Source organism: Methylobacterium sp. Leaf465, from assembly GCF_001424705.1.
Taxonomy (GTDB): Bacteria; Pseudomonadota; Alphaproteobacteria; order Rhizobiales; family Beijerinckiaceae; genus Methylobacterium.
In genome coordinates, this window is the sequence record NZ_LMRA01000023.1 from 333,898 (window position 1) to 388,567 (window position 54,670).

The window sequence follows — 54,670 nt, forward strand, 5'->3', positions numbered from 1 at the left end:
ATCACCGGCGCGCTCCGCGTCGGCGTTTCGGCGCGCCTCGCCAAGACCGCCATCGGGGCGCTGGGCGGCCACGAGGCCGACGCGGTCGAGGAGGTCTGGCACGGGCTCGAGCCGCCCTACGCCACCCTGTTCGCCTGGGTCGAGGGCCGGGGCGAGCGCCCCACCACCCTGAACCCGGCCCCGTTCCGGCCGCCGATGCTCTCCCACCCCATCGACGAGGAGGGCGATTTCGAAAAGCTCGATCCGGCGGCGTTTTCCGGCGAGTGGAAGTGGGACGGCATCCGGGTCCAGCTCGTCGGCGGACGGGACGCGGCCGGGGAACAGGTGGCGCGGATCTACTCGCGCACCGGCGAGGACATCTCCGGCGCCTTCCCGGATCTGGCCGAGGCGATCACCTTCTCGGGGGCCATCGACGGCGAGTTGCTGATCCTGCGCGAGCGCCGCGTGCAGAGCTTCAACGTGCTCCAGCAGCGCCTGAACCGGAAGGCCGTGACCCCGAAGCTCCTGGAGGAGTTCCCGGCCCATGTCCGCGCCTACGACCTGATGCAGGCGGACGGCGAGGACCTGCGCCCGCTGCCCTTCACCGAGCGCCGGGCTCGCCTGGAGGCGTTCGTCGCCGCCCTCGATCACGCCCGCATCGACCTCTCGCCCCTGGTGCCCTTCGCGACCTGGGCGGATCTGGCCGCGGCCCGCGCCGACCCGGCCGCCGTGGGGGCGGGCGAGGATGCCGACGCCATCGAGGGCGTCATGCTCAAGGCCCGCGACAGCGTCTACCTGCCGGGCCGGCCCAAGGGGCCGTGGTGGAAGTGGAAGCGCGAGCCGTTCCGCGTCGACACCGTGATGATGTACGCCCAGCGCGGACACGGGAAGCGCTCGTCGTTCTACTCCGACTACACCTTCGGGGTCTGGCGCGCGCGCGAGGACGGCACGCCCGAGCTCGTGCCGGTCGGCAAGGCCTATCACGGCTTCACCGATGCCGAGCTGCAGAAGCTCGACCGCTACGTCCGCAACAACACCACCAAGCGCTTCGGCCCGGTGCGCGAGGTGTCCTACGGCCTCGACCACGGCCTCGTGCTGGAGATCGCCTTCGAGGGGGTGCAGCGCTCGACCCGGCACAAGTCGGGCGTCGCCATGCGGTTTCCCCGGGTGGCGCGCATCCGCTGGGACAAGCCGGCGGCGGAGGCCGACCGGATCGACGCCCTGGAGACCATCCTGGCCCGGGGCGAGCGCGAGATCGCGCCGGGCGAAACCCTGACGGAGACGCACGGATGAGGCAGGCGGGCAAGATCGGTGCGCTGCAGGGCTTCGCCAGCGGCCCGGTGGCGCGTCAGGCGGCGGCCACGGTCACGGTCTCGACGCCCGGCCAGGGCTTCACCGACATCACCGGGGCGGTGGAGGCCTTCCGCGCGCAGAGCGGGATCGCGGAGGGCCTCGTCACCGTGTTCTGCCGGCACACCTCGGCCTCCCTGACCATCCAGGAAAATGCCGACCCCGATGTGCGGACCGACCTCCTCACCGCCCTCGACGGGCTCGCGCCGCGCCATGCCGGCTACGCGCACGGCGCCGAGGGGCCGGACGACATGCCGGCCCATATCCGCACGATGGTGACGGATTCGAACCTGGCGATCCCGGTGAGGGGCGGGCGCCTCGCCCTCGGGACCTGGCAGGGGATCTACCTCGTCGAGCACCGGGACCGGCCGCACCGCCGGGAAATCGTCCTGCAGGGGCTCGGCGCCTGAGAACCGGCCGGATCAGCGCCGGATCAGCACCACGCCGCCGATCAGGAGCGCCACGCCGACCACGCGGGTCGCGTCGAGCTCGCGCTGGGCGAGGCCGAGCCAGCCGAAATGGTCGAACGCCACCGAGGCCAGCATCTGGCCGGTGACGAGGAGGGCCAGGAAGGTCGCCGCGCCGAGTTCCGGCACCAGGATCGTGGCGAGCGCGATGAAGACCGCGCCGAAGAACCCGCCGCTCCAGCCCCACCACGGAATGCGCCCGGTCAGGCTGGCCGCCGGCAGCGGGTCGCGCAGGGCCAGGGCCAGCACCACCATGGACAGGAGGCCGACGAAGTAGCTGGCGAAGCCCGCCCAGGCGGAGGAATTCAGGGCGATCCGCAGATTCGCGATCAGCGCCTGCTGCACCACGATGCTGGCGCCCGCCATGACGGAGAGGACCACGGGAAGCAGGAGGTTGAGCATCGGCCTGGCACCTGATCGGGACACGGGCGCCTTGACAACCATTCCGTGGCCATGCCGTCAAATGACGGATCGGCGCGTTTCCATGCGGATGGGGCATGATCAATCCGGGCCATCTCGATCTCTTTCGCGCGGTGATGCGCCATGGCGGGATGACCCGGGCCGCCGCCGCGCTGGGCATCGGCCAGCCGCACGTGAGCCGGGCCATGGCCCAGCTCGAGGCCGAGACCGGCCTTTCGCTGTTCGTGCGCGGCCACGGCACCGCCCGCCCGACGCCGGAGGGGGAGGCCTTCGCCCGCGAGGTCGAGCGGAGCCATGCCGGCCTCGAACAGCTGACCCACGCCGCCCGGCAGATCCGCGAGCTCGGCACCGGGCCCCTGCGCGTCGCCTGCCAGCCGTCCCTGGCCTCCCGCCTGCTGCCGCGGGCGATCCGGCGCCTCATGGCCGAGCATCCGGGCGCCCGCGTCGCCGTCCATGTGCCGAGCCCCGACACGATCTGGGCCTGGACCGCCTCGGGCCGGTGCGACCTCGGCCTCGCCCGCCCGCGCTCCGGCCATGCGGGGGTGGCGGCCGAGGGCTTCCTCACGGTCGACGCGGTCTGCGCCCTGCCGCGCCGGCACCGGCTGGCCCGCCGGCGCGCCATCGGGGTGGAGGACCTCGTCGGCGAGACCCTGATCGCCGGCGGTCCCGGCCTGTTCCAGGAGGCCGTCGAGGCGCGGTTCGCGGAGGCCGGGTGCGTGCCGCGCTTTCCCCTGATGGCCCAGTACACGGCGGCGCGCTGCGGGCTCGTCGCGGAGGGCCTGGGCCTCGCCATCGTCGATCCGGTCCCGGCTGGCGAACTCACCGGCCTGCCGATCGTGCTGCGCCCGTTCCGGCCGGCCCTGCCGATCGAGACCGCGCTGATCCGGCCGGCGGGCCGCCCGCCGGGGCGCCTCGCGGAGCGCCTGATCGACTTCCTTCGCCTGGAGCGCGACGCGCTGGTTCCGGAACCGATCCTCGCGCCCGATTGAGACCTGCGATCCCGAACCGAACTCACGTCCCGTCGCCGGGTTCTCAGCATATCGGCGACACGACACCGCACGTGGGAGAGATACGATGAAGGCTCTCGTCTGGCACGGCGCTCAGGACATTCGCTGCGACTCCGTCCCCGATCCGCGGATCGAGGACGACCGGGACGCGATCATCAAGGTCACGGCCTGCGCGATCTGCGGCTCGGACCTGCACCTCTACGACCACGTCATGCCCGGCATGGAGAAGGGCGACGTCATGGGCCACGAGTTCATGGGCGAGGTGGTCGAGACGGGGAAGGGCGTCGGCGGCAGCCTGCGCAAGGGCGAACGGGTGGTGATCCCGTTCACGATCATCTGCGGCGAATGCGACCAGTGCAAGCGCGGCTTCTTCTCGGTCTGCGAGCGCTCGAACCGCAACAAGCACCTCGCCGCCAAGGTCTTCGGGCACACCACCGCGGGCCTCTTCGGCTACACCCACCTCACCGGGGGCTATGCGGGCGGCCAGGCCGAGTACGTCCGCGTCCCCTTCGCGGACAAGACCCACATCAAGGTGCCGGAGGGGCTCACCGACGAGCAGGTCCTGTTCCTCGGCGACATCTTTCCCACCGGCTGGCAGGCGGCGGTGCAGGCCGACATCCAGCCCACCGACACCGTGGCGATCTGGGGCGCCGGCCCGGTCGGCCAGATGACGATCCGCTCGGCGGTCCTGCTCGGCGCCAGGCAGGTGGTGTGCATCGACAGCGTGCCCGAGCGCCTGGAGATGGCCCGGGCCGGCGGCGCCGTGACCATCGACAACGGCACGGAGAGCACCGTCGAGCGGCTGAACCAGCTCACGGCCGGCAAGGGTCCGGAGAAGTGCATCGATGCCGTCGGCATGGAAGCGCACGCCCCCCGCGCCCTGGAGCACGCCTATGACCGCCTGAAGCAGGCGATGATGCTGGAGAGCGACCGGGCCAGCGTCCTGCGCGAGATGATCTATGTCTGCCGCCCGGCCGGCATCCTCTCCATTCCGGGGGTCTATGGCGGCCTCGTGGACAAGATCCCGATGGGCGCCCTGATGAACAAGGGCCTCACCGTCCGCACCGGCCAGACCCATGTGAACCGCTGGACCGACGACCTCGTGAAGCGGATCGCCGACGGGCAGATCGACCCCTCCTTCGTCATCACCCACCGGGGCCGCCTCGAAGACGGGCCCGATCTCTACAAGACGTTCCGCGACAAGAAGGACAACTGCATCAAGGTCGTGCTCCGGCCCTGAGCGCCGCCCGTTTTCCCGATGGAGGAAGTCCGCATGCCCGCATCCGCGTCCCGTCCGGATCCGACCGTTCGTTCCGGTCGGACGAGGCCCGAAGTCCCGCCCGCCCGGCTGTCCTCGGACCGCCGGCGCCGGCCCGATCCGGCCACGCGCCAGGTGGCGCAGGGCCTCGGCTGGTTCTCCCTCGCCCTCGGGATCACCGAGCTGACCTGCGGCGACGCCATCGCGCGCTGGCTCGGCATGCCCCGCGCCGGCGCGCTGGTGCGCGCCTACGGTGTGCGTGAGATCGTCCAGGGCGCCGGCATCCTCGGCTCCCACGATCCGACGCCGTGGATCTGGGCCCGGGTGGCCGGCGACGTCCTCGACGTCGCCACCGTCCTGCCCGGCCTCACGGGCGATCCGCGCCACCGCGCCAACACCGGCATCGCCCTCGGCGCCCTGGCGGGCGTCGGCGTGATCGACGTGCTCTGCGCCCAGGCCCTGTCCGACGCCCCCCTGGCGCCCTCGGAGCGCGTCCGTGCGGATTATCGGAGCCGGAGCGGTTTCCCGAAGGGCATCGACGCGATGCGCGGCGCCGCCCGCGACGTCCGGCCCCCCGAATTCACGACGCCGGAGGGGCTCCGGGCCTGGGCTTAGGGCGCGGACCGGGCGCGAATCGCCCGGTCGCGATGCGGGCGCCGCCGTACGGGGGGCGCTCCCCACCACAAGCTGTCCCGGGCCGGCATCCCGCCATCGCCCGTCCGGGACCGCCCCGGCCGGGTGCTTGGCCTCAGTTCGACCGCCGCGACAGCGAGATCGCGTAGGCCGGCGAGCGGATGGCGAACATCGGGTCGTCGGCGGGGCCGGCCACGCCCGCGGGCAGGTCGACCACCGGATCGAAGGTCGCCGTGTCGCAGGTGGCGGCCGGCGCGAGGGCGGCGATCGCCAGGGTGCCGAGCTTGACCGACTTGCGATTCTCCTCGGGCCAGAGGACGGTGGGATCCTGGGTCGGATCACCGGGCTCGCCCAGGATCGCCACGAGGTCGAACGTCGCCGGCCCCTGCGCGAGACGCGCCGTCAATTCGTCGGCGTAGAACGCGTCGGGCTTGGCCTTGGCCTCGTCGTCCGTGAGGCCGAGCTGGCCCGCCGTCGCCACCGTCTTCAGCTTGGCCACCGTGGCTTTTCCGGCGGCGTCGGTGAGCGTGTAGGCGTGGACGCCCCAGTAATCGACGCCCGCGTAGCTCGCCGGCACCGGGCGCGCGTTGAGCCAGGCCGCCTGCCGGGTCGTCTCGGGGTTGGCCACCCCGAACGCCTTGATCTTCTCGGCATCCGGTTTTCCGTCCGGTCCCGGCGCCCGCACGCTGGCGAAATCGAGCAATTGCTGCGGAGTCTTGGAGCCGAAGACCGGGGCCGAGATGAACACGAACACCATGTCGCCGGCGGGGTGGTTGATCCGCATGGAGAAGCCGCGCGTGACGGGCTTGGCCTTGTCCGAGACCTTCGGGTTGCTGCCCCCCATGGAGAAGCGGGCCGTCACCGGCAGGGGCTTCTCGGGGGCGCGGCTGAAGTGCGGCGCCTTGGACAGGTTCTGCGCTTCGGCCGAGGGCGTGAAGCTGCCTGTGACGCAGACGCCCTTGGCCCCGCTCCCGCGCACGTTCGGCTGATTGCCGCCGGCCTTGAACAGGGCGTCGACGATGGCCTGCGTCTCGGGTTCGGCCTTCGCAGGCGTCGAGCAGGCGAGGGCGGCGATACCGCCGAGGAGCAGCAGGTTCGGTCTCATCACGGGCGCACCCCACGGGCAAACGGATCGAGGTCGGGAGACAACGGAGCCGACACCCCGGGCGCGATCCCCGGGGTGTCGGCCGGGTCGGGCCTAGTAGCTGCCGAACTTGTAGTTCAGGCCGGCGCGGACGAGGCTGCCCTCGGTGGAGATGCGGCTGTTGTAGCCGACACCGGGACCGCCGACGCTGGCGACGAGCAGATTGCGGCTGCCGAGATCGTAGCGCAGGTATTCGGCCTTGAGGGTCACGGCGCTGGACTTGAAGAAGTTGAAGAACGAGTCCGTGGGCAGGGCGTACTCGATGCCGCCGCCATAGGCGTAGCCGGTCTCGATATTGGAGCGCGACCCCGCATAGGTGACGGGCAGGCCGGTGGTGAAGGTGATGCGCTGGGTGACGTCGCCGTAGGCGAAGCCGCCGGTCCCGTAGATCAGGAACTTGTCGAAGGCGTAGCCGATCCGGCCGCGGACGGTGCCGAGGAACGACAGCTCGGTGCGGTAGCTGTTGGTCAGCTGGTTCGGGTTGAAGACCGGGTTGAAGATGACCTGGGTCGTGGTGCGCTGGAGGTCGGTGTATTGCGCATCGGCTTCGAGGCCGACCACGATGCCGCTGCCCGGGGTGAACTGATAGTTGTAGCCGACCTGGCCGCCGCCGGTGAATCCTTCCGACGCATTCCGCACGGACGCCTGACGCAGACCGTTGACGACGTTGTTCTGCAGCTGCGCGCCGCCGGGGGTGTTGATGCCCGTGGTGCGGATGGTGTCGTTCTCGCTGAAGGCGTAGCCGGCATTGATACCGAAATAGGCGCCCGTCCAGGTGAAGACCGGGATGGGCGTGAAGACCGGCGGGGGGGCCTGACGGCGGGGCAGGTCGGCGGCGGCGGCGGCGCTGGAGAGAAGCGCGGCGGCACCGCCGGCCAGGAGCAGCGTCTTGAGCATCGGCAAAGGGCCTTCGGGTTCAGGACTTTCGGGATGGAGGGACGGTGCCCGCCCACCCTCGACATGCCGATCCCTTGCGACCATGCATAGATCTTGCGACGTTCAGGCGTCGTATTCCGAAGCAGATCCGCCGCTTTCCGGTGTCGCAGTGATCCATGTGCAACAGAAATTCCAATGGATCTGCCGATAATAAACTTTTCGTGATAACGGATTAAAATAGAAACCTATTCTTTACTGCGCTATTGGACGTCGGCTTGCCCGAGAGGGCGAATCGCGGCCCTCGGTATTGCGGCCTGGATCTGCGGCTCCGGCGTGAAGGGGGGCAGGGTCGCTCCGGGGCAGCGCCGCGGCCCGCGTCCGCGATCGTCGCTGCCGATTTGCCGACGCGAGACCGGCTTTCCGGTCCTGCCCCTGCATTTCGCGCATGGCTCGGCGGAGGCCTTCCGGTCTCACCCGACTGTGACCTCTTCTTCGTGCAACGATCGACGCCGAGGCAACTTGGGCAGGGGTGCCGCCACGTTCGGGGCGAGCCTTTCATCCCTGTAGCAACGAGATGTTGATGACGCCTCAATTCTGGCTTTGGCTCGGCTTCGCGGGCATGGCGGCCGGTGCCGCCGCGATTCTGTTCCTCGGGAAGCGGCGGACCCCCGCGGAGGAGGCGGATGCCATCATCCACGGGATCGTGCCGATCATCGCGGCCTGTTCCTACTTCGCCATGGCGACGGGGCAGGGGAGCATCGCCCTGCCGGCCGGTCCGGAAGCGGCCGACGCCGCGCGGCAGTTCTACTTCGCCCGCTACATCGACTGGACCTTCACCACGCCCCTGCTGCTCGTCGGCCTCGCCCGCACGGCGATGCATTCGGGGATGCGCCGTCCGGCCGTCGTCTGGGGCCTCGTCGGCTCCGACCTGATCATGATCGTCACCGCCCTGGCCTTCGGCCTCTCGACGGTCGCCTGGGTGAAGTGGACCTGGTTCGCCATCTCCTGCGGCGCGTTCCTGGCCGTGTTCTACGGGATCTTCGTGCAGCTGCGGGAGGAGAACGCCGCCGAACGGGCCGATGTTCGCTCCGCCTTCCTGCGCAACGCCGTGTTCCTCTCGGCGGTCTGGTGCGCCTATCCGGTGGTGCTCCTCGTCGGCCAGGACGGCCTCGGCTTCCTGTCCCCCGCCGTGGCCCTGGCCGTGGTGGCGATCCTCGATCTGACCGCGAAGGTGGTCTACGGCGTGATGGCGACGCTGCAGACCACGCAGGCCGTCGACCGGGACCTCGCCGAAGGCACGGTCACGGCCAAGCCCCTGCGCCGGGCGGCCTGATCCGGATGGCGGCGCGCGCCTCCCTCGTGGGGCTCCTGCCCCTGGCGGGGGCCGGCGCGGCGCTCGCCCTCGTCGCCTCCGCGGCCCTGCCGCGCGAGGCGTCCTGGCTCGCGGCCCTGGCGATGGTGATCGGGCTCGGCGTGCCGCACGGCGCCCTGGACGGGGCCGTGGCGGCGCCCCTGCTGCGCCCCCGCTTCGGATGGGCCTGGTTCGGGATCTTCGCGGTTCCGTATCTGGGCCTCGCGGGCCTGGTCCTGCTCGCCTGGCAGGTCGCCCCGCTGGCGACCCTGGCGGGCTTCCTCGCCCTGTCGGTCCTGCATTTCGGCGAGGAGGATGCCGGCCCGGACCGGCCCCTCGAGGTCCTGGTGCGCGGGGGGCTGCCGGTCGCGCTGCCGGCGCTGCTGCGGCCCGAGGAGACCGCCGGGCTGTTCGCGGCCGTCACGCGCCTGCCGATGCCGGAGCTTCCCGGCTGGTGGGTGGCGGCGTCCTGGGTCTGGCTCGCCCTCGCGGCCTCCTGGGTGTTCGCGGGGCGGCGACCCTGGTCCGTGCGCGGCGAGATGGCCGCCCTGGCGGCCGCCTTCTGGCTGCTGCCGCCGCTCACCGCCTTCACCCTGTACTTCGTCGGACTCCACGGTCCCCGGCACATGCGGGCGCTGGTGCGCGATCCGACCCGGGCGCCGGGCATCGACACGATGGGCAAGGCCGTCCGCGCGTCGCTGCCGGTGTTCGGCCTGACCCTCCTGCTCGGCGCGGCCCTGTGGCCGCTCTACGCCGCCGGCACGGACGACCCCGCCGCCACCCTGCTGTGCCTCACCCTGCGGATGCTGTCGGCCCTGACGGTGCCGCACGTCCTCCTCGACCGGATCGCGGCCCGGGCGCCGGCGGTTCAGGCGACCGATTCGGCGACGAACTTGGCATAGCCCCGGGCCCGCAGATCACAGGCCGGGCACTGGCCGCAGCCGTGTCCCCAGGGATGACGGTCCCCGCGGGTGCCGAGGTAGCAGGTGTGGCTGTCCTCGACGACGAGATCGACCAGCGGCTGTCCGCCGAGGTCCCGGGCCAGGGCCCAGGTCTCGGCCTTGTCGATCCACATCAAGGGCGTGTGCAGGACGAAGCGCCGGTCCATGCCGAGGTTCAGCGCCACCTGCAGCGCCTTGATGGTGTCGTCCCGGCAATCCGGGTAGCCCGAATAGTCGGTCTCGCACATGCCGCCGACGAGGTGCGTCAGCGCGCGGCGATAGGCCAGCGCCGCCGCGAAGGTCAGGAACAGGAGGTTGCGGCCCGGCACGAAGGTGTTGGGCAATCCGCCCGCCTCGAACGCGATGGCGGTGTCGCGGGTGAGGGCCGTCTCGGAGACCTGGCCCAGGGCGTCGAGGGCGAGCGTATGGTCGTCGCCGAGGCGCGCGGCCCATTCGGGTTTCAGGGCCGCGATCCCCGTCCGCAGGGCGTCCCGGCAGTCGAGTTCGATCCGGTGGCGCTGGCCGTAATCGAAGCCGAGGGTCTCGACATGCGCGAAGCGCTCCAGGGCCCAGGCGAGGCAGGTGGTGGAATCCTGGCCCCCCGAGAACAGGACCAGGGCGCGTCCCGCGCTCATCGCTGGCTCTCGCCCTCGTACTCGGCCCAGGACATCGGCGTCTCGTAGACCTTCACGGAGGAGAGGGCCGGCAGCGCCGCCTTGGTGCGGTCCCAGATCCAGGACGCGATGTGCTCGGCGGTGGGGTTCTCCAGCCCCTCGATCTCGTTGAGGCAGTAATGGTCGAGGCGCGCCAGCACCGGCGCGAAGGCGTGCTCGACGTCGAAGAAATCCACCACCCAGCCGCTGGCCGGGTCGACGGCCCCCGAGAGGGTGAGCTCGACCCGGTAGGAATGCCCGTGCATGCGGTGGCAGCGATGGGTCTCGGGCACGTTCGGCAGGCGGTGGGCCGCCTCGAAGGTGAAGGCTTGGGTAATCTTCATCGAGCAATCTTCATGGTGCGAGCGGCAGGAACCCTCAGGGAATCCCGATGATCTTGTGGGTCTGGAGCGAGAGGCGCCAGCGCGCGTCGCGCCGGCAATAGTCGACCGCCTCGGCGGTGTGGGCGAGCCGGTCCGGCCCGTCCATGGGCTGGAGCCAGTGGTGGCGGAAGTCGAGATCCGCGAAGGCGTCCGGGGCGGCCTCCGCCTGCGGGAAGACGAGCTTGAGCTCGTGCCCGCTGCGCTGGACGATCGGGTTGCCGGCCTTGGGGCTGACGCAGATCCAGTCGATCCCGGCCGGGGCCGCCAGGGTGCCGTTGGTCTCCACCGCGATCTCGAAGCCGGCTGCGTGGACGGCCGCGATCAGGGCGTCGTCGAGCTGGAGCAGCGGCTCGCCGCCGGTGAACACGACGTAGCGGTGGCGCGGCCCGCCGGCCCAGGTCTTCGCGATGGCGTCGGCCAGGTCCGGCGCCGTGGAAAAGCGCCCGCCGCCCTCGCCATCCATCCCGACGAAGTCGGTGTCGCAGAACCGGCAGGCCGCGGTGGCGCGGTCTTCCTCGCGGCCCGACCAGAGATTGCAGCCGGCAAAGCGGCAGAACACCGCCGCGCGGCCGGCCTGCGCGCCCTCGCCCTGCAGGGTGTGGAACAGTTCCTTGACTGCGTACGCCATCACGTCCTCGGCACCCGCCCCGGCGAACCGTCCGGGCCAAGCGCACCCCATCCTCTGAAACATCCGTCGGCCGCGATAAGCGCCCCACGCGCACATAAGCGGTCCCCGGCGCGGGCACCACGGGGCCCGGCGGCCCCCACCCATGCGGAAGGCGGCGGTATACCATGATTCCGCGGGCCTCTCGCGTCTGCGAGAGGGTCTGCCATGCTCCTGCCACGGAACGCGGCTTTGTGGAGACCGTGTCACGATCCGGCGAGGCGCGCTTGCCGCCGCTCCCGGAGGGGTGGCATGCCAGCTTGGCCGTTGACCGGCTTCCCGCCAGGGCCGATCATCGATCGGGCCGGGGCGTTCCTTCTTGAGACAGGCCTGATGTCGAACGGATTGTTGAGGCGCCTCGTCGTCGGTCTCGCGGTGGCGGCGGGCCTGCTGGGTGCGGGTTCCGGGAGCGCCACCACCGCACCGATCCTCGTGGTCGATGTCGATTCCGGCAAGGTGATCTACGGGCAGGCGGCCACGGACCCGTGGTTCCCGGCCTCCATCACCAAGCTGATGACGACCTACGTCGCCCTGGACCTCGTCCGGCAGGGCAAGCTCTCCCTCGACACGCTCCTGACCATCTCGCCGGCGGCCGCCGCCGAGCCGCCCTCGAAGATGGGGTTCCGCCCGGGCACCAAGCTCACCCTCGACAACGCCCTGAAGATCATCATGGTCAAGTCGGCCAACGACGTGGCCTGGGCGATCGGCGAGAATCTCGGCGGCTCCGTCGAGGGCTTCGCCCAGATGATGAACGAGACCGCCCAGCGCATCGGCATGCGCGAGAGCCGCTGGACCAACCCCAACGGCCTGCCCGATGCCCGGCAATGGACCTCGGCGCGCGACATGGCGGTCCTCGGGCGCGCCCTGATCCGCGACTTCCCCGAGAGCCGCGCGCTGTTCTCGATCAGCGCGATCCAGTTCGGCCGCTCGGTGATGGCCAACCACAACGGTCTCCTGGGCCGCTATGCCGGCGCCGACGGCATGAAGACCGGCTTCATCTGCTCGGGCGGCTTCAACGTGGTGGCGACCGCGACCCGCAACGGACGCCGCATCCTCACCGTGGTGATGGGCCAGCCCAGCGCCCGCGAGCGCGACCTGAAGGCGGCCGACCTGTTCGATTACGGCTTCAGCCAGTCCCCCGGCTGGGGCGCCCAGACCCTCGACGCCCTGCCGTCCTCCGGCCTCTCGGAGCCGCCGGACATGCGGCCCTACATCTGCGACCGCAAGAAGCCGATGCCGGTGGACGAGGGCCAGGGCGCCATCACGGCCAGCGCGAGCGCCGCGGGCGCCAGCGCCGACAACGCCAACGCGCAGCTGATGGCCGCCGCCGCCCCGCCCTCCGCGGCGCTGGCCTTCGCCACCATGAACAGCGCCGCCCTGCGCAACCGCGCCCTGCCGCCCCGCGCCCCGCTGCAGCCGATCCTGGTCTGGATCGGCCGCGACCCGGCCGAGGGCGCCATCGCGCTGAACGAGCAGGAAGAGGCCGAGAAGGCGGAGAAGGCCGCCAAGCTCGCGGAGGCCCGCAAGGCCAAGCTCGAGGCGGTCGCGGCCAAGCGCGAGGCCGCCCACCAGGCCAAGGCGGCCGCCCCCGCCCCGAAGGCCGCCGCCAAGCCCGAGCCGAAGAAGGCCCTCGCCCGCGGCAAGGCCGGCGTTCCGGCCACGGCCAGCGCCTACGCCCCCGCCGAGTCGACGCCCGTGATGGAGGGCGCGCCGAAGCTGAAGGTCGGCGCGGTCAAGAAGCCGGCGGCGAAGGCGGCCCCCAAGGCGGGTGCCAAGGCCGAGAACAAGCCGGCCGGTGCCGCCGCCAAGGCGAAGGCGACCAAGGCGGCCAGCAAGGCCCAGGCGGACGAGTAGGACGGTTTCGGGGGGCGGTTCGCGCGGTGCGGCCGGCCTCGCCCACGGGTCCGTTTCAGCCCCACGTCATTCCGGGGCCGCGGAGCGGAGCCCGGAATCCAGACACGCCGAGGGTGCAGGACTGTCCAAAGTCAGCGGTTCTGGATTCCGGGCTCGCCTTCGGCGCCCCGGAATGACGGTATGCGTTACATCATGCGTTCCGGGACGACGGCCCTGCTTCAGCCCCATGTGCCAACCCCACACGTGTGTGTTCTGTAACATTATAACACCCAAGAGGATTGAGCGCCGCCGCCCGGAGGGCTAGGTCAGGGGGATGACCGACCTGTCCAAGCCCGATCCCCGCGCGCCCGAGCCGATCCCGCTCACCGTCCTCACCGGCTTCCTCGGGGCCGGCAAGACGACGCTGCTGAACCGGATGCTGCGCGATCCGGCGCTGGCCGACACCGTGGTCATCGTCAACGAGTTCGGCGAGATCGGCCTCGACCATCTGCTGATCGAGCGGATCGACGAGGACATGGTCCTGCTGGGGGCGGGCTGCCTGTGCTGCACGGTGCGGGGCGATCTCATCGCGACGCTGGAAGACCTGCTGCTCAAGCGAGACAACGGCCGCATCCAGCCCTTTCGCCGGGTGGTGATCGAGACGACGGGCCTCGCCGACCCCGCCCCGATCCTGCACGCGCTGATCTACCACCCCTATCTCGTCATCCGGTACCGTCTGCAGGGCGTCGTCACCGTGGTCGACGCGGTCAACGGCGCCGCGACCCTCGACGCCCATGCCGAGGCCGTGCGGCAGGTGGCGGTGGCCGACCAGATCGTGGTGACGAAACGGGATCTGGCGGAGGATGACGGCCGCGCCCTGGAGGCGCGCCTGCGGGCCCTGAACCCGACGGCGCCCCTGCATGCGGCCGCGGTGGCGCCCGCCGAGCTCCTCGGCGGCCTGTTCGGCCTCGACGGCAAGAGCGATGACGTGCGCGCCTGGCTCGGCGAAGAGGCCGCGCGCGAGGCTCATCACGGGCACGACCACGCGGGGCACCACCACCACGGCCACCACCGGCACGACGTGAACCGGCACGATGCCGCGATCCGGGCCTTCAGCCTGACCAGCGACGTGCCCGTGCCCCGGGCCGCCTTCGAGATGTTCCTCGATCTCCTGCGCTCGGCCCACGGTCCGAACCTGCTGCGCCTGAAGGGGCTCGTGGCCCTGGCCGATGCCCCCGACCGGCCGCTGGTGGTGCACGGGGTGCAGCACGTGATCCACGCCCCGGTCCATCTCGAGGCCTGGCCCGATGCCGACCATCGCTCGCGCCTCGTCCTGATCCTGCGCGACCTCGACCCGGCCTTCGTCACCCGCCTGTGGGACGCCTTCCTCGGACGGCCGCGCATCGATGCGCCCGACGCGGCGGCGCTGACCCACAATCCCCTGGCGATTCCGGGCGGCTAGGGCAATTTCGGTGATCTCTGGATCACCGAAATTGCCCTGATCTGTTGTGTGGCCGCATTTTCTTCACGCGAGCCGGAATCCCCCTCGCTTGAACATGCTCTAGGAGGCACCCCGTCCGGAAACGGGCGGCACCGATCTTGAAATCTTAATGCCGACTGGCGCCTCGGGGCGCCCCAGTGTCCCGGAATGGGACGTCGGCGGGATCGGATCGGGACATGAGACAGCGCTTCACGGTGATCGAGGGCGGCGCAGCGGCCGGAGGTTCGGTGGTCGCGGGTTCGGTGGCTGGCGCTTCTCTGGCCGATGCGATCGAGCGCGCGCCCGCTTCGCCGATCGGGGCATCCGTGTCCTGGCGCGTCGACCTGCGCCGGGCGGCGGCGGTGAGCGAGGCGGAGATCGCGGCGTGGCGTGCGCTGCTGGTGCGCGCCCGGGTCGCCGATCCGGTCCTGTCCGATCCCGACCACCTGCTGTCGGTGGCCCAGCATCAGGCGGGAGGGCGCGACCTCGTCTTCGCCCTCGCCTGGGCGACCGGGCAGGGGCCCGACCAGCTCGCCGCCGTGCTGCCGCTGGCGATGCCGCACACCCTCTGGGGCCAGGAGCGGATCGGCCTCTGGCAGCCCCATGGCACGACGCTCACCCCGGCCATCGCCCCGGCCTGCTTCGAGCCCGTGCGCGCGGCCGTGGCCGATTGCCTGCGCCGTTTGCGTCCCCGCGCCGTCCTGGCGCTCGAGCCCGTGGCCGCGCCTAGGCCGGAGACCGCCATCGCCCCGCTCCGGGCCGTCCCGCGCCGCGCCGGGATCCCGGCCCACAGCCTCGTCGGCGTGCGGGCGAACCCGGCGCAGGTCGAGCGGGTCAGCGAGCCGGGCCTCGTCCGCGATGCGGTGGAGGAGTTCCTGCTCCTCGATGCCGAGGTCTCGTCCGCCCCGATCATCGGCGATCCGTCGGAGGCGGCCCTGGTGCGGGTGGTGACGCGGCTGTTCGCGCAGCGTCGGCAGGCCACGGTCGCCCTGACCCGGCGGGACGATGCCATCGTCGCGGCCACGATCACGCTCGGCCACGGCGCGCAGGCCGTTCTCTGGCGACAGGTCGCGGGCGAGGGGGTGCCGGAGCGGTTCGGCCGCCGCGCCTGAGGGGAGCGCGCCGCGCCCCTCCGCCTACTCGTCCTCGCCGAACCTGTTGGCGAGGAGGTCGGTGATCGCCGTCATGCAGGCCTCCGCGTCGCCGCCCGAGGTCACCACCGCGATCGAGGTCCCCTGCGCGGCGCCGAGGGTGAGGAGGCCCATGATCGAGCGGCCCCCCACCGTCTCGCCCGAACGGGTCACGGTGACGGCGGCATCGAAGCGCTCGACGGTCTGGACGAACTTGGCCGAGGCCCGGGCATGCAGGCCGCGCCGGTTGATGATCGGAAGGACCTGGATCAGCCCGCCCTCGGGCACCGGCGGCAGGCTGTCCTCGGCGTCGTCGTCGTCGTAGCTCATGGGCGTCGGCCGTCCCCTCGCTGGCGCGCCGCGCCGCATCCTGCGGCCTCGGCCGGCCCACCGCTCATGCCAGGGGCCCCAGACTGCCTGTAAGCCGTGGCGGCAAGGGAAGAAAGCCTATTTGCCGGCCAACACGCGCGACGCGACGTTGATGTACTTGCGGCCGGCCTCCTGGGCGTGGAGGACGGCGTCGCCGAGGGGCTCGGCATCGCGCACGCTGGCGAGCTTGATGAGCATGGGCAGGTTGATGCCCGCCACCACCTCGACCTGGCCGCCGTTCATGCACGAGAGGGCGAGGTTCGAGGGCGTGCCGCCGAACATGTCCGTGAGCACGACGACGCCCTTGCCGGTATTCACGCGGCTGACCGCATTCATGATGTCGAGCCGGCGCAGCTCCATATCGTCCTCGGGACCGATGGTGATGGTCTCGATCTGTTTCTGCGGCCCGACGACATGCTCAAGGGCAGCCTTGAACTCGGTCGCCAATAGCCCGTGGGTGACGAGCACCATTCCAATCATCGACGCGGGTTCCAACGCCTTGTGAGCGGAGCCGCCATTTTGTGCAGCGCAAGGTCGAGCGCAAGGTGAATGCGGCATTTTGTGTGCTCGAACGTCATCATCATGCCACGCTGGTGGCACCGGCGCTACGGTCTCGGGAGCGGCGGCAGACGCAAGACCGGACGGTGCGTCCCGCTTGCCACGCCGGAGCACGCGGCCAGGGCATCGAGCACGAGGCGCGGCGCGAGGCCGGAGCGCAGCAGGGCCGCGTCGAGGCGCAGGGCCGGCAGGTCGAGGCCGAGGAGCGGCGTGCGGCTCAAGGGGCTCTCGGGCAGGCGCGGGGCGTCGGCGACGCAGTCGACCACCAGGCGAACCGGAACGCGGGGCAGGACCTCCGCGACCCGGAGCAGGCCGAGGCCCCGCACCTCGATCCGGTCGCCGAGGGCGGGGTCGGCATGGGCCACCACGGTTTCGCCCGCGCGGGTCAGCCGGACCCGATCGTCGGCCACGAGGTGCGCCGACCCCTGCATCAGCTCCGCCCGGTCGAGGAGGAGGAGCGCGAGGGTCGACTTGCCGGCGCCCGACGCTCCCCGGATGAGCAGGCCCGCGTCGCCCAGCGCGATGCAGGTGGCATGCACCGAATCGGTGCGGCTCGACGGATCGCCCATGGCGCGGCCGGCCTCCCCGCTCAGCGGGTCACGGCCGGCAGGCGGACGATGAAGCGGGCGCCGCGCACCGTCGGCTCGCCGTCCTCGTCGGCTGGGCCTGGCCGGTTCTCGGCCCGGATCGTACCGCGATGGGCCTGGACGATCTGGCGCGAGATCGAGAGGCCGAGGCCCGAATTCTGGCCGAAGCCCTGCTCCGGGCGGTCGGTGTAGAAGCGCTCGAAGATCCGCTCCAGGGCGTGCTCGGGGATGCCGGGGCCCTCGTCCTCGACGATGAGCTCGACGTCGCTGCGCACCCGCCGCAGGGCCACCCGCACCTTGGCATCGGGGGGCGAGAACGACCGGGCGTTGTCGAGGAGGTTGTTCACCACCTGGCCGAGGCGGCTGTCGTGGCCGAAGATCGTGAAGGGCGCGTCCATCTCGCCCGCGGGCGTGTCCACGTCGAACTGGATCGCCGCGTCCTTCGGGCGCCGGCGCTCGTTGGCCACCGAGACGACGGTGGTCATCAGCTTGCGCATGTCGACCCGGCGGGCCTCGGCGCGGGCGAGCTCGGCATCGAGGCGCGAGGCATCGGAGATGTCGGAGATCAGGCGGTCGAGGCGCTTCACGTCGTGCTGGATGATGGCGAGCAGGCGCCCGCGCGAATCATCGGATTTGGCCAGCGGCAGGGTCTCGACGGCGCTGCGGAGCGAGGTGAGGGGGTTCTTCAGCTCGTGGCTCACGTCGGCCGCGAAGCTCTCGATGGCGTCGATCCGGCGGTAGAGCGCCTGGGTCATGTCGCGCAGGGCCCCCGACAGGTGGCCGATCTCGTCGGTGCGCCCGGTGAAGTCGGGGATCTCCTCGCGGGACTTGATGCCCAGCCGCACCTTCTCGGCCGCATCCGCGAGGCGCCGCACCGGCCCCGCGATGGCGCCCGCGAGCAGGATCGAGAGGACGAGCATCACCGCCGCGGCGATCAGGAAGACCTGCAGCAGGCCGAAGCGCTCCGAGGCGATGACGCGGTCGATGTCGCCCCCTTGCGTCGACAGCAGCAGGGCGCCGCGCACGGAGTTGGCCCGCTGGATCGGCACCGCCACGGAGACGATGGTCTCGCCCGCCGGGTTGCGGCGGACGATGGTGCCGCGGGCCCCCGTGAGCGCCACCTGGACCTCCTTCAGGCCGTGGCCGCTGGCCGGGCCGACATCCTCGACGCCGGGGGCCGCGCCGTCGCCGCCGAGCTTCGTCCCGAGCTTCGCCTGCACGCCCTCCCAGGCCTTCTCCAGCCAGGTGCGCTTGCGTGGCCGGACATCCGGGTCGCTGCGGTTCATCTCGCCCCGCGCCGAGAGGGTGCGGGTGTCGAACAGGAGGCCGCCCTCCTGGTCGTAGACCCGGGCGCGGTTGCCGGTGGGCGTGATCAGCCGGCGCAGCAGCGGGGCCACCCGCTCCGGGTTCAGCGAGAAGGTGAGGGGGGAGGAAGGCTCCTCGGCCTCGCCGGCCTGGAGCTGGAGCAGCTTGTCGGGGTCGATCCGGATCGTGTCGGTCTCGACCGAGGCCGAGGAGGCGATGGCGCCGGCGATGATCTCGCCCTGGATCAGGAGGCTCTGCACCCGCGCCTGGATCAGCCCCTGGCGGAACTGGTTCAGGTAGAGGAAGCCGAACAGGAGCGCGATCAGCCCGACGAGGTTGAGCACGACGATGCGTCGCGTCAGGCTCGACGAGGCCCGTTGGCCGATCCCGTTCCAGATCTGGCGCGGCCAGCCCAGCATGCCGCGCGACGGGATTTCGCCTTGATCTGTGGTGGCCACGAGCGTCCGGTGGTGAGGGAACAGCGTTGCGGGAGGGAATGGAGGCCCGGGCCGGGCCTCAGCTCTCCTTGAAGCGGTAGCCGACGCCGTAGAGCGTCTCGATCATGTCGAAGCTCGTGTCGGTGACCTTGAACTTCTTGCGCAGGCGCTTGATGTGGCTGTCGATGGTGCGGTCGTCGACGTAGACCTGGTCGTCGTAGGCCGCATCCATCAGGGCGTTGCGGCTCTTCACGACGCCGGGGCGATGGGCCAGGGCCTGCAGGATCAGGAACTCCGTCACCGTCAGGGTGACGGGCTCGCCCTTCCAGGTGCAGGTGTGGCGCTCGGGGTCCATCATCAGGAGGCCGCGCTCCAGGGAGCGGGCGGCGGCATCGGCCTCGCGGGCGGCGGCGCCCGGGCCGTCCTTCGGAGCGAAGCGCCGGAGCACGGCCTTCACGCGCTCCACGAGGAGGCGCTGCGAGAACGGCTTATGGATGAAGTCGTCGGCGCCCATCTTCAGGCCGAACAGTTCGTCGATCTCCTCGTCCTTCGAGGTCAGGAAGATCACCGGAAGGTCGGATTTCTGCCGCAGACGCCTGAGAAGCTCCATCCCGTCCATGCGCGGCATCTTGATGTCGAAGATCGCGAGATCGGGCGGGGAATGCTTCAGGCCGTCCAGCGCCGAGGCGCCGTCGGTGTAGGTCTGGATGCGGTATCCCTCGGTCTCGAGCGCGATCGAGACGGAGGTGAGGATGTTTCGGTCGTCGTCCACGAGGGCGATGGTCGGCATGCGCGTGTCCTGTTGCTCGGATGCGGCTCGGCGGACGTCTGATGGCGCCAGCCCCTCCGCATCCCACCCCATCCTCCGTCGCGGACAGAGGGCAGAGATCGGCAAAAACGCGGTGGCGACCGTGCCGGGGAGGCGGGCCGCGTTCGCGCGGAGAGTCAGGCTGTGTAATGGCAATATGCTGAAAAAGCGAGCGACCTCGGTCGTTTGTTCGTTTGGCGCTTGACTGATGCCAACGGGCCGCAGTCCGGTGCCCTCGTGCGGAGCCCCGAACCCTGGCTATGATCCGGCGGCTGAACGCGGCCTGAGCGCCGGTCCGCGGGCACCGAATCGAGGGGGATCTTCATGGCCGAGGGCGAGACCAAGATGGCCGAAGGCGAGACCAGGACCGGGGGGGAGCGGCGCGGGCCGGCGGTGCCGCTGCCGGCCTCCGAGGCGCCGTTCGATGCGATCGGCCTCGCCCGCCATCTCCTGCGCAGCATCCGCTCCGGGGCGCTCGCCACCCTCGACCCGGAGGACGGCACGCCCTTCGCCTCCCTGGTGACCATCGCCACGGATGTCGACGGCACGCCCCTGATGCTGCTCTCGCGGCTCTCTGCCCATACCCGCAACCTGCTGAAGGACCCGCGCGCCTCGCTGCTGTTCAGCGCCGGCGGCAAGGGCGACCCGCTCGCCCATCCGCGCCTCACCGTCACGGGACGGGTGACCCAGACCCTGGAGCCGCGGGCCCGCGCCCGCTTCGTGGCCCGGCATCCGAAGTCGAAGCTCTACGCCGACTTCCCCGATTTCGGCTTCTTCGCCCTCGCGCCCACGGCCGGGCACCTCAACGGCGGGTTCGCCAAGGCCGCCGTGCTGACGGCCGACGAGCTGCGCCTCGACCTCACCGGCGCGGAAGGGCTGGTGGCGGGGGAGGAAGGGGCCGTCGCGCACATGAACGCCGACCACGCCGACGCCCTCGCCCTCTATGCCCAGGCCGCCGGAGCCGAGCCCGGCCCGTGGCGGCTCACCGGCCTCGACCCGGAGGGGATGGATCTCCTCACCGGCGACCGGACCGCGCGGGTGCTCTACCCGGAGCCGGTCCGCGAGATGGGCGCCCTGCGCAAGGCCCTGGTGGCGATGGCGGCCCAGGTCCGGGCCGGGGACGGCGCGCCGGCGGATTAGGCGCGGGCCCGGACCCCTGCGCGGGACCGGGGGCGCCGGGCCGAACGCTCGGATCGGCGTTCGGCCCTGCAGGCTCCGTCGCGCCCTCACTTCTTGTCGTGCGTGTGCGTCTTGGCGTGGGTGTGGGTGTGGCCGTCCTTGGCCGCCTGCACGGGCTTGCCGCTCTCGGGCGCCGTAGCGGACGCGCCGCGCTCGGTGTGGTGGTTCGGGCCGCCCGAGACGCCGCCGGTATTCGGGACGGCCTGCGACGGGTTCTCGGAGTTTCCGTTGCCCTCCGTGGCGGAGGCCTGTCCCGCCAGGGCGGTCATCAGGGCCAGGGAGAGAAGGGTGATGCTGATGCGCGACATGGTCTCGTCCTCGTGTCCCGCAGCCCCGTCGGCTGCGTCGAGACCTGATGTAGCCGAGGCGTTTGGCTGCCCGATGCCGGGTCCGTGACGAAGTGTGGCACGCGGCGGCGCGCCCGCGTCGCCGATCCGATCCCGCCTCAGCCCACCGGGCGCGGCAGGGTGATCCGCACCCGCAGGCCGCCGCCGGGCCGGGTCTCCAGGCCGATGCGGCCGCCTTCGGCCTCGATCACCCGGCGGGCGATGGTCAGGCCGAGGCCGGTCCCGCCGGTGTTGCGGTTGCGGGAGGTTTCCAGGCGGGTGAACGGCGCGAAGGCCCGGTCGACCGCGTGGGGCGGCAGGCCGGGGCCGTCGTCGTCGATCCAGAGCTCCAGGCTCGCGTCCGCGAGCGCCAGGCCGATCCGGGCGCGGTCCCCGTAGCGGACGGCGTTGTCGACCACGTTGTCCAGGGCGCGCCGGAGCGCCACCGGCCGGATGGCGGCGAGCGCCCGGCCGGGCCCCTCGTACACCACCGTGTGTCCGGCATCCTGCCCGGCATCGGCGATGCTCATCAGCAGGCTGGCGACGTTGGTCACCCGCCGGACCTCCGGATCGGCATCGCCGCGCAGGTAGGCCAGGGTCGAGTCGATCATCGCCTGCATGTCGTCGAGGTCGGACGCCATCGCGTGCCGCTGCCCGTCGTCGGCGACGCCGTCGAGGCGCAGGCGCAGGCGCGCGATCGGCGTGCGCAGGTCGTGGGACACGGCGGCGAGGGCCTGGGTCCGCTCGGTGACGAGGTCGCGGATGCGCATCTGCATGCCGTTCAGGGCGCGGGCGATCGCGCGGGTCTCGTCGGGGCCGACCTCGGGCACCGGGACCACCCGGCCCTGGCCGACGGCGTGGCCGATCAGCCCGGTGAGATGGCCGAGCGCCCGCAGGGGCCGGGCGATCCGGTGGGTCAGCAGCACGGCGGCGAGGCCGACCAGGATCGCCATCGCGGTGGCCAGCATGGCCCAGGGATTGCTCAGCGCCATGCCCGAGGCGTGGGCGGAGTGGAAGGTCAGCTGGCTGCCGTCCGGGAGCGCCAGCGTGCCGCCGAGATCGAGCCGGTGGAGCGGGTCCGCGTCGCCCTCCATCACCAGGGAGAGGTTGGGGCCGAGGCTGGGGTCGAGGGCGGTCAGGCGCTGGTGCAGGGGCTCCAGGGCCGGGTCGCTCCGTCGCCCGGCCGGGGCGGGGGCGTCCGTCCAGGCGACCTCGAAATGGGGGTTGGACAGGGCCTGGGCCTCGGCGTTGCGCGCCGCCGGCGGGCGCCGCATCACCGCCTCGCGGGCCAGGGCGAGCTGTGTCGCCACCTGGGCGGCGAACGCCTCGGCGGAGGCGGCGGCCGCCGATCGGCGATAGAGCAGCAGGGCCCCGCCATGCACCGCCAGGATGGCCACGAGGAGGACGACGAGGGTCCGGGCCTCCAGGCTGCGCGACAGGGCGAACAGGCGCCTCACCGGCGCTCGACCTTCGCGGCCAGCATGTAGCCCGACCCCCGCACCGTCTTGATCACCGGCGGTTCGCCCTCGGGCGGGTCGAGCTTGCGTCGCAGGCGGCTGACGAGGGTGTCGACGCTGCGGTCGGAGGGCGAGCCGAGGCGGGCCCGGGACAGTTCGAGGATCTGCTCGCGGCCGAGGACCCGCCCGGGATGGTCGAGGAACACCAGCAGGAGGTCGTATTCCGCGCCCGAGAGGTCGACGCCGGCGCCGTCCGGATCGACCAGGGCGCGGCTGCGCAGGTCGAGGCGCCAACCCGCGAAGACGAGGGTCTCGCCGCCCAGGGAGGCCGCCGGCGCCAGGACGGAGCGGCGCAGGACCGCCCGGACGCGCGCGAGCAGCTCCGGGCGCCCGAACGGCTTGGCGATGTAGTCGTCGGCCCCGAGTTCCAGGCCCAGCACCCGGTCCGCCTCCTCGCCGCGCGCGCTGACGACGATGACCGGCACGGTGGAGCGGGCCCGCAGGGCGCGCAGCAGGTCGAGGCCCGATGCACCGGGCAGCATGACGTCGAGGAGGATCAGGTCGACCCCGCCCTCCGGCAGGAGCCGCCACATCTCGGCGCCGCTCCGGCATCCGGTGACCCGGTAGCCGCTGTCGCGCAGGGCCCGGCTCACCAGGATGCGCAGGCCGTCGTCGTCTTCCACCAGGAGGACGTGGCCCAGCTCCGGCATCGGCCCGGCGCCCTCCAACGGGTTCATGGTTCTGGCTCGGCTCCGAGGATGCGGCCACCGTCGCGAATCGGCGGGCGCGGGGAATCAGCCGGAAATCGCGGGCCGCCGCAAGCCCGGGGCCGGGCTCGGCCCCCGGCCGCGTCCGGCGCGCGCTTGGCGCACCGGGCCTGCGCTTGGCGCACGGAGCCGGCACTGCTATCTGCGGGCGACCTGTTTCCCATTCCAAGAAACCGTGCGCCGGGTCCGTCCCTTGGACGGCGGGCCGCGCGCGCCGGAGATCGCATCCTCGATGACAACGACCCCCATCGACAACATCCGCAACTTCTCCATCGTCGCCCATATCGACCACGGCAAGTCGACCCTCGCGGATCGCCTGATCCAGACCACCGGCACCGTGGCCCTGCGCGACATGAGCGAGCAGATGCTCGACTCGATGGATATCGAGAAGGAGCGCGGCATCACCATCAAGGCCCAGACCGTGCGGCTCGAATACAGGGCCGAGGACGGCAAGGACTACGTTCTCAACCTGATGGACACCCCCGGCCACGTCGACTTCGCCTACGAGGTGTCCCGGAGCCTCGCCGCCTGCGAGGGCTCGCTGCTGGTGGTGGACGCCTCGCAGGGCGTCGAGGCGCAGACGCTGGCCAACGTCTACCAGGCGCTGGACGCCAACCACGAGATCGTGCCCGTCCTCAACAAGATCGACCTGCCGGCGGCCGAGCCCGAGCGCATCCGCGCCCAGATCGAGGAGGTGATCGGCATCGACGCCTCCGAGGCCGTGGCGATCTCGGCCAAGAGCGGCCTCAACATCGAGGCGGTGCTGGAAGCGATCGTGACGCGCCTGCCGCCGCCCAAGGGCGACCGCGACGCGCCCTTGAAGGCGCTCCTCGTCGACAGCTGGTACGACGTCTATCTCGGCGTCGTCGTGCTGGTGCGCATCGTCGACGGCGTGCTCAAGAAGGGCATGAACATCCGCATGATGCGGGCCGATGCCGTCCACGGCGTCGACAAGATCGGCGTGTTCCGGCCGAAGATGGCCGATATCGGCGAGCTCGGTCCCGGCGAGGTCGGCTTCTTCACCGGCTCGATCAAGGAGGTGGCCGACACCCGCGTGGGCGACACGCTCACCGAGGACAAGCGCCCCTGCAAGGAGATGCTGCCGGGCTTCAAGGACGTGCAGTCGGTGGTGTTCTGCGGGCTCTTCCCGGTGGACGCGGCCGAGTTCGAGACCCTGCGCAGCGCCATGAGCAAGCTCCGGCTCAACGATGCGTCGTTCTCCTACGAGATGGAGACGAGCGCCGCGCTGGGCTTCGGCTTCCGCTGCGGCTTCCTCGGGCTGCTCCACCTCGAGATCATCCAGGAGCGCCTGGAGCGCGAGTTCAACCTCGACCTGATCTCCACGGCGCCCTCCGTGGTCTACCGCCTGCAGATGACGGACGGCACGATCAAGGAGCTGCACAACCCGGCCGACATGCCGGACGTGATGAAGATCACCGCCATCGAGGAGCCGTGGATCCGCGCCACCATCCTCACCCCCGACGAGTATCTCGGCGGCGTGCTGAAGCTCTGCCAGGACCGGCGTGGGACCCAGGTCGATCTGAACTATGTCGGCAAGCGCGCCATGGTGGTCTACGACCTGCCGCTCAACGAGGTGGTGTTCGATTTCTACGATCGCCTGAAGTCGATCTCCAAGGGCTACGCCTCGTTCGACTACCACATCTCGGATTACCGCGAGGGCGACCTCGTCAAGATGTCAATTCTCGTCAATGCCGAGCCGGTGGACGCCCTCTCGATGCTGGTCCACCGCACCCGCGCCGAGCATCGCGGCCGCGCCATGTGCGAGAAGCTGAAGGACCTGATCCCCCGCCACCTGTTCCAGATCCCGGTCCAGGCGGCGCTGGGTGGCAAGATCATCGCCCGCGAGACCATCAAGGCCCTGTCCAAGGACGTGACCGCCAAGTGTTACGGCGGCGACATCTCGCGCAAGCGCAAGCTCCTCGACAAGCAGAAGGAGGGCAAGAAGAAGATGCGCCAGTTCGGCAAGGTCGAGATCCCGCAGGAGGCCTTCATCGCCGCCCTGAAGATGGACGATTGAGCCGGGCCGCCCGACCGTGGATCCGCACCGGGACCCGAACGCCCCCATCCCGCTCACCGTCCTGATCCGGACGCTGAACGAGGCCGACCGCATCGCGGCCTGCCTCCGCTCGGTGCTGCCGCTCCGGTGCGAGATCCTCGTCATCGACGCGGGTTCGACGGACGCCACCGTGTCCATCGCCGAGGCCCTCGGGGCGCGGGTGGTGGTGAACCCCTGGAAGGGGTTCGGGCCGCAGCGGCGCTTCGGCGAGGACCTCTGCCGGCACGACCACGTCTTCAGCGTCGATGCCGACGAGATCCTGACGCCGGAGATCGTGCGGGAGATCCGGGGGATCTTCCAGGGGGGCGACATTCCGTCCCTGATGATCGTCCGCAAGGCGATGGTGCTGCCGCACCACGCGCGCCCTTCGCCCTGGGCCTTCTGCACCGAGAACATCTACCTGTACGACCGGCGGGTGGCCCGCACCACCGACAACCCGAACTGGGACAAGCTCGCGATCACCACGGACGCGAAGCCGGTGACGATCCGGTCCGTGGTCTGGCACCACACCTTTCGCGACTGGAACCACGCCATCGCCAAGTCGAACTATGTCGGGCAGCTCGCCGCCGACACGCAGCCGATCGGCTCGCGCTTCGAGACCGGCCTGCGGCTGGTGTTCGAGTACCCCCTCAACTTCCTGAAGTTCTACATCCTGCGGCGCTTCTTCCTCGCCGGCCTCGACGGTTTCGTGATGGCCAGCGTCCTCGCCTATGGCCGCTTCATCCGGATCGCGAAGATGCACGAGGCGACCCGCGGCCAGCCCTCCACGGGGCTGCCGTTCCTGCGCCGGGCCAAGCGCTCCGCCCCGGACGCCCCCGGCTGAGGCGCCGCCGGAGCCCGCCCGGCCACATCCGCGACGCAATCGGTCGGTTCCTGCTCGCGATTGACGTCCGCCCCCGGCGCCCGGCTTGCCAGCCGGACCGGGGACCGGCACTGTCAGCTTGGCCATAGGGGCCGCGCGGACCCGGGCGATCTGTCGGCCCGTCGCGCGACGGAAAGACGGGACGCCTGCGATGACGAGGGACACGAGGAACGTTGAGTCCGGCACGACGGACGGGCGAATGGGCCGCCTGAGCCGCCGGTCCTTCCTGGTCGGCACGGGGGCCGGCCTCGGCGCCCTCGGGCTCGCCGGCTGCGTCTCTTCGGACGGCGTCCTGCGCGCCGAGGCGGCCAAGATCTACGGCCCGATGCCGGAGGAGAGGTTCCCCATCCCGGCCACCGACATCAGCAGGGTCGATCCGAAATACTTCCGCCGCACGGTGCCGTACCCGACCCAGGAGGCCGCCGGCACGATCATCGTCGATCCGGCCAACTACTACGTCTACCGCGTCGAGGGCGACGGGACCGCGACGCGCTACGGCGCCAATGTCGGCCGCGACGGGTTCCGCTGGAGCGGCGACGCCTATGTCGGGCGCAAGTCCGAATGGGCCACCTGGACCCCGCCCGCGGAGATGATCCGGCGCCAGCCCGAGGCGGCCAAGTACGCCCGCGGCATGCCGGGCGGCCTCGACAACCCCCTCGGCGCCCGCACCCTGCACCTCTACCAGAACGGCGCCTACACGCTCTACACGATCTACGCCTCGAGCGAGCCCGACACGATCGGCTCGGGCATCACCAGCGGCTGCGTCGGCCTGCTGAGCCAGGACATGATCCACCTCTACGCCCGCACGCCGGTGAAGACGAAGGTGGTCGTCCTGCCCGCCTGAGGGCGGACGCGTCGTCAGCGCGGCAGGGCCATGCGTAGGGTGCCGCGGCCGGCGGCCTTGGCCGCGTAGAGGGCCGCGTCCGCGCGGGTGAAGAGATCCGCCGGCGCCGAGGCGGCGGCCCGGGCGATGCCCACGGAGGCGCCGAACCGCAGGCAGACGCCGCGATGGTGGTAGGGGTCGCGCATGGCCGCGACGATCCGCCGGCCGATCGCCTCGCAGAACGGCCCGTCGGCCTCCCGCTCCACGAGGACGGCGAACTCGTCGCCGCCGATGCGGGCGACGAGGTCCGTTTCCTGGCAGGCCGCCCGCAGGCGCCGCGCGGCCTCCTGCAGGCAGACATCGCCCACGGCGTGCCCGTAGGTGTCGTTGATCGCCTTGAAGCCGTCGAGGTCGACCAGGAACAGGGCCCCGCTCTCCGACAGCTGCGCCAGGCGCTCGTCGAAGACCGACCGGTTCGCCAGGCCCGTCATGCGGTCGAATTCCGCCCGGTAGCGCGTGCGGTCGGCGCTCAGCTTCTGCTCGGTGATGTCCTGCTTGAACCCGAACAGGCGCACGGGAACGCCCGCGCGGGTCTCCACCGACCCGGTGATGCGGATCCAGCGGCGGCTGCCGCGGCCGGCGACGATCTCGGCATCGAGGGTGAAGGGGGAGCGCCGGCCGATCGCCTCCGCTCGAACGGCCACGAGGTGGCGTCGCGCCTCCTCGGTGTAGCAGGCGAGGGTCTCCGGCCGGCTCACCGGGGATCCGCGCGGGAATTCGAAAAGGTCGTAGACCCCCTCGCTCCAGCGCAGGGACTCGTCCGGGAGGTCGCATTGCCAGAGGCCGATCCGCGCTTCGGCCGAGGCCGCCTCGAAGATGCGCGTCATGTCCGCGAGGGCGTCGGCCTGGCGCTGGATCAAGGCCGCCTGGGCGGCGAGTTCGCCCCGGAGGGTCAGGATCGTCGCGGTGTCCCGCCAGCGCTGGGCGGCAGCGGCGTCGACCGCCCGGGTGGCCAGCCGGAGGGCGGCGGACGCCAGGCGCGGGCGGTGCGGCGTCGGCAGCGGGTCGATGGGATCGTCGTCAGAACTCACGCGGCGTGCCCCGTTCGCGCCAAGGTGTTCAGCCCGGAGCAGGTACGGATCGTCAGCAATGCCGTCCCGGCTTCGAGATGTCCTCTCGTCATCACGCTAAGGGGAGGCCGGTTAACGGAGGCCATCGGCGGGAGAAGTTTCGGGCGGAGTCGACCTATTCGGCCGGCTTGTCCCCGTCCTGGGCCTCGACCTTGTCGACCGGCGGCTCGGCGCTTGCCATCGACTTGCGCTCCAGCATCGGCTGCAGGCGCTCGGCGAGCTGCTGGCCGAGATGGCGGGTGTAGGCGGTCTGGAAGTAGCGGGCGCCGGTGCCGCGGCCGTAGAGGCGATCATGCGCCTGGATCATCGCGTCGACCTCCGGGCGGCACAGGAAGCCGGTGACGCCGGCGGCCTCGTACCAGCGGCCCGCGCGGGCGTGCCGGGTCGCGGCGGGGTTGGACAGCACGGTCTCGGCGAAGCACTCCGTCGCCGCCCGCTCGAGGGGGGACATGACCCCGTGCGGTTGCGCCGGATTGCGCCCTGCCGCCTCCGCCGCGGCGCCCCATCCCAAGGTCGTCACCAAAGCGCCGAACAGCAAAGCCTTCATCGTCGGAAGCCCCGTGCGAAATCGATCTCGATCCGACGCGAGTATTCACCAGCGATTTGGTCCGGAGAAGGGCAGAAGTCCGGCACCGGGCGGTCCGACGACGATCGGCGCGCGGTTGTGGCGCGCCCATCACAGGGCCATCCTGGGCGCGGCCTCAGCCGCGACGCTCGGCCTCAGCCGCGACGCTCGGCGTTCCAGCGTCCGCTGCAGGCGATCAGCCCCGTGGTGTTCCAGGTGCCGTTGCCGGTGCCCGAGCGGCCCAGCCGGCCGACCACGTCGGCGGCGTCGTTGCCGCGGGAGATCACCGCCCGCACGGCGCCGGTCTGCGAGACGCGCCCGTTGATGTTGAACTCGCCGCCGGCATAGCTCGCCTCGCCGCGCCGGATCTGGACGCCGTAGCGATAGGCCCGGTCGCAGGGACCGTCGAGGGTGACCACCTCGATGCTCCAGGTGCCGTCGTAGCGGTTGGGCACCTGGACCTTCTTCTTGGCGGCATCCGCGACCCCGGCGGAGGCGGTCAGGAGGGCAAGGGTGGTCACCGCGAGGGCTGCGCGTCGCATGGGAATCCGTTCGTGTTTCGACTCGACTGGGCCGAGAACGAGCGCGACCGCCCCAGGGTTGCGCGCCTACGCGTTCGTCGCGTGCGCCAGCGCTCCCGTCAGCAGCGCCAGAACGTCGCCGCCGGCATGGAGTTCGCCGTCGACGCCGGCCGCCTTGAGGGGGGCTGCGAGGTCGCCCGCCTTGCCGGCCAGGTACAGGGTGCTGGCCCCGGCCGCCTTGAGGGCGCGGGCGGCTTCCACCGCGTGGGTGGCGTAGAGCGCGTCGGACGAGCACAGGCAGGCGATGCGGGCGCCCGAGGCCCGGAAGGCCTCGGCCAGGGCCGCCGGATCGGTGAAGCCCTCCTGGTTCACCGCCTCGATGCCGCCGGCCGCGAAGGCGTTGGCGGCGAAGGTCGAGCGGGCGTTGAAGACCGCCACGGGTCCGAGATTGGCCAGGAACACCGCGGGGCGTCGACCGCTCGCGGCCAGCGCCGCGTCGGAGGCGTCGCGCAGGGCTTCGTAGGGTTCGGCGAGGCGCAGGGACGGCAGGGGCGGGGCGGTCAGGGCCGATCCGCTGCCGAAGCCGGCGGCGGGCGGCGCCGCCACGGGGGCGACGTCCAGCACCGTGACGGGCTTCTCGGCGAGGTAGGGGAATTCGCTGGCGCCGGTCAGGGCCTCGCGGCGGGTGGCGACGTTCCGGGCCCGCGTCGCCTGGATCGCGGCGATCCGTCCCTGGATCGCACCGGCCCGCAGGCTCGCGACGAGGCCGCCCTCGCGTTCGATGGCCTGGAAGGCGGCCCAGGCGGCCGTGGTCAGCTCGCCCGTGAGGGTCTCGAAGCTGCCGGCGCCGGCGGCCGGGTCGGCCACGCGGGCGAGGTTCGATTCCTCGATGAGGACGATCTGGCTGTTGCGCACCACCCGTCGGGCGAAGGCGTCGCTCAAGCCGAGGGCCGCCGTGTAGGGCAGGGCGGTGATCGCGTCGGCGCCGCCGAGGCCGGCCGAGCAGGCGGCCATGGAGGTGCGCAGGATGTTCACGAAGGGGTCGCGCCGGGTCATCATCCGCCAGGCGGTCTCGGCATGGAGGCGCAGGGGCCGGGGGTCGAGGCCGCAGGCCGCTTCCACCCGGGCCCAGAGCCGGCGCATGGCCCGGAACTTGGCGATGGTCAGGAACTCGTCGGCATCGGCCGTGAGCAGCACCGCCACGGCCTCCCGGGCGCGCTCCAGCGGGTGCCCATTGGCTTCGAGGGCGCGCAGGTAGGCCACCGCGGTGGCCAGCACGGCCGCGAGCTCGGTCGCCTCGCTGGCGCCGGCCTCGTGGTAGGGCCGGCCATCGGCGAGGCAGGCGCGTCCCGAGAAGCCCTCCGCGTCGAAGGCCGCCAGGGTGCGGGCGATCTCGGCGCCGTAATCCTCCGCCAGGGACCCACCGGCCGCCAGGGTGCCGATGGGGTCGAGGCCGAGGTCGAGGTCGAGGCCCTTCAGGGTCTCGCCGCGGGCCGCGACCACGTCCCGGATCAGGAAGGCGGCCTCGATTCCGCGCGCGCCCGCATCGAGCCGGGTGGCGATCAGCGGCAGCATCACGTTGCCGAGGGCTGCGTCGAGGTCGGCGGCGGTGGTGGCGGTGAGGCCGTAGCCCCGCGCGGAGGGGGCGCCGGCGAAGACCAGGGTGAGGGCGTCGGCGCCGCCCTCGAGATCGGCCAGGGCGAGGGCGCTCGCCTGGGCGCCGTCCGGGTGGTCGACCCGCTGGGCCACGCGCCACGGGCCGGGGGCCCGCACCGGCTGCGCCACCGGCGCGGCGGCGTCGTAGAGGGGTTCGATGCGGATGCCGTCGGCGGTCTTCGCGACGAGGCGCTTCTCGAAGTCGCCGCCCTTCAGAACACCGTCGACGAGGCCGAGCCAGCGCGCGCGGGTCGCGGGCGGAAACAGGTCGGCGAGGGGACGGTCTTCCATCGGGGCTGGCCTCCGCAGATGCTTGGCTCCGGCCAAGCGGCTTGGCGCCAGCCAAGCGTGGCCGGACATCCTTATCCGGACAGCCCTTGCACGGGGCGGCGCGCGGACGCAATCGCCTCCCCGTTCTGTATTTTTTATCCCGATCGATCCGGGGACCGGGCGACGCGCGTCAGCCGAAGATGATGAGGCCGGCGAAGCCCAGCGAGCCGACGATGATGCGCCACCAGGCGAACAGCCGGAACCCGTGGGAGGCGACGTAGTCGAGCACCGTCCGGACCACGATGAAGGCCGAGATGAAGGCGACGATGAAGCCGATCACGATCAGGCCGGTGTCGTCCCGCGACAGGTTCTTGTAGTTGTCGAGCAGGTCCTTGGCGAAGGCCCCCGCCATGGTGGGAATCGCGAGGTAGAACGAGAACTCGGTGGCCGAGCGCTTGTCGGCCCCCATCAGCATCGCGCCCACGATGGTGGCGCCCGAGCGCGACACGCCGGGGATCATCGCGAGGCACTGGAACAGGCCGATCCGGAAGTCCATCGGCAGGGTGAAGTCGAAGACATCGTGCTTCTTCACCTCGAGGTCGGTCTCGTCGAGGACGAGGAGGACGATGCCGCCGGCGACCAGGGTCGCGCAGACGATCCAGGGATTGAAGAGATAGTACTTGATGTATTTCGAGAAGAGCCCGCCGATGATCGCCGCCGGCAGGAAGGCCACCAGGATTCCGAGGACGAATCGACGGGCCTTGGGGTCGTTGGGCAGCGCCAGGGTGATGCCGAGGAGCCGGCGGAAATAGACGGCCAGGATCGCCAGGATCGCGCCGAGCTGGATCAGCACCTCGAAGGTGTTGTTGGGCGATTCGAAGCCGATGAAGTGGCCGACGAGGAGCTGGTGCCCGGTGGACGAGACCGGGATGAACTCGGTCGCCCCCTCCACCACGGCAAGCACGACCGCCTTCGCGATGCCCATCGCATCCATCATCTCAGCGCCTCGACGGTTGGGGGTGTTTCGGGGGACCGGGCCGGTCCGGAGCGGGGGGTGTGGATCCACCTCGCGCGGCCTTCGCGGATCGAGGCTGATCCGTCAAGGTTGACGGATGGTTATCGCGTTCGCGCCAGGCATGTTAATGAGGCGGCAATCATCGGGCCATAAGTGTTATCGCCGCCGACCATCCCCGCGGGGCACCGACGCGGCCCGTCCCCCGGCACACCCTCCCCGTTCGAAACGGCCTCGATGGCGACGCTTTACCACTCTCCCTTCTGCCCGCACTCGCGCTTCATCCGCCTCGTCCTGTCCGAGATGGGCATGGAGCCGACGCTGATGGAGGAGCGTGCCTGGGACCGGCGCGAAGCCTTCCTGCTGATCAACCCGGCCGGGACGACGCCGGTGCTGGTGGAGCAGACCGGGCTCGCCGTGCCGGGAGCCGGAATCATCGCCGAGTATCTCGACGAGACCCGCGGGCTCGGCCTCAGCGGCCGGCGCCTCCTGCCCGAGACCCCGGCGGCCCGGGTTGAGGTCCGCCGCCTGCTCGACTGGTTCCTGGTGAAGTTCAACGCCGAGGTGACCGAGTACCTCGTCACCGAGAAGATCTCGAAGCGCTTCATGAACAGCGCCAACGGCGGCGGCCCGCCGGACATGAACGCCATTCGCGCCGCGCGCACCAACGTGCGCTACCACATGAAGTATATCGGCTACCTCATGTCCCGCCGGAAATGGCTGGCGGGCGACCATCTGACCTATGCCGATCTCGCCGCGGCGGCCCACCTGTCCTGCGTGGATTATCTCGGCGACGTGCCATGGGACGAGGACGAGACGGCGAGGGACTGGTACGCGCGGGTGAAATCCCGTCCGTGCTTCCGCACCCTGCTGGCCGACCGGGTGCCGGGCATGGCGCCGGCGGACCACTACGCGAACCTGGATTTTTGAACCCAAAGCGGACGCCGCAGGCCCGGGCCGCCACCAGGGCGCCCCGAACCGTCCTCGCGGGCGCCGACCTGCGTCGCGCCGTCGAGGCGCGCGCCCGCCTCCTCGGCTTCGAGGCCGTCCGCGTCACCCGGCCCGACGCCGTGCCCGAACTGAAGGCAAGGCTACCCGCCTGGCTCGCCGCCGACCACCACGGCAGCATGGAGTGGATGGTCGAGCGGGCCGACCAGCGCGCCGACCCCGCCACCCTGTGGCCGGGGGTGCGCAGTGTGGTCATGCTCGGCATGAATTACGGCCCGGAGCATGATCCCCTGGCCCTCCTGGCCCGGCGCGACCGGGGCGCCATCGCAGCTTATGCCCAGCGGCGCGACTACCACGAGGTGGTCAAGGGCAAGCTGAAGGAGCTCGGCGGCTACCTCTCGGCCAAGGGCGACGTCCGGGTGAAGGTCTTCGTCGACACCGCCCCCGTGATGGAGAAGCCGCTCGCCGCCGCCGCCGGCCTCGGCTGGCAGGGCAAGCACACGGTGCTGGTCTCGCGCGACCTCGGCAACTGGCTGCTGCTGGGGGCGATCTACACCTCGGCCGAGCTGGAGCCGGACGCGCCGGAGGCCGACCATTGCGGCTCCTGCCGCCGCTGCCTCGACATCTGCCCGACCAACGCCTTCCCGGCGCCCTACCAGCTCGATGCGCGCCGCTGCATCGCCTACCTCACGATCGAGCATGCCGGGCCGATTCCGACGGCGTTCCGCACCGCCATCGGCAACCGGGTCTTCGGCTGCGACGACTGCCTCGCCGTCTGCCCCTGGAACAAGTTCGCCGCGGTGGCCGCCGAGGGCCGCATGGCCGCCCGCGCCGATCTCGCGGCGCCGCCCCTGGCCGAGCTCGCCGGCCTGGATGAATCTGCCTTCCGGGTCCGCTTCGCCGGCACGCCCGTGAAGCGCACGGGCCGGGACCGCTTCCTGCGCAACGTCCTCATCGCCATCGGCAACTCCGGCGAGCCCGGTCTCGCCGCGGCGGCCGAGGCGAACCTGTCCGATCCGTCGCCCCTCGTGCGCGGCATGGCGGTGTGGGCCCTCGGGCGCCTCGTCCCTCCGGGAGGGTTGCGGGCCCTTTTCAACGCCCGGGGTTTCGGCGAAACCGACGATGCCGTCCGGGCCGAGTGGCGCCTGGCCCTCGATTCCGACGGCCCCGAGACGACAGGACCCGTTGCTGCATGAACCTCTTCGTCTTCGGTCTCGGCTTCACCGCCCGGCGCTTCGCGGAGCGCGCCCGCGACCGCTTCGACGCGGTCCGCGCCACGGTCACCGATCCGGCGCGGACCGGACCCGGCGACATCGCCGCGATGCGGGCCTTCGGACCGGGTTCCGACGACCCCCGCATCGCGGCCGACCTCGCCGACACGGACGTGCTCCTCGTCTCGGCCCCTCCGGTCCGCGACCTCGACACGACCCTCGGCGTATACCGCGACGCCATCGCGAAGAGCCGCATCGGCTGGATCGGCTATCTCTCGACCATCGGCGTCTACGGCGATCACCAGGGCGCCTGGATCGACGAGGACACCGCTCCCAGTCCGGTGAGCGGGCGCTCGCAGGGGCGCCTCGCCGTCGAGGAGGCCTGGCTGGCGCTGGGCCGCGAGACCGGCAAACCCGTCCAGGTGTTCCGCCTGTCGGGCATCTACGGCCCGGGCCGCAACCCGATCGTGAAGCTGCGCGAAGGCAAGTCGCAGCGGATTATCAAGCCGGGCCAAGTCTTTAACCGCATCCACGTGGACGACATCGCCACGACGCTCCTGGCCTCGATCGACAAGCCCCGGGGCGGCGCGGTCTACAACGTCACCGACGACGAGCCGACGCCGCCCCAGGTCGTCACCGAGTACGCCGCCAAGCTCGCCGGCCTGCCGCTGCCGCCGGAGGTCGATTTCGAGACCGCCGACCTCAGCCCCATGGCGCGCAGCTTCTACGGCGAGAACAAGCGGGTCCGGAACCACCGCATCCGGGACGAACTCGGAGTCGACCTCGCCTATCCGACCTACCGCGAGGGCCTGGCCGCCCTCGTGGCGGATGCGCGAACGGCGTAGCGGCCCGGCCCGCCCCGTGGGCGCCCGGGTCCGGTCGCATCGGCCATCGCGACGGCTCGGCCCGCCTCACCGAGAGACCAGGCTGTGAAAATCCTTCATTCCCTCCAGGCGTTACGGGGAATCGCGGCGTGCCTAGTCGTCTACGCCCACGCCTTCGACCTCGCCAAGACCCTGAGTTCCGGGCAGCCCGTTCAGGGCCGCCTCGGCCACCTCGAGGATTTCGGAGCCGTCGGCGTCGACGTCTTCTTCGTCATCAGCGGCGTCATCATCACCCTCACGGCGCAGCGCATCGTCGATCTGCCTTCCGCGCATCGCTTCGCCCTGCGCCGCGTCCTGCGCGTCGTGCCGTATTACTGGCTCCTGAGCGGCCTCGTCGTCGGCCTGACGCTCCTGTCCGGGCTGCCCGACCCGCATCGAATTCCCGCGACGGTGCTGTTCATCCCGTTCAGTGAGCGCGGCTTCGAGATGCCGTACCTCGCCGTCGGCTGGACGCTCTGTTTCGAGATGCTGTTCTATCTCTGCGTCTATCTCGCCCGCGCCTGGCTCTTCTGGACGCCGAGGGGGCGGTTCTCCGTGGCGCTCGCCCTGTTCGCGGGACTCTTCGCCCTCGTGCGGCCCGAGCACCTCACCCTGTTCCTCCTCAATCCGATCATCCTCGAATTCGGCTTCGGCATCGGCCTCGCGTGGCTCTACCGGCGCGGCACCGTCGGGCGCACGGATGCGGGCTATCTTCTGGCCTTCGGTCTGATCGGCTTTGCCCTGAACCTGGTCTTCGGCTTCGGTCACGCCTCGGAACTGGAATGCACCGTCTCCCTGCCGGGGGCCGCCTACCGGGTGCTGATCTTCGGCGTTCCGAGCGCCGGCGTGGTCGGCGGCCTGCTGCTCATGGAGCGCGCCGGCATGCGGATCGGAACGGCGCTGGAGGGCCTCGGGAACGCGTCCTACTCGATCTATCTCACCCACACGATCACGTTCGAACTCCTGCGGGCTGCGGTGGCGCGCGACAGCCTGGCGCCCGACCTCCTCATCGCCCTGGCACTGGTCCTCGGCGTCGCTGTCGGCTTCGTGGCCTATCACGCCCTCGAGCGGCCGCTCCTGCGTGCCCTCGGAAGCTGGACGGCCCCCGCCGTCGAGGGCCGTCCGGGGCTTGCCGCCACCGGGACGGCGAGACCCTGAGCCGATGGGCCGTCAGGCGGCCCTGCGGTTCGCCGCCGGTCCGAAATGGTCGCGGTAGCGCTCCGCGATGGCCGAGACGGGCAGCACCACGAAGACGTCCGTGGTGCCGAACTGATGGTCCACCACGGCCCCGTCGCCGAAGGTGGCGCCGACGCGCAGGTAGCCCTTGATCAGCGGCGGCAGCGCCTGCAGCGCCGCCTTGGGATCCACGGCCTCACGCGCGAGGCGGTCCATGGCGACGTAGCGCTCGGGCAGGGCGCGGGCGCACCAGCCCTCCGCGGCGCGGGCATGGTGGTGCAGGAAGCTCAGGGGGAGGGCGAGGCGGTCGGGGTCGGTTCCCTCCAGGCTGGCGCAGCCCAGCATGGCGTCGATGCGGTGGTGCTGGACATAGGCCCAGATCCCGGCCCAGAGCAGTTCCACCGTCCGCTTCGTTCGGTAGGGCTTCAGCACGCAGGAGCGCCCGAGTTCGAGGAAGCGCGCCCCCGGATTGGCCGCCATCATCGGGGCGATGTCGTACTCGCCTGCGGTGTAGAAGCCGAAGTGGCTGTCGGCCGCTTCCTGGCGCAGAAGCCGATAGGTGCCGACCACCTTCGGCCGGGCCCGGCGGAAGGGCTTGGTGGCGAAGGGCGTGGTGTTCACGGCCGCGTGATCGATGACGAGGAGGTGGTCGCAGACCGCGTCGTAATCGTCGATGTCCCGGCGCGACAGCATCGCGAAGCCGCTCGGGACCGCCGACATCTCCTCGTAGAACACCCGGTAGCGCAGGCGCTGGGCCCGCCGGATCTCCGCGACGGTGGTGGCGAGGCGGACCTCCAGGGTACCGATCCGGCCGAGGGTCGGGGGGAGGCCTGGCGCGGCCAGGGGCTTCCTTAAGCGGGGCTTGAACCGGATCGGCGCCGCCCCGGGCGGGAGCAGCAGACCGCGGGGATGGAAGGCCGGCAGGCCGCCGCGTCCCGCCTCGGCGGTGCGCTGCTTCAGCCGGGCGAAGGGGGCGTGCACATGCGCCTCCCAGCCATTGAGCCACGCCATGGAGGCATCGCGCGCAAAGTTCGGGACCATCGTCCAATCCGCCCTGTCGGGACACCGAGGCGGCTCCGCGGGAGCCCCTGGCCTCGTGCCTTCGGGACGTCACAACATCACGAAGCCCACACGCTTTTATGACACGGATTGCCGTTTAGCCAGAGAGGTTTGCAACGGGAAGGACCCGGCAGCTCGGCGACCGCCCGATGGGTAGTCGCCGAAGGACCGGGCCCGCCGATCGCACACGAATGGACTCAGACGAACTGGTTCAAACCCGGGATCGAGCCGACGATCGGTCCCATCACGTCCTCTCCGGCCTTCTCGCGGCCGTAGGCGAACAGTTCCTGGCCGAGGGGCTGCATCTGGCCCATCGGCACACCGGCCGACATCAGCTTCTGGCCCAGCGCCATGACGCCGCCGCCGCCCATCATGCCGCCCAGCATGCCCATCAGGCCGCCGCCGCCTTCGCCGGCATTGGCCTCGGCGATCGTGGTCTCGGATCCCGGCAGGGCGCTGAGCAGCTGGCTCACCTCGGTGGCGGGCCCCTCCTTCTGGAGGAAGGCCAGGATATGGCCGATGGCGGTCTGGGCCGTGGCGGCGTCGAGGCCGGTCCGGTTCGTCACGCGGGCGATCAACTCTTCCATCTCAAACGGGCTCCTGGGTGGCCGGGTGTTCCGCGCGGCCGGGATTGCTGCTCGGTCGGGATGTTGTCCTTCCGGCCTCGTCGCCCCGAAATCAAGGCCGGCCCGCGAAGCGCTGGAAAATGCCGCGGTCGCGGCCCATAACCCTCACGGTCGATGCCGCCGCGCCCAGGCCGGCGAAGAGGAACGGACGGTCATGCAGGACGATGGCACGATCCTGGTCGGCAAGGCGCCGCTGAAGGACGGCAGCCTGAAGCCCGAGGGGCTGACCCTCCGGCTCGCCAATCGCCACGGCCTCGTGGCGGGGGCCACCGGCACCGGCAAGACCGTGACCCTGCAGGTCATGGCGGAAGGGTTCTCCAACGCCGGCGTCCCCGTCTTCGCCGCCGACATCAAGGGGGATCTCTCGGGCCTTGCGGCGGCCGGGGAATCCAAGCCGGTCTTCGTCGGGCGCGCCGCGGAACTGGGGATCCCCTACGAGCCCGACCGGTTCCCGACGGTGTTCTGGGACCTGTTCGGAGACCAGGGCCATCCGATCCGCTGCACCGTCATCGAAATGGGGCCGTTGCTGCTCGCGCGCCTGCTGGAGCTCAACGACACCCAGGAGGGCGTCCTCAACATCGCCTTCCGGGTCGCCGACGACAACAAGTGGCCGGTCCTCGACCTCAAGGATCTGCGGGCCCTGCTTCTCTACCTCACCGAGAACCTGAAGGCGGTCTCGGGCCAGTACGGCAACGTCTCGGCAGCCTCCGTGGGCGCCATCCAGCGCCAGCTCCTGATGCTCGAGAACCAGGGAGCGGACCGCTTCTTCGGAGAGCCGGCCCTCGACCTCAACGACTTCATGCGGGTGGACCGCGAGGGCCGGGGCATCGTCAACATCCTGGCCGCCGACAAGCTGATGCAACGGCCCCGGCTCTACGCCTCGTTCCTGCTCTGGATGCTCTCCGAGCTGTTCGAGCAGCTGCCCGAGGTCGGCGACCTCGACAAGCCGAAGCTGGTGTTCTTCTTCGACGAGGCGCACCTCCTGTTCGACGACGCCCCGAAGGCCCTCCTCGACGCGGTGGAGCAGGTGGTGCGCCTGATCCGCTCGAAGGGCGTCGGCGTCTACTTCGTGACGCAGAATCCCCTGGACGTACCGGAATCGGTCCTCGGCCAGCTCGGCAACCGGGTGCAGCACGCCCTGCGCGCCTTCACGCCCCGCGACCAGCGCGCCGTGAAGGCCGCGGCCGAGACCTTCCGCCTGAATCCCGGTTTCGACGTCGCCAAGGTCATCACCGAGCTCGGCGTCGGCGAGGCCCTCGTCTCGTTCCTGGAAGCGAAAGGCACGCCTTCGGTCGTCGAGCGCGCCCTGATCGCCCCGCCCCAGGGCCGCGTCGGCCCCATCACCCCGGCCGAGCGCGCCGAGCTCCTGGCGAAGAGCCCGGTGCGCGGCAAGTACGACCAAGCGGTCGACAACGAGAGCGCCTACGAGATGCTGGCCGCCCGCAAGGGCCTCGACGGCGGAGCGGACGGGGCCCAGGCCGCCGAGGGGAGCCTGGGCGGAATGCTCGGCGGCTGGCTCGGGGGCGTCCTTGGCGGCAAGCCCGCCGGTAAGGGCGGCCGCCGGTCGGCCCCCGGCCTCGCCGAGCAGGTGCTCGGCAACGCCGCCCGCTCGATGGCCCGCAAGGTCGGGACTGAGGTGGGCAACGCGATCCTGCGGAACGTGCTGGGCGGCCTGACGAAGCGGTAGCTTGTCGGGCGCCGACGCTTCGCGCCCGCATTGACAAATCACCCCGTCCTCGCCTATCCACCGCCTCTCGCGCGGCTTCCTCGACGAAGTCCGCGCGTTTCGCGTTCGCGCTCGGCCCAGGCAGTAAGCCCCGATCCGGTGTCGCGGATGACCTGAACAAGAAGACGGTCCAGGCTCGCTTCGCGGCGAGCGGGAGACCGGCAGAGAACACGAAGAGAGAACGATGTTCGCAGTCATCAAGACGGGCGGCAAGCAGTATCGCGTCGCCGCCAACGACACCATCACGATCGCCACCCTCGCGGGCGAGGCCGGTTCGGCCGTCACCTTCGGTGACGTGCTCCTGTTCACGAACGGCGAAGGCGCCACTCAGGTCGGCGCGCCGCTGCTCTCGGGCATCAGCGTCACCGGCGAGATCGTCAGCCACGGCCGCGACGCGAAGGTCATCGCCTTCAAGAAGCGCCGCCGCCAGAACTCCCGCCGCAAGCGGGGCCACCGCCAGCATCACACGGTGGTCCGCATCACCGGCATCAGCGCCTGACGATCCGACCTGAGATCCAAGAATTCGGAGTAACTCCCCATGGCTCATAAAAAAGCAGGCGGCTCGTCCCGCAACGGCCGCGACTCGGCCGGCCAGCGCCTCGGCGTGAAGAAGTTCGGTTCGGAAGCCGTCATTCCGGGCAACATCATCGTGCGCCAGCGCGGCACCAAGTGGCATCCCGGTACCAATGTCGGCATCGGCACGGACCACACCCTGTTCGCCAAGGCCGCCGGCCGGGTGCTGTTCGAGACGAAGCGCGGTCGCGCTTTCGTCACCGTCGTGCCGATGCAGGAAGCCGCCGAGTAAGGCGCCGAGCCAGGGCCTTCCGCCAGGCGGGCCCGACCACCAGATGATCCCGGGGAAGATGGGAAACCGTCTTCCCCGTTGTCGTTTCGTCCAACGTGTCGCCCGTCGACGTTTCGGCGCCGCGTCCGTGCCGAGCCCGAAACCGATCCGAGTCCGCCCGTGAAATTCCTCGACGAAGCCAAGGTCTATGTCCGCTCCGGTGACGGCGGCGCCGGCTGCGTCGCGTTCCGGCGCGAGAAGTTCATCGAGTTCGGCGGCCCGAACGGCGGCGACGGCGGGCGCGGCGGCGACGTCTGGGTCGAGTGCGTCGACGGCCTCAACACCCTGATCGACTACCGCTACCAGCAGCACTTCAAGGCCAAGAAGGGCGAGCACGGCATGGGCTCGAACCGCCATGGGGCCAACGGTGCCGACGTGGTGCTGAAGGTGCCGGCCGGCACCGAGATCCTGGCCGAGGACGGCGAGACCCTGATCGCCGACATGACCCATGTCGGCCAGCGTGTGCGTCTCGCCAAGGGCGGCAACGGCGGCTTCGGCAACGCCTACTTTACCACCTCGACCAACCGCGCCCCGAAGCATGCCAACCCGGGCCTGGAAGGCCACGAGCAATGGGTCTGGCTGCGCCTGAAACTCATCGCGGATGCGGGTCTCGTCGGGCTGCCGAACGCCGGCAAGTCGACCTTTCTCGCCACCGTGACGGCGGCCAAGCCCAAGATTGCCGACTACCCCTTCACGACGCTGCACCCGGGCCTCGGCGTGGTGCGCTCCGACGAGCGTGAGTTCGTTCTCGCCGACATCCCAGGCCTGATCGAGGGCGCCCATGACGGCGTCGGCCTCGGCGACAAGTTCCTCGCCCATGTGGAGCGCTGCCGGGTCCTGCTGCACCTCGTCGAAGCCACCAATGAACATGCGGGCCAGACCTACAAGCTCGTCCGGCGCGAGCTCGAGGCCTATGGTCACGGCCTCGACGAGAAGCCCGAGATCGTGGCGCTCTCGAAGGCCGACGTCGTCGATCCGGACGTGCTCAAGGAGCAGGTCGCGCGCCTGAAGCGTGCCTCGAAGAAGAAGCCCCTCATCCTTTCATCGGCCACCGGCCTCGGCGTGCAGGACGCCCTGCGGTCGCTCGCCCGGGAGATGGACGCCGCCAAGCTCGCCGAGGCCGAGGCGCGGCCGGCGGAGGCGTGGCAACCCTGAGGAGGGGCAACCCGGTCTTGTGCGGCGGGCAACCGGTCGTCACAAGCGCTCCATCGTCCTCTCGCCGACGCTTCCGATGACCTCCGCCGTTCAGCCCCCCAATCTCCAAGATTTCCGTCGCATCGTCATCAAGGTCGGTTCGGCCCTCCTGGTCGACCGGACGCGCGGGCGCCTGCGCCATGCCTGGTTGAGTGCGCTCGCCGAGGACATCGCCGACCTTCATGCGAGCGGCGCCGACGTGCTGGTCGTCTCCTCCGGGGCCATCGCCCTGGGACGCACGGTGCTGGGCTACCCGCCCGGAACTCTGCGCCTGGAGGAGAGCCAGGCGGCGGCGGCCGTCGGACAGATCGCCCTGGCGCGGCACTGGTCCGAAGCTCTGGGCCATCACGGCATCGCCGCCGGCCAGATCCTGGTGACGCCGCAGGACACCGAGGAGCGTCGGCGCTACCTGAATGCCCGCGCCACGGTCCTGAAGCTCCTCGAGGTGCGCGCCGTACCCGTCGTGAACGAGAACGACACGGTGGCCACCAGCGAGATCCGCTACGGCGACAACGATCGCCTGGCTGCCCGCGTCGCCACAATGATCGGGGCCGACGTGCTGGTGCTGTTCTCGGACATCGACGGGCTCTACACCGCGCCCCCGCACACCGATCCGGCGGCCCGCCACCTGCCCCTGATCGAGCGGATCACCCCCGAGATCGAGGCCATGGCGGGTGGGCCGGCCTCGGAACTCTCCCGCGGCGGGATGCGCACCAAGGTCGAGGCGGCCAAGATCGCCGCGAGCGGCGGCACCCACATGATCATCGCCGACGGGCGCGAGAAGAATCCCCTGCGCACCATCCTCCGGGGCGGGCGCTGCAGTTGGTTCCTGTCCGGCTCGAACCCCGTCACCGCCCGCAAAAGCTGGATCGCCGGCTCCCTGGAGCCGCGTGGCATCCTCACGGTCGACGCCGGCGCGGCGCGGGCCCTCCAGGGCGGCGCGAGCCTGCTGCCCGTAGGCGTGACGAAAGTCCAGGGCGGCTTCGGCCGCGGCGACGCGGTGGTGATCCGCGACGAGGCCGGGCGCATCCTCGGGCGCGGGCTCGTGGCCTATGACAGCGATCAGGCCCTGCGCATCATCGGCCGGCCGAGCCGGGAGATCGCGGACCTCCTCACCCATCCGGGTCGGGCCGAGATGGTCCACCGCGACGACCTCGCTATGGTGTGGGAATAGCAGCTCTGTCAGCGGCGATGCTTGTTGAGACGGTATCCGGCATGGCATGACGGGCGGGAACACATAGCGGCCGCGCCCCTTTCCGCGACGGTCGCGAGGATGAAGGCCGTGCCCGTTCTGAACCTGCGAACCGATTTTGCGCCCCCCGGCGATCTCTCTGAGGAGATGAACGCCATCGGCCGGCGCGCCCGCGCCGCCGCCCGCCAGATCGCCCTCGCGCCAGCTCAGACCAAGGACACGGCCCTGCGCCTGATCTCCAAGCGCCTGCGCGCCGAGCGCGACGTCATCCTGGCCGAGAACATCCTTGACGTTGAGGCGGCTCGTGCTGCCGGCCAGACCCAGGCGCTCATCGACCGCCTCACCCTCGATCCGGGCCGTCTCAACGGCATCGCGGACGCTGTGGCCAAGATTGGCGCGCTGCCAGATCCCGTCGGACGTCAGGTCGCGGCCTTCGAGCGGCCCAACGGCCTGCTCATCGAGCGCATCGCCGTCCCGCTTGGCGTGATCGGCGTCATCTTCGAGAGCCGGCCCAACGTGACCGCCGATGCCGGTGCGCTCTGCCTGAAGGCCGGCAACGCCGCAATCCTGCGGGCGGGCTCGGACAGTCACCGTTCCGCCATGGCCATCGCCCGCGTCATGCGCGCCGGGCTCGATGCCGCCGGCCTCCCGGCCGACGCCATACAGATCGTGCCGACCCGCGACCGCGCCGCGGTGGGAGCGATGCTCACCGGCCTCGACGGGGGCATCGATGTCATCGTGCCCCGTGGTGGGCGCGGCCTGGTGGAACGCGTGCAGGCGGAGGCCCGGGTTCCGGTCTTCGCCCATCTCGACGGCATCTGCCACGTCTACGTGGCGGCCGGCGCCGACCTCGACATGGCCCGTACCGTTCTGCTCAACAGCAAGATGCGCCGCACCGGCATCTGTGGGGCCGCCGAGACCCTGCTCGTCGACCATGCCTGTGCCGACACGCACCTGGCCCCCCTCGTCTCCGCCCTCCTGGATGCCGGCTGTGCCGTGCGCGGTGACGCCGCTACCCAGGCGGTCGACGACCGGGTCACCGCCGCCAGCGAGGCGGACTGGCGCACCGAGTATCTTGACGCCATCATCTCGGTACGGGTTGTCGGCGGCCTCGACGCCGCGATCGAGCACATCGAGACCAACGGCTCGCACCACACCGACGCGATCGTCACCGACGACATGACCGAGGCGACCCGCTTCCTCGCCGAAGTCGACTCGGCGATCGTGACCCACAACGCCTCGACCCAGTTCGCCGATGGCGGCGAGTTCGGCTTCGGCGCAGAGATCGGCATCGCCACCGGACGGATGCACGCGCGCGGGCCGGTGGGTGTCGAGCAGCTGACGACCTTCAAGTATCGCGTCCACGGGAACGGGCAGACGCGTCCTTGACGCGGTCTCGCCTGACCCGACCGGGTCCCAATGCGCCTTGACGCATCGGGGCCGGTGCACCTGCCCCCCGTCGCGCCGGGCCTACGCATCGGCCTCTACGGTGGCTCGTTCAACCCGGCCCATCTCGGGCACCGGCATGTCAGTCTCGTCGCCCTGCGGCGGCTGAGCCTCGACCGCCTCTGGTGGATGGTGACGCCGGGCAATCCGCTGAAGGATCGGGGCGAACTCGCGGCCATCGACCGGCGGGTCGCCGAGGCGGACCGCGTCGCCGACCATCCACGCATCGACGTCACCGATTTCGAATCGCGGATCGGCGCGCGCTACACCCGCCAGACCCTGCGCTTCCTCACCCGCCGCAATCCATCGGTGCGCTTCGTCTGGATCATGGGTGCCGACAGCCTCGCGACATTTCACCGCTGGCAGGGATTTTCCGAGATCGCGCGCCTGATGCCGATCGCGATCATCGACCGGCCCGGCTTCACGCTGACGGCCCCGGCCGCCCGCGCCGCCCGGGCCCTGGCGCGCTGGCGTCTTCCCGAAGCGGAGGCGCCCACCCTGGTCGACAGGCCGGCCCCGGCCTGGGTCTACCTGCACGGGCCGCGCTCGACCCTCTCGTCGACGGCGCTGCGGGCCAGGACGGGGGACGGTGCCTAGGCCGGTCATGGAAAAGGCAAGAGCCACGTTCCACTTTATCCGCATACAGGGTACGATCACGGGATGACGATGGCGATTGCAGGAACCCAGACGCTGAACGACGCGGTCCATACCGGAGCCCCCGGCTCCGAAGACTCCACCAACCGGAAGATCGACGATCTCCGGAGCCTGGCTCTCGATTGCCTCGAGGACATGAAGGCCGAAGAGACGATCGAGATCGATCTGATGGGCCGGACCTCCCTGGCCGACACCATGATCATCACCTCCGGCCGCTCCCAGCGCCATGTCGGCGCCATCGCAGACCGGGTCCTGCAGGAGATGAAGTCGAAGGGGCTCGGCACTGCCCGCGTCGAGGGCCTCCCGGCCTGCGACTGGGTGCTCATCGATGCCGGCGACATCATCCTGCATATCTTCCGGCCGGAGGTGCGCGGCTTCTATAATCTCGAGAAGATGTGGGGCGCCGATCGGCCGACCAGCGATCGTCCCCTTTCCGCCGTCGCCGAGTGAGCGCCGGCACCGTTTCGTGCGCCTCCTCGTGGCGGCAGTCGGCCGCCTGAAGCCCGGACCCGAGCGCGACCTTGCCGCCCGCTACCGCGAACGGGCCGCACAGCTCGGGCGCGGCCTCGGATTCGCCGCCTGCGACATCGCCGAGATCCCCGAGAGCCGGGCCCGCCGCGCGCAGGACCGCGCCGTCGAGGAAGGAGCTGCGATCCTCGCCCATGCGGTCGCCGGCGTGGCGCTGGCGGTCTATGACGAGCGCGGCCGCGCCGATCTCACGAGCGAGACCATCGCGACGCGCGTCGGCGCCTGGCGCGATGCGGGCCGCTCCGTCCTCGTCCTCGCCATCGGGGGCGCCGACGGCCTGGACACCACCGTGCGGGACCGGGCCGAACTCAGCCTCTCGTTCGGAGCCGCCACCTTGCCGCACGGGCTTGTGCGCGTCCTCGCCCTGGAGCAGGTGTATCGCACGCTGACGATCCTTGCCGGCCACCCGTACCACCGCGGAAACCTCGACGAGCGATGAACCCGGCCACGCGACGCAGGCGAGACGGCATGAGGGGCGGCGTGCTGGCGCTCGTCCTCCTGGCGCTCCCGCTCCTCGCCACGCCGGCCGCACTCCGCGCCGAGGAACCGGCGACGCCGGAGGCGGTCCAGAAGGCTCTCGAAGAGAAGACCCGTCGCGCCGAGAACCTCAGGCGCATCGAGGACGCCCTCACCGCCAGCACCGGGGCCCGCGCCAAGTACGAGGCGGAGATCGCCAGCATCGGCGGCGACCGGGCCAAGCTCAACACCGCGCTCCTGGACGCTGCGCGCCAGGCGCAGGCCACCGAGGTCCGGATGAGCCGGCTGGAGGAGCGCCTGAAGACGCTCGGTGCCAGCGAGGCGGCCTTGCGCCGCTCGCTGGATTCCCGCCGCGGCGTGATCGCGGAAATCCTGGCGGCCCTGCAGCGGATGGGGCGGCGGCCGCCCCCCGCCGTGCTGGTGCGGCCGGAAGACGTGCTCGCCGTGATCCGTACCTCGATGCTGCTCGGGGCCGTGGTGCCCGAACTGCGCGGCGAGGCCGAGACCCTTGCCGCCGACCTCTCCGAACTCGTGAGGCTGAAGGGCCTGATCGCAGCCGATCGCGAAGGATTGACCAACGATCTCGCGGGCTGGGCCCGCGAGCAGCAGCGCCTGAACGCCCTCATCGCCGCGCGCCGCACCCGTCAGGCCGAAGTCGAGAGCGGCCTCGCGGCCGAGCGGACCCGCACGGCCGAGCTGTCGGTACAGGCCCGCAGCCTCAAGGATCTCCTCGACCGGATGGAGGGGGAGGTCGCCTCCGCCCGCCGGGCCGCGGAGGAGGCCAAGGCCGCCGAGACCCGCGAGGCCCGGGCGACGCAGGAGCGCTTCGCTGCCGCCGGGGCCCGGGATCCTGCCCGGCTCTCGCCGAAGGTGCGCTTCGTCGACACCCGTGGCGACCTGCCGCGTCCGGTCAGCGGGGCGCTCCTGCGCAGCTTCAACCAGCCCGACGGCAACGGCGGCACCACCCGCGGCATATCGCTCGCGACACGGCCGAAGGCCGTGGTTTCGTCACCGGCCGATGGCTGGGTGTCCTTCGCCGGGCAGTTCCGCTCGTACGGGCGACTCTTGATCATCAACGCGGGCGATGGCTACTATCTCTTGTTGGCGGGGATGGACCAGATCAACGTCGAAGTCGGCCAGTTCGTGCTCGCGGGCGAGCCGGTGGCGGCGATGGGGGAGGGCGGTACCGGCGCCGATGCGGCAGCCGCGGATCGCGGCGATCCGGTCCTGTACGTAGAGTTCAGAAAAGACGGCGGCTCCATCGATCCGGAGCCTTGGTGGGCGAAAAGCCCCAGCGAGAAGGTTCGCGGATAATGCGCAAGGTTTCCCTCGTTCTGCTCGGCGCGTTCCTCGGCGTCGGGTCCTCCATGGTGGCGACCCAGACCCGACTGCTCTCGGGGACGAGCGCGGTCGCGGCCTCCGCGGAGACCTACCGTCAGCTCAGCCTGTTCGGCGACGTGTTCGAGAAGGTGCGCACCGACTACGTCGAGAAGCCCGACGAGGCGAAGCTGATCGAGGCGGCCGTCAACGGCATGCTGACCTCGCTCGATCCGCATTCGAGCTACATGGATGCCAAGAGCTTCCGCGACATGCAGGTGCAGACCCGCGGCGAGTTCGGCGGCCTCGGCATCGAGGTCACGATGGAAGACGGCCTGATTAAGGTCGTGACCCCGATCGACGACACGCCCGCCTCGAAGGCCGGTATCCTTACCAACGACGTCATCACGCAGATCGACGAGGATCAGGTCCAGGGTCTGACCCTGAATCAGGCCGTCGACAAGATGCGCGGCCCGGTGAACTCGCCGGTGAAGTTGAAGATCAGCCGCAAGGAGTCGAAGGACCCGATCGAGGTCACGCTCAACCGCGACGTGATCAAGATCAAGCCCGTGCGCTCCCGCGCCGAGGGCGGCGACGTCGGCTACATCCGCCTGACCCAGTTCAACGAGCAGACCTTCGACGGTCTGCGTGCGGCGATCGACAAGCTGAATACCGACATCGGCGCCGACAAGCTCAAGGGTTACGTGCTGGATCTCCGCAACAATCCGGGCGGTCTCCTCGACCAGGCCGTGATGGTGTCGGACGCCTTCCTCGACCGGGGCGAGATCGTGTCCACCCGCGGCCGCAACCCGGACGAGACGCAGCGCTTCTCGGCCAAGGCCGGCGACCTGACCAAGGGCAAGCCGATCGTCGTGCTGGTGAACGGCGGCTCGGCCTCGGCCTCCGAGATCGTGGCCGGCGCCCTGCAGGATCACAAGCGCGCCACGGTCCTCGGTACGCGCTCGTTCGGCAAGGGCTCGGTGCAGTCGATCATTCCGCTGGGCGGCAGCGGCGCCCTGCGTCTGACCACCGCCCGCTACTACACGCCGTCGGGCCGCTCCATCCAGGCCAAGGGCATCGAGCCGGACCAGGAGATCCTGCAGGAGGTGCCGGACGAGCTGAAGGGCAAGGACGAGACGAAGGGCGAGGCCGGTTTGAAGGGGCACCTGAAGCAGAAGGACGTCGAGGAGCGCGGCGGTTCGTCCGCCTACGTCCCGCCGGACCCGGCCAAGGACAAGCAGCTCATCGCCGCTTTCGACTTCCTGCGTGGGATCCAGAAGGGCGCGGCCAACACGCCTAAGGCCGCCGTCCCGAACTGAGCGCGATCCGCGGCGCTTTAGCGAAGCGTTAACCATGGCGGCCCCCAATGTCGGTTCAGGACCGACGCTGGGGGCCGTGGCCGTTTCGGCCAGTCCCTCAGCGATCCCCGGTCCGGGAGCCTGGGGAAGCGGCTGCGCGTGGCCACCGACGACATCCTGACCCGTCCGCTCGGCGGCAAGCCGACCGCCGGCCAGCGTCTGCGGGCGCTGCGGCAGGTGCGGGTGACCGCCCCGATGGTGCTCGGCGGCCTCGTGGGGGGCTTCGTGCTCGGCGCCAGCATCCTCGTCGTGGCCGGGGATCCCGAGGGCGGCGAGCCCAGCGCCGTGGCGGTCATCGCGCTCCGCGAACCGGTCTTACCGGAGCCTGCTGTACAGGCATCGAAGCCCGAGGCCGCGAAATCCGGTCCAAGCAGCGCCAGCGACGTCGAGACCGCCTCCGGCGTCACCGTCGTTCGCCCGACGGGCACGGCCGCCCCCACCGATGCGGTGGTCATCCAGGTTCCGTCCACGACCCCGGTGAAGCTGAGCGCCGCTCCGGATCCGCGGCTCGTCGAACGCGGCCGCCACGGCAACATCCCCCGCCTCGGCGACGGGCGCCTGCGCCCTCTCGACGTCTACGCACGTCCGGATCCCGGTGGTTCCGGGCCCCGCATCGCCATCCTGGTCTCGGGCCTCGGGATCGGCCAGGCGGCGACCGCCAGCGCCATCACCCGCCTACCCCCGGCGATCAGCCTGGGCTTCGCGCCCTATGGCAGCGACCTCGAGCGGACCGTCGCCCGGGCCCGCGAGGCCGGACACGAGGCCCTGCTCCAAGTGCCCATGGAGCCCTTCGACTATCCCGACAGCGATCCCGGTCCCCAGACGCTTCTCACCAGCTCGCGCCCGCCGGAGAATCTCGATCGCCTGAGCTGGGTGATGAGCCGGTTCTCGGGCTTCGTCGGCATCGTCAACTACATGGGTGCGAAGCTCACCAGCGATCCGGCTGCCCTGGAGCCGGTCCTGCGCGAGATCGGGGCCCGGGGCCTCGGCTTCGTCGACGACGGCACCTCCCCGCGCTCGATCGCCCCCGCGCTGGCCGCCAAGGGGAAGGTGCCCTTCACCCGGGCCGAGATCGTCCTCGACGCCCTGGCGCGACCCGAGGCCATTGACCGGGAACTGGCCCGGCTCGAAGCGCAGGCGCGTCAGAAGGGTTTCGCCTTCGGCTCCGCCTCTGCCCTGCCGATGAGCATCGATCGAATCGCCCGCTGGGCCGCCGAGGCGGAGGCGCGCGGCATCCGCCTCGTTCCCGTCAGCGTCGCCCTGCGTGGGAGCGGCGCAAGTACCCGGCTCACCAGCGCCAAGCCCTGAGACATCCGGAGTAATGGATCGGGCCGGGCGACCCGGTTCGGAATTGCGCTGCGGCGCCGTTTCGTGCGTTGCGGCACATGCCCCGCCTGCCTATGGTCGCCGCCATGACCGCATCCCCGTTCGCCGACGGCGCCGACCTTCCCTTCCGTCCCTGCGTCGGCATCACGCTGATCTCGCGCGCCGGTCTCGTCTTCATCGGGCGGCGGCGGGCCGATGCCGGGCCGGAGCACGTGGCGGACGGACGGGCCTGGCAGATGCCCCAGGGCGGGATCGACGAGGGGGAGGATCCGGAAGCCGCTGCCCTGCGGGAGCTCTACGAGGAGACCAACGTCTCGGCCGGCTCCGTGGTGCGCCTCGGCGAGACCCCGGGATGGCTCTCCTACGACCTGCCGCCGACGGTGCTGAAGCAGGCCTGGAAGGGGCGTTACCGCGGCCAGACGCAGAAGTGGTTCGCGTTCGGCTTCCTCGGTTCGGACGACGAGATCGACGTCGCAACGCCGGGCAACGGTGCCTTCACGTCCGAGTTCGATGCCTGGCGCTGGGAGCCGATCGCCGGGTTGCCGGATCTGATCGTGCCCTTCAAGCGGCCGGTCTACGAAGGCGTGGTCGACGCTTTCTCCGGGTTCACGACGTGGCGCGTCCCGGCGTGACGGCCTGACGCCCGATGCGGTGGTGGTCGATCCCGATCCTCTTGGTGCTCGGCTGGTTCGCGTACACGCTGACGCCGCTCTGGGCGCTCTACGACATCGCCCGCGCGGTCCAGGCGCACGACACCGACTACATCACCCAGCACGTCAATTTCCGATCCCTGCGCCTCTCGGTGATCCGACAGGCCGCCGCGGCGGCCCAGGCGCGGGATCCCGCCGCGCCGGATGCGGAGCCCCGGGAGCGCCAGCGCATCGCAGAGGCCGCTGCGGCCCTGGCGATCCCGATCGCCGAGGCCCTGGTCACGCCCAGGACGGTCGTCGACCTCCTCGATGACGGGTGGCCGCAATCGGTGGAATTCGGCCGCGACGGGCCGGAGCAGAAATCGGGGGGCGGGGGCCTGCGGATCGAGACCCTGCGCCGGCTGATCCCGTTCTATCTCGCTTCCGAGATGCGGGGCTTCCGCACCGTGGTCGTCGGCGTGCCGCCGGAGGCGGGCCGGGACCGCCGCCTGCGGATCCGCCTGCGCCTGCGCGCCTGGACCTGGCGCATCGTCGACATCGAGCTGAACGACGAGCTGCGCGAGCGCATCGCCCAGGCCTTCGCGCGCACCGGCGCGAAGGCGCGCTGAGGCCGCCCCGGCGGCTAGATCTCGTCCTCCGTGCCGCGGTTGGTGAACCGAGCGTTGCCGAGGCCGGTGCCGATGGTGAGTACCCCCCATCGGGTCACGTCCGTCCGGTGCGGAACTTCGCTGAGGCCCTGCACCACGGCATCGTTGTGCATGACAACCATGGTCGGATGCTCGCCGATCCGGGGGATCGCGGCCGTCACCCGCTCGGCGAGATTGAAGTCACGGCCCTCCCAGTTGCCGGGCAGGTTCTGGCCCCCGCGATCGATCGTGCCGTCGGCTTCGATCATGCCGGGACAGCCGATGCCGACGAACGGAGCCAACGTCAGGCTGGCGCGGTCCGCCCGGCGGATCAGGTCGCCGAGCATGCCCACGAGGCGCTCCACCGCTTCGTCGCGGCTCGGCATCGGGTCCTCGTCGCAATGGCGCCAGATCTCAGAGCGCCAGACCTCGCTGCGCGAGAGGTCCGCGGCCTTCCTCAGATTCGTGACCACGACGCCCGCGCGGATGTTGCTGCCGCCGATGTCGACGGCCAGCAGGCTGTCGTATCCGGAGAACATCCAGGACGGCGCCAGGTGCACCGCGCCGATCAGGCCGCCCTCGTCGGGATGGTGCCGGATCGGTTCGAGGGTGATGCCGAGGCCCCCGGCGCGCAGAAGGTAGCCCGCCCGCGCGACCGCGAGGCGGCCGGCCCGGCTGTCGCTGAAGCCGCCGCCAACCACGATCGCCTGCGTTCCCTCCCAGCCGTCCTGGCCGAGGAAGAGGCGGGCCACGCGGGCGAGTTCCTGCGCGAAGTCCTCGATGGCGCTGAACACCACGCCCGCGGCGAGGGGATCCTCGCCGAGGAGGATCTGGTCGATGCGGCGCTTGGAGAAATCGCAGCTCGCCTTGTCGCCCAGCGGATCGGCGCCCACGGCGCGCAGGCGCTCCCGGCACGCTTCCAGCATCTCGCGGAACGCAGACTTCGAAACCCGGTCGCCGATGAAGCCGTCGCCGTCCTTCAGCTCGATGTTGTAATCGTCGACCACCACCGACGGCAGCCGTTGCGCCGCGTGCGCGATGCCCGCCTCGCGGATCTGAGTGTCCTTCGCCATGCCGCTCCGCTTGCCCCTCGTCGTGTCGTTCTGCGCAGCTCAACGCACGGCGCGTTCATTTGGGCTTGGCGGTTTCGGCCGGGGCCGGCGCTTTCGGCTCGCGGGCCTCCATCAGGTCCTCGGCCTTGTCCTCGTCGGTATCGCCGCCGCGCTCGATGGTCTTCTCGGGGTTCGCGGCGAGGGCCCGCACGATCTCGACCAAGCGCTCGCACTCGGCGGCGTACTTGTAGGTCTCCAGCACGATGGCCGCGTCGCGCAGGGTGCGCAGGTCGCGCACCGTCTGCTTGTTGGCCGTCTCGCGCAGCTCGGCCTTGGCCGCGATGGCCTCCTCAAGCTTGGCGCCCTTCACGTCGCAGGCGGCCGAGGCCGTCGCCGTGCCGGCCAGGAGGACGAGGGGAGGGAGGAACAGATTGCGCATGGGAAGGCTCCGGGCTCCGGCGGCCGAACCCGCGCCGCGCGCGGTCCGGTCTCAACCGTGGTGGGGGTGGGGACGCAGGATCTCGTTGGCGAGGGCCACGAGATGGCTCAGGCGGTAGGGCTTCGGAACGAAGACGGATTGGGTGACGGCCTCGGCCTGCGAGAGGTGGCCGCGTCCACCGGAGGTGTAGACCACCGGCAGGTTCGGCAAGTAGCGGCGCGCGCGATGCGCCAGGGCGATCCCGTTCGTGTTGCGGGCCAGATCGATATCGGTGAAGAGCAGGTCGACGCGCTCCCGCGCCAGGATGTTCTCCGCCGCGTCGGCATCGGCGGCGGTGAGGACGCGGTAGCCCTCGTCGAGCAGCGCCTCGGCGGCGAGCTCGCAGACCATGGCTTCATCCTCGACCACCAGGACGGTCTCGGCGGCGGCGCGCGGGTTGAAGGCGGGATGGGCGGGAAAGGCGCAGGCGAAGGAAATCATGACGCAACTCCTACTCATCCGGCGTGAGCCCCTGGGGGCCGAGCCGGATCGCAAGACAAACGGGTCGCCGAGGCGCATCGTTCGCCGCCGATCACTCCAATTGCGCGGACTTGGTAAGCGAAGCTTTAACCCTGCGGCGGTGCCGGTGAGCGGGTGCGCGTTGCGTCCATGACCCGTCCCTGGCATCTCGGCTTCGGCCTCGTCCTCACGGCCCTGGCCGGCTACGTGGACGCCCTCGGGTTCATCAGGCTCGGCGGCCTCTACACCTCGTTCATGAGCGGGAACACGACCCAGTTCGCGGTCTCCCTCGGGCACGGCGACCCGCACCACGCTCTTCTACCGGCCCTGCTGATTGCGGCCTTCCTCACGGGCGGCATCTGCGGCGGCGGCCTCTCGGCCCTGACGCCCGCGCGCTGGGTCACCCCGGTCATCCTCGGCTTCGAGACCGCGATCGTCGGCGCCGCCTTCGAGGCCGCCACGGCCGCGCCGGATTCCGGCATCGCCTCGCTGATGCTGGCCTTGGCGATGGGCGCGCAGAACGCTGTGCTGTCCCATGTCCAGGGCTTCCGGGCCGGGACCACCTTCGTGACCGGCGCCCTGTTCGGGTTCGGCCAGAAGCTCGCCCTGGCGCTCGCCCGGCGCGGTGCGCGCACCGCCTGGATCGGCGACGGCGTCGTCTGGCTCGCGCTCCTCGTCGGATCCGTGGCCGGAACGGTCGCCTACGGAAGGCTGGCGTTGTATGCCCTCGCCATTCCCGCCGGCATCGCCGGCCTCCTCGCGCTCGTCGCGACGGTCCTGACGGCGCGCGGCGCCGGCGAAGGCCGCCGTCGCCAAGTGAGCCCGCGAGCCCCTGGTTGAGAGACCCGTTGCGATGAGTGTCCCCTCCCTCCTCGATCACGTGACGCCGCTGGCGGCCGGTGCCCACGTCACCGCCACGGTCTGGTTGAAGGACACCCTGGCCCTCGCCCTCGGGGACGGCGGCGTGCTCCTGGCCTCCGGCGCCGAACTCCGCCGGGTCGAGGCGCATCCGGAGGCCGGCATCTTGGTGGCGGCCGGCGACGGCCGCCGCCTCGTCACCGGCGGCGACGATGGCCGGGTGGTGGCGACCTCCGACGCGGGCGACGTCGTCGAGGTCGCCCGCGCAAAGAACGGTGCCTGGATCGACGCCCTTGCCCTGCATCCCGAGGGCGGCCTCGCCTA

At 71.0% G+C, this 54,670-nt stretch carries 58 protein-coding genes (2 of these 58 running past the window's edge); 34 read left to right on the forward strand and 24 right to left on the reverse strand.

The annotated features are described in order from the left end of the window. Together ASG51_RS13760 and ASG51_RS13765 are read left to right on the forward strand one after the other, a co-directional pair. Window positions 1-1,272: the 3' portion of a cisplatin damage response ATP-dependent DNA ligase gene (locus tag ASG51_RS13760; RefSeq protein WP_056381355.1), read on the forward strand. It extends 453 nt beyond the left edge of the window; the window shows 1,272 of its 1,725 coding nt (coding positions 454-1,725); its start codon lies off the left edge, out of view; its stop codon occupies window positions 1,270-1,272. Next, window positions 1,269-1,739 (forward strand): secondary thiamine-phosphate synthase enzyme YjbQ, encoded by a 471-nt coding sequence (locus ASG51_RS13765; protein ID WP_056381356.1) that lies wholly within the window; start codon window positions 1,269-1,271, stop codon window positions 1,737-1,739. Before ASG51_RS13760 ends, ASG51_RS13765 begins: the two co-directional genes overlap by 4 nt. A 12-nt stretch (window positions 1,740-1,751) precedes the next feature. Here the strand turns inward: ASG51_RS13765 and ASG51_RS13770 are convergent, their stop codons facing one another. Next, entirely contained in the window at window positions 1,752-2,198 is a 447-nt protein-coding gene (locus ASG51_RS13770; protein ID WP_056381358.1) for a DMT family transporter, read from the reverse strand. A 95-nt stretch (window positions 2,199-2,293) separates the two neighbouring features. On the opposite strand from ASG51_RS13770, the gene ASG51_RS13775 reads away from it, so the two are divergent. The 3 genes from ASG51_RS13775 (at window position 2,294) to ASG51_RS13785 (ending at window position 5,096) form a co-directional block, all read left to right on the forward strand. Further along, a complete protein-coding gene (locus ASG51_RS13775; protein ID WP_056275502.1) occupies window positions 2,294-3,205 on the forward strand; it encodes a LysR family transcriptional regulator in 912 nt (303 codons plus the stop codon). Between the two features lie 85 nt (window positions 3,206-3,290). After that, window positions 3,291-4,463: a zinc-dependent alcohol dehydrogenase gene (locus ASG51_RS13780; protein WP_056381360.1), complete on the forward strand. Its 1,173-nt coding sequence runs from the start codon at window positions 3,291-3,293 to the stop codon at window positions 4,461-4,463. 33 nt (window positions 4,464-4,496) lie between these two features. Further along, window positions 4,497-5,096 carry a hypothetical protein gene (locus tag ASG51_RS13785; RefSeq protein WP_056381362.1) on the forward strand — a complete coding sequence of 200 codons (600 nt, stop codon included), beginning with the start codon at window positions 4,497-4,499 and terminating at the stop codon, window positions 5,094-5,096. A 133-nt stretch (window positions 5,097-5,229) separates the two neighbouring features. Here the strand turns inward: ASG51_RS13785 and ASG51_RS13790 are convergent, their stop codons facing one another. Both ASG51_RS13790 and ASG51_RS13795 read right to left on the reverse strand, forming a co-directional pair. Then, on the reverse strand, window positions 5,230-6,219 hold the full coding sequence (locus ASG51_RS13790; protein WP_056381364.1) for a catalase family peroxidase: 990 nt from the start codon (window positions 6,217-6,219) through the stop codon (window positions 5,230-5,232). Between the two features lie 93 nt (window positions 6,220-6,312). Then, window positions 6,313-7,155 (reverse strand): porin family protein, encoded by an 843-nt coding sequence (locus tag ASG51_RS13795; protein WP_056352622.1) that lies wholly within the window; start codon window positions 7,153-7,155, stop codon window positions 6,313-6,315. Window positions 7,156-7,714: 559 nt separating this feature from the next. On the opposite strand from ASG51_RS13795, the gene ASG51_RS13800 reads away from it, so the two are divergent. Both ASG51_RS13800 and ASG51_RS13805 read left to right on the forward strand, forming a co-directional pair. Further along, window positions 7,715-8,467 (forward strand): bacteriorhodopsin, encoded by a 753-nt coding sequence (locus ASG51_RS13800; RefSeq protein WP_056381366.1) that lies wholly within the window; start codon window positions 7,715-7,717, stop codon window positions 8,465-8,467. A 5-nt stretch (window positions 8,468-8,472) separates the two neighbouring features. Next, on the forward strand, window positions 8,473-9,387 hold the full coding sequence (locus tag ASG51_RS13805) for a Brp/Blh family beta-carotene 15,15'-dioxygenase (RefSeq protein WP_056381368.1): 915 nt from the start codon (window positions 8,473-8,475) through the stop codon (window positions 9,385-9,387). Here ASG51_RS13805 and queC read toward each other — a convergent pair. The 3 genes from queC to queE are packed head-to-tail and all read right to left on the reverse strand — an operon-like array spanning window position 9,354 to window position 11,090. Continuing rightward, window positions 9,354-10,061, reverse strand: a complete 708-nt coding sequence (queC, locus tag ASG51_RS13810; protein WP_056381370.1) for a 7-cyano-7-deazaguanine synthase QueC — start codon at window positions 10,059-10,061, stop codon at window positions 9,354-9,356. The two genes, ASG51_RS13805 and queC, sit on opposite strands and share 34 nt — an antisense overlap. Then, on the reverse strand, window positions 10,058-10,423 hold the full coding sequence (queD, locus tag ASG51_RS13815; protein ID WP_056275526.1) for a 6-carboxytetrahydropterin synthase QueD: 366 nt from the start codon (window positions 10,421-10,423) through the stop codon (window positions 10,058-10,060). Before queD ends, queC begins: the two co-directional genes overlap by 4 nt. Window positions 10,424-10,457: 34 nt before the next feature. Beyond that, window positions 10,458-11,090, reverse strand: a complete 633-nt coding sequence (gene queE / locus ASG51_RS13820; protein ID WP_056381372.1) for a 7-carboxy-7-deazaguanine synthase — start codon at window positions 11,088-11,090, stop codon at window positions 10,458-10,460. 369 nt (window positions 11,091-11,459) lie between these two features. Here queE and ASG51_RS13825 point away from each other — a divergent pair, with 369 nt between their 5' ends. The 3 genes from ASG51_RS13825 (at window position 11,460) to ASG51_RS13835 (ending at window position 15,551) form a co-directional block, all read left to right on the forward strand. Further along, window positions 11,460-12,980 carry a D-alanyl-D-alanine carboxypeptidase family protein gene (locus tag ASG51_RS13825; protein ID WP_056381374.1) on the forward strand — a complete coding sequence of 507 codons (1,521 nt, stop codon included), beginning with the start codon at window positions 11,460-11,462 and terminating at the stop codon, window positions 12,978-12,980. Between the two features lie 313 nt (window positions 12,981-13,293). After that, complete coding sequence (locus ASG51_RS13830; protein WP_056381376.1) at window positions 13,294-14,421, forward strand: GTP-binding protein; 1,128 nt, start codon at window positions 13,294-13,296, stop codon at window positions 14,419-14,421. Between the two features lie 215 nt (window positions 14,422-14,636). Then, window positions 14,637-15,551 carry a hypothetical protein gene (locus ASG51_RS13835; protein WP_056381377.1) on the forward strand — a complete coding sequence of 305 codons (915 nt, stop codon included), beginning with the start codon at window positions 14,637-14,639 and terminating at the stop codon, window positions 15,549-15,551. A 24-nt stretch (window positions 15,552-15,575) separates the two neighbouring features. Here the strand turns inward: ASG51_RS13835 and ASG51_RS13840 are convergent, their stop codons facing one another. From ASG51_RS13840 to ASG51_RS13860, 5 genes are all read right to left on the reverse strand, one after another. Further along, the gene (locus ASG51_RS13840) at window positions 15,576-15,899 is read right to left on the reverse strand and encodes an HPr family phosphocarrier protein (RefSeq protein ID WP_056215079.1); all 324 of its coding nucleotides are present in this window, start codon (window positions 15,897-15,899) and stop codon (window positions 15,576-15,578) included. Window positions 15,900-16,016: 117 nt separating this feature from the next. Further along, window positions 16,017-16,418: a PTS sugar transporter subunit IIA gene (locus ASG51_RS13845; protein WP_055947765.1), complete on the reverse strand. Its 402-nt coding sequence runs from the start codon at window positions 16,416-16,418 to the stop codon at window positions 16,017-16,019. Between the two features lie 125 nt (window positions 16,419-16,543). Then, window positions 16,544-17,065: an HPr kinase/phosphatase C-terminal domain-containing protein gene (locus ASG51_RS13850; RefSeq protein WP_056215082.1), complete on the reverse strand. Its 522-nt coding sequence runs from the start codon at window positions 17,063-17,065 to the stop codon at window positions 16,544-16,546. Between the two features lie 20 nt (window positions 17,066-17,085). Then, window positions 17,086-18,807: a sensor histidine kinase gene (locus ASG51_RS13855; protein WP_082487557.1), complete on the reverse strand. Its 1,722-nt coding sequence runs from the start codon at window positions 18,805-18,807 to the stop codon at window positions 17,086-17,088. Window positions 18,808-18,904: 97 nt separating this feature from the next. Continuing rightward, window positions 18,905-19,615 (reverse strand): response regulator transcription factor, encoded by a 711-nt coding sequence (locus ASG51_RS13860; RefSeq protein ID WP_055947774.1) that lies wholly within the window; start codon window positions 19,613-19,615, stop codon window positions 18,905-18,907. A gap of 342 nt (window positions 19,616-19,957) precedes the next feature. Between ASG51_RS13860 and ASG51_RS13865 the strand changes: the two genes are divergently transcribed. Beyond that, on the forward strand, window positions 19,958-20,773 hold the full coding sequence (locus ASG51_RS13865) for a DUF2470 domain-containing protein (RefSeq protein WP_200917608.1): 816 nt from the start codon (window positions 19,958-19,960) through the stop codon (window positions 20,771-20,773). A gap of 86 nt (window positions 20,774-20,859) precedes the next feature. Here the strand turns inward: ASG51_RS13865 and ASG51_RS13870 are convergent, their stop codons facing one another. The 3 genes from ASG51_RS13870 to ASG51_RS13880 form a co-directional block, all read right to left on the reverse strand. Further along, window positions 20,860-21,120 (reverse strand): hypothetical protein, encoded by a 261-nt coding sequence (locus tag ASG51_RS13870; RefSeq protein WP_056275544.1) that lies wholly within the window; start codon window positions 21,118-21,120, stop codon window positions 20,860-20,862. A 137-nt stretch (window positions 21,121-21,257) separates the two neighbouring features. Continuing rightward, window positions 21,258-22,595: an ATP-binding protein gene (locus ASG51_RS13875; protein WP_056275547.1), complete on the reverse strand. Its 1,338-nt coding sequence runs from the start codon at window positions 22,593-22,595 to the stop codon at window positions 21,258-21,260. Further along, window positions 22,592-23,332, reverse strand: a complete 741-nt coding sequence (locus tag ASG51_RS13880) for a response regulator transcription factor (protein ID WP_056275550.1) — start codon at window positions 23,330-23,332, stop codon at window positions 22,592-22,594. Before ASG51_RS13880 ends, ASG51_RS13875 begins: the two co-directional genes overlap by 4 nt. Window positions 23,333-23,594: 262 nt before the next feature. Here ASG51_RS13880 and lepA point away from each other — a divergent pair, with 262 nt between their 5' ends. From lepA to ASG51_RS13895, 3 genes are all read left to right on the forward strand, one after another. Beyond that, the gene (lepA, locus tag ASG51_RS13885; protein WP_056215406.1) at window positions 23,595-25,400 is read left to right on the forward strand and encodes a translation elongation factor 4; all 1,806 of its coding nucleotides are present in this window, start codon (window positions 23,595-23,597) and stop codon (window positions 25,398-25,400) included. 16 nt (window positions 25,401-25,416) lie between these two features. Next, window positions 25,417-26,262, forward strand: coding sequence for a glycosyltransferase family 2 protein (locus tag ASG51_RS13890; protein ID WP_082487559.1), 846 nt, complete (start codon window positions 25,417-25,419; stop codon window positions 26,260-26,262). A 190-nt stretch (window positions 26,263-26,452) separates the two neighbouring features. Then, window positions 26,453-27,145 carry a L,D-transpeptidase gene (locus ASG51_RS13895; RefSeq protein WP_056215097.1) on the forward strand — a complete coding sequence of 231 codons (693 nt, stop codon included), beginning with the start codon at window positions 26,453-26,455 and terminating at the stop codon, window positions 27,143-27,145. A 14-nt stretch (window positions 27,146-27,159) separates the two neighbouring features. Here ASG51_RS13895 and ASG51_RS13900 read toward each other — a convergent pair whose 3' ends face one another. The 5 genes from ASG51_RS13900 to ASG51_RS13920 form a co-directional block, all read right to left on the reverse strand. Beyond that, window positions 27,160-28,215: a sensor domain-containing diguanylate cyclase gene (locus tag ASG51_RS13900; RefSeq protein WP_244479581.1), complete on the reverse strand. Its 1,056-nt coding sequence runs from the start codon at window positions 28,213-28,215 to the stop codon at window positions 27,160-27,162. Between the two features lie 154 nt (window positions 28,216-28,369). Continuing rightward, complete coding sequence (locus tag ASG51_RS13905) at window positions 28,370-28,801, reverse strand: hypothetical protein (RefSeq protein WP_056275555.1); 432 nt, start codon at window positions 28,799-28,801, stop codon at window positions 28,370-28,372. A gap of 173 nt (window positions 28,802-28,974) precedes the next feature. Then, window positions 28,975-29,361, reverse strand: a complete 387-nt coding sequence (locus ASG51_RS13910) for a hypothetical protein (RefSeq protein ID WP_056381380.1) — start codon at window positions 29,359-29,361, stop codon at window positions 28,975-28,977. A gap of 66 nt (window positions 29,362-29,427) precedes the next feature. Further along, a complete protein-coding gene (locus ASG51_RS13915) occupies window positions 29,428-31,287 on the reverse strand; it encodes a methylmalonyl-CoA mutase family protein (RefSeq protein ID WP_056381382.1) in 1,860 nt (619 codons plus the stop codon). A 169-nt stretch (window positions 31,288-31,456) separates the two neighbouring features. Beyond that, window positions 31,457-32,260, reverse strand: a complete 804-nt coding sequence (locus ASG51_RS13920) for an undecaprenyl-diphosphate phosphatase (protein WP_056352881.1) — start codon at window positions 32,258-32,260, stop codon at window positions 31,457-31,459. Window positions 32,261-32,515: 255 nt separating this feature from the next. Here ASG51_RS13920 and ASG51_RS13925 point away from each other — a divergent pair, with 255 nt between their 5' ends. The 4 genes from ASG51_RS13925 (at window position 32,516) to ASG51_RS13940 (ending at window position 36,458) form a co-directional block, all read left to right on the forward strand. Beyond that, entirely contained in the window at window positions 32,516-33,208 is a 693-nt protein-coding gene (locus ASG51_RS13925; RefSeq protein ID WP_056215114.1) for a glutathione S-transferase family protein, read from the forward strand. Between the two features lie 68 nt (window positions 33,209-33,276). Then, window positions 33,277-34,422, forward strand: a complete 1,146-nt coding sequence (gene queG / locus ASG51_RS13930; RefSeq protein ID WP_082501377.1) for a tRNA epoxyqueuosine(34) reductase QueG — start codon at window positions 33,277-33,279, stop codon at window positions 34,420-34,422. Continuing rightward, window positions 34,419-35,282, forward strand: a complete 864-nt coding sequence (locus ASG51_RS13935; RefSeq protein ID WP_056381384.1) for an SDR family oxidoreductase — start codon at window positions 34,419-34,421, stop codon at window positions 35,280-35,282. Before queG ends, ASG51_RS13935 begins: the two co-directional genes overlap by 4 nt. Window positions 35,283-35,366: 84 nt before the next feature. Further along, the gene (locus ASG51_RS13940; protein ID WP_056381386.1) at window positions 35,367-36,458 is read left to right on the forward strand and encodes an acyltransferase; all 1,092 of its coding nucleotides are present in this window, start codon (window positions 35,367-35,369) and stop codon (window positions 36,456-36,458) included. Window positions 36,459-36,470: 12 nt separating this feature from the next. Here the strand turns inward: ASG51_RS13940 and ASG51_RS13945 are convergent, their stop codons facing one another. Both ASG51_RS13945 and ASG51_RS13950 read right to left on the reverse strand, forming a co-directional pair. Beyond that, the gene (locus ASG51_RS13945; protein WP_056275567.1) at window positions 36,471-37,517 is read right to left on the reverse strand and encodes a GNAT family N-acyltransferase; all 1,047 of its coding nucleotides are present in this window, start codon (window positions 37,515-37,517) and stop codon (window positions 36,471-36,473) included. A 215-nt stretch (window positions 37,518-37,732) separates the two neighbouring features. Continuing rightward, entirely contained in the window at window positions 37,733-38,167 is a 435-nt protein-coding gene (locus ASG51_RS13950) for a DUF2267 domain-containing protein (protein WP_274534728.1), read from the reverse strand. Between the two features lie 148 nt (window positions 38,168-38,315). Here ASG51_RS13950 and ASG51_RS13955 point away from each other — a divergent pair, with 148 nt between their 5' ends. The 14 genes from ASG51_RS13955 to ASG51_RS14020 all read left to right on the forward strand — a co-directional run bounded on the left by ASG51_RS13955 (window position 38,316) and on the right by ASG51_RS14020 (window position 51,481). Then, window positions 38,316-39,848, forward strand: coding sequence for a helicase HerA-like domain-containing protein (locus ASG51_RS13955; RefSeq protein ID WP_056381388.1), 1,533 nt, complete (start codon window positions 38,316-38,318; stop codon window positions 39,846-39,848). 223 nt (window positions 39,849-40,071) lie between these two features. Next, window positions 40,072-40,386 (forward strand): 50S ribosomal protein L21, encoded by a 315-nt coding sequence (gene rplU, locus ASG51_RS13960; protein ID WP_056215136.1) that lies wholly within the window; start codon window positions 40,072-40,074, stop codon window positions 40,384-40,386. A 39-nt stretch (window positions 40,387-40,425) separates the two neighbouring features. Further along, complete coding sequence (rpmA, locus tag ASG51_RS13965) at window positions 40,426-40,692, forward strand: 50S ribosomal protein L27 (protein WP_056179428.1); 267 nt, start codon at window positions 40,426-40,428, stop codon at window positions 40,690-40,692. 159 nt (window positions 40,693-40,851) lie between these two features. Then, complete coding sequence (gene obgE, locus ASG51_RS13970) at window positions 40,852-41,886, forward strand: GTPase ObgE (RefSeq protein WP_056381391.1); 1,035 nt, start codon at window positions 40,852-40,854, stop codon at window positions 41,884-41,886. A gap of 76 nt (window positions 41,887-41,962) precedes the next feature. After that, window positions 41,963-43,099 carry a glutamate 5-kinase gene (gene proB, locus ASG51_RS13975; RefSeq protein WP_056215418.1) on the forward strand — a complete coding sequence of 379 codons (1,137 nt, stop codon included), beginning with the start codon at window positions 41,963-41,965 and terminating at the stop codon, window positions 43,097-43,099. 108 nt (window positions 43,100-43,207) lie between these two features. Continuing rightward, a complete protein-coding gene (locus ASG51_RS13980) occupies window positions 43,208-44,506 on the forward strand; it encodes a glutamate-5-semialdehyde dehydrogenase (protein ID WP_056381595.1) in 1,299 nt (432 codons plus the stop codon). A 30-nt stretch (window positions 44,507-44,536) separates the two neighbouring features. Continuing rightward, complete coding sequence (locus ASG51_RS13985; protein ID WP_056381394.1) at window positions 44,537-45,160, forward strand: nicotinate-nucleotide adenylyltransferase; 624 nt, start codon at window positions 44,537-44,539, stop codon at window positions 45,158-45,160. A 63-nt stretch (window positions 45,161-45,223) separates the two neighbouring features. After that, the gene (gene rsfS / locus ASG51_RS13990; protein WP_082501367.1) at window positions 45,224-45,667 is read left to right on the forward strand and encodes a ribosome silencing factor; all 444 of its coding nucleotides are present in this window, start codon (window positions 45,224-45,226) and stop codon (window positions 45,665-45,667) included. 16 nt (window positions 45,668-45,683) lie between these two features. Then, the gene (rlmH, locus tag ASG51_RS13995) at window positions 45,684-46,184 is read left to right on the forward strand and encodes a 23S rRNA (pseudouridine(1915)-N(3))-methyltransferase RlmH (protein WP_056381396.1); all 501 of its coding nucleotides are present in this window, start codon (window positions 45,684-45,686) and stop codon (window positions 46,182-46,184) included. A gap of 29 nt (window positions 46,185-46,213) precedes the next feature. Next, window positions 46,214-47,536, forward strand: a complete 1,323-nt coding sequence (locus tag ASG51_RS14000; RefSeq protein WP_244480150.1) for a peptidoglycan DD-metalloendopeptidase family protein — start codon at window positions 46,214-46,216, stop codon at window positions 47,534-47,536. Then, complete coding sequence (locus tag ASG51_RS14005; RefSeq protein ID WP_056215148.1) at window positions 47,536-48,858, forward strand: S41 family peptidase; 1,323 nt, start codon at window positions 47,536-47,538, stop codon at window positions 48,856-48,858. The genes ASG51_RS14000 and ASG51_RS14005 overlap by 1 nt, the downstream gene beginning before the upstream one ends. 138 nt (window positions 48,859-48,996) lie before the next feature. After that, complete coding sequence (locus ASG51_RS14010) at window positions 48,997-50,205, forward strand: divergent polysaccharide deacetylase family protein (RefSeq protein WP_056352676.1); 1,209 nt, start codon at window positions 48,997-48,999, stop codon at window positions 50,203-50,205. A gap of 92 nt (window positions 50,206-50,297) precedes the next feature. Next, window positions 50,298-50,855, forward strand: a complete 558-nt coding sequence (locus tag ASG51_RS14015) for an RNA pyrophosphohydrolase (protein WP_056381597.1) — start codon at window positions 50,298-50,300, stop codon at window positions 50,853-50,855. Window positions 50,856-50,869: 14 nt separating this feature from the next. Further along, window positions 50,870-51,481: a DUF2939 domain-containing protein gene (locus ASG51_RS14020; RefSeq protein ID WP_056215156.1), complete on the forward strand. Its 612-nt coding sequence runs from the start codon at window positions 50,870-50,872 to the stop codon at window positions 51,479-51,481. A 14-nt stretch (window positions 51,482-51,495) separates the two neighbouring features. Here ASG51_RS14020 and ASG51_RS14025 read toward each other — a convergent pair whose 3' ends face one another. From ASG51_RS14025 to ASG51_RS14035, 3 genes are read right to left on the reverse strand one after another with little or no spacing between them, the layout of a single operon-like run. Continuing rightward, window positions 51,496-52,572: an ROK family protein gene (locus tag ASG51_RS14025; RefSeq protein WP_056215160.1), complete on the reverse strand. Its 1,077-nt coding sequence runs from the start codon at window positions 52,570-52,572 to the stop codon at window positions 51,496-51,498. 55 nt (window positions 52,573-52,627) lie between these two features. After that, on the reverse strand, window positions 52,628-52,990 hold the full coding sequence (locus ASG51_RS14030) for a hypothetical protein (RefSeq protein ID WP_056381400.1): 363 nt from the start codon (window positions 52,988-52,990) through the stop codon (window positions 52,628-52,630). Between the two features lie 51 nt (window positions 52,991-53,041). Continuing rightward, on the reverse strand, window positions 53,042-53,470 hold the full coding sequence (locus ASG51_RS14035) for a response regulator (RefSeq protein WP_056381401.1): 429 nt from the start codon (window positions 53,468-53,470) through the stop codon (window positions 53,042-53,044). A 168-nt stretch (window positions 53,471-53,638) separates the two neighbouring features. Here ASG51_RS14035 and ASG51_RS14040 point away from each other — a divergent pair, with 168 nt between their 5' ends. Next, window positions 53,639-54,328, forward strand: coding sequence for a YoaK family protein (locus ASG51_RS14040; protein WP_056381404.1), 690 nt, complete (start codon window positions 53,639-53,641; stop codon window positions 54,326-54,328). 13 nt (window positions 54,329-54,341) lie between these two features. Beyond that, window positions 54,342-54,670, forward strand: the 5' end (the start) of a protein-coding gene (locus ASG51_RS14045) for a hypothetical protein (RefSeq protein WP_056215174.1). It continues 673 nt past the right edge of the window; 329 of the gene's 1,002 nt are visible here — the first part of the coding sequence; its start codon is at window positions 54,342-54,344; the stop codon falls past the right edge of the window.

Coding starts and splice junctions, on each gene's coding strand:
- ASG51_RS13765 (WP_056381356.1), top strand. CDS start 1,269: ATGAGGCAGGCGGGCAAGATCGGTGCGCTGCAGGGCTTCGCCAGCGGC.
- ASG51_RS13770 (WP_056381358.1), bottom strand. CDS start 2,198: ATGCTCAACCTCCTGCTTCCCGTGGTCCTCTCCGTCATGGCGGGCGCC.
- ASG51_RS13775 (WP_056275502.1), top strand. CDS start 2,294: ATGATCAATCCGGGCCATCTCGATCTCTTTCGCGCGGTGATGCGCCAT.
- ASG51_RS13780 (WP_056381360.1), top strand. CDS start 3,291: ATGAAGGCTCTCGTCTGGCACGGCGCTCAGGACATTCGCTGCGACTCC.
- ASG51_RS13785 (WP_056381362.1), top strand. CDS start 4,497: ATGCCCGCATCCGCGTCCCGTCCGGATCCGACCGTTCGTTCCGGTCGG.
- ASG51_RS13790 (WP_056381364.1), bottom strand. CDS start 6,219: ATGAGACCGAACCTGCTGCTCCTCGGCGGTATCGCCGCCCTCGCCTGC.
- ASG51_RS13795 (WP_056352622.1), bottom strand. CDS start 7,155: ATGCTCAAGACGCTGCTCCTGGCCGGCGGTGCCGCCGCGCTTCTCTCC.
- ASG51_RS13800 (WP_056381366.1), top strand. CDS start 7,715: ATGACGCCTCAATTCTGGCTTTGGCTCGGCTTCGCGGGCATGGCGGCC.
- ASG51_RS13805 (WP_056381368.1), top strand. CDS start 8,473: ATGGCGGCGCGCGCCTCCCTCGTGGGGCTCCTGCCCCTGGCGGGGGCC.
- queC (WP_056381370.1), bottom strand. CDS start 10,061: ATGAGCGCGGGACGCGCCCTGGTCCTGTTCTCGGGGGGCCAGGATTCC.
- queD (WP_056275526.1), bottom strand. CDS start 10,423: ATGAAGATTACCCAAGCCTTCACCTTCGAGGCGGCCCACCGCCTGCCG.
- queE (WP_056381372.1), bottom strand. CDS start 11,090: ATGGCGTACGCAGTCAAGGAACTGTTCCACACCCTGCAGGGCGAGGGC.
- ASG51_RS13825 (WP_056381374.1), top strand. CDS start 11,460: ATGTCGAACGGATTGTTGAGGCGCCTCGTCGTCGGTCTCGCGGTGGCG.
- ASG51_RS13830 (WP_056381376.1), top strand. CDS start 13,294: ATGACCGACCTGTCCAAGCCCGATCCCCGCGCGCCCGAGCCGATCCCG.
- ASG51_RS13835 (WP_056381377.1), top strand. CDS start 14,637: ATGAGACAGCGCTTCACGGTGATCGAGGGCGGCGCAGCGGCCGGAGGT.
- ASG51_RS13840 (WP_056215079.1), bottom strand. CDS start 15,899: ATGAGCTACGACGACGACGACGCCGAGGACAGCCTGCCGCCGGTGCCC.
- ASG51_RS13845 (WP_055947765.1), bottom strand. CDS start 16,418: ATGATTGGAATGGTGCTCGTCACCCACGGGCTATTGGCGACCGAGTTC.
- ASG51_RS13850 (WP_056215082.1), bottom strand. CDS start 17,065: ATGGGCGATCCGTCGAGCCGCACCGATTCGGTGCATGCCACCTGCATC.
- ASG51_RS13855 (WP_082487557.1), bottom strand. CDS start 18,807: ATGCTGGGCTGGCCGCGCCAGATCTGGAACGGGATCGGCCAACGGGCC.
- ASG51_RS13860 (WP_055947774.1), bottom strand. CDS start 19,615: ATGCCGACCATCGCCCTCGTGGACGACGACCGAAACATCCTCACCTCC.
- ASG51_RS13865 (WP_200917608.1), top strand. CDS start 19,958: ATGGCCGAGGGCGAGACCAAGATGGCCGAAGGCGAGACCAGGACCGGG.
- ASG51_RS13870 (WP_056275544.1), bottom strand. CDS start 21,120: ATGTCGCGCATCAGCATCACCCTTCTCTCCCTGGCCCTGATGACCGCC.
- ASG51_RS13880 (WP_056275550.1), bottom strand. CDS start 23,332: ATGAACCCGTTGGAGGGCGCCGGGCCGATGCCGGAGCTGGGCCACGTC.
- lepA (WP_056215406.1), top strand. CDS start 23,595: ATGACAACGACCCCCATCGACAACATCCGCAACTTCTCCATCGTCGCC.
- ASG51_RS13895 (WP_056215097.1), top strand. CDS start 26,453: ATGACGAGGGACACGAGGAACGTTGAGTCCGGCACGACGGACGGGCGA.
- ASG51_RS13905 (WP_056275555.1), bottom strand. CDS start 28,801: ATGAAGGCTTTGCTGTTCGGCGCTTTGGTGACGACCTTGGGATGGGGC.
- ASG51_RS13910 (WP_056381380.1), bottom strand. CDS start 29,361: ATGCGACGCGCAGCCCTCGCGGTGACCACCCTTGCCCTCCTGACCGCC.
- ASG51_RS13915 (WP_056381382.1), bottom strand. CDS start 31,287: ATGGAAGACCGTCCCCTCGCCGACCTGTTTCCGCCCGCGACCCGCGCG.
- ASG51_RS13920 (WP_056352881.1), bottom strand. CDS start 32,260: ATGGATGCGATGGGCATCGCGAAGGCGGTCGTGCTTGCCGTGGTGGAG.
- ASG51_RS13925 (WP_056215114.1), top strand. CDS start 32,516: ATGGCGACGCTTTACCACTCTCCCTTCTGCCCGCACTCGCGCTTCATC.
- ASG51_RS13935 (WP_056381384.1), top strand. CDS start 34,419: ATGAACCTCTTCGTCTTCGGTCTCGGCTTCACCGCCCGGCGCTTCGCG.
- ASG51_RS13945 (WP_056275567.1), bottom strand. CDS start 37,517: ATGGTCCCGAACTTTGCGCGCGATGCCTCCATGGCGTGGCTCAATGGC.
- ASG51_RS13955 (WP_056381388.1), top strand. CDS start 38,316: ATGCAGGACGATGGCACGATCCTGGTCGGCAAGGCGCCGCTGAAGGAC.
- rplU (WP_056215136.1), top strand. CDS start 40,072: ATGTTCGCAGTCATCAAGACGGGCGGCAAGCAGTATCGCGTCGCCGCC.
- rpmA (WP_056179428.1), top strand. CDS start 40,426: ATGGCTCATAAAAAAGCAGGCGGCTCGTCCCGCAACGGCCGCGACTCG.
- proB (WP_056215418.1), top strand. CDS start 41,963: ATGACCTCCGCCGTTCAGCCCCCCAATCTCCAAGATTTCCGTCGCATC.
- ASG51_RS13985 (WP_056381394.1), top strand. CDS start 44,537: ATGCGCCTTGACGCATCGGGGCCGGTGCACCTGCCCCCCGTCGCGCCG.
- rsfS (WP_082501367.1), top strand. CDS start 45,224: ATGACGATGGCGATTGCAGGAACCCAGACGCTGAACGACGCGGTCCAT.
- ASG51_RS14000 (WP_244480150.1), top strand. CDS start 46,214: ATGAGGGGCGGCGTGCTGGCGCTCGTCCTCCTGGCGCTCCCGCTCCTC.
- ASG51_RS14005 (WP_056215148.1), top strand. CDS start 47,536: ATGCGCAAGGTTTCCCTCGTTCTGCTCGGCGCGTTCCTCGGCGTCGGG.
- ASG51_RS14015 (WP_056381597.1), top strand. CDS start 50,298: ATGGTCGCCGCCATGACCGCATCCCCGTTCGCCGACGGCGCCGACCTT.
- ASG51_RS14020 (WP_056215156.1), top strand. CDS start 50,870: ATGCGGTGGTGGTCGATCCCGATCCTCTTGGTGCTCGGCTGGTTCGCG.
- ASG51_RS14025 (WP_056215160.1), bottom strand. CDS start 52,572: ATGGCGAAGGACACTCAGATCCGCGAGGCGGGCATCGCGCACGCGGCG.
- ASG51_RS14030 (WP_056381400.1), bottom strand. CDS start 52,990: ATGCGCAATCTGTTCCTCCCTCCCCTCGTCCTCCTGGCCGGCACGGCG.
- ASG51_RS14035 (WP_056381401.1), bottom strand. CDS start 53,470: ATGATTTCCTTCGCCTGCGCCTTTCCCGCCCATCCCGCCTTCAACCCG.
- ASG51_RS14040 (WP_056381404.1), top strand. CDS start 53,639: ATGACCCGTCCCTGGCATCTCGGCTTCGGCCTCGTCCTCACGGCCCTG.